The organism is Nocardia sp. 852002-51101_SCH5132738 (assembly GCF_001665695.1).
Classification (GTDB): Bacteria; Actinomycetota; Actinomycetes; order Mycobacteriales; family Mycobacteriaceae; genus Nocardia; species Nocardia nova.
Map to the genome: position 1 here is coordinate 1 of NZ_LZML01000136.1, position 40,435 is coordinate 40,435.

The window sequence follows — 40,435 nt, forward strand, 5'->3', positions numbered from 1 at the left end:
GGCCAGAACCTGGCCGTGCTCCACCCGCTGCCCTTCGTCCACGATCGGACGCTGGTTGGCGCAGGTGCCCTGGTTGGTGCGCGAGTACTTCCGCAGCCGGTAGCTGCGCCGCGTCCCGTCGTCGTGCGCGACGGTGATGTAGTCGGCCGAAACCTCTTCCACCACACCGGATTTCTCGTTGACGATCAGGTCTCCGGCGTCGACGGCGGCCCGCCGCTCCATACCGGTGCCGACCAGCGGAGCTTCGGTGCGCAGCAACGGAACCGCCTGCTTCTGCATGTTCGCACCCATCAGGGCGCGGTTGGCGTCGTCGTGCTCGAGGAACGGAATCATGGCGGTCGCGACCGACACCATCTGGCGGGGGGAGACATCCATATAGTCGATCAGATTCGAATCGACGAGCTCGACCTCGGAATTCTTGCGCCGCACCGGGATTCGTGCGGCGACGAAGCGGCCTCCGGCGTCGAGCGGTTCATTGGCCTGGGCGACGACGTGCCGGTCCTCCTCGTCGGCGGTCAGATAGTCGACCTCGTCGGTGACGGCGCCGTCGACCACCCGGCGGTACGGAGTCTCGATGAAACCGAACGGATTGACCCGCGCGTACACCGAGAGGTAGCCGATGAGGCCGATACTCGGCCCTTCGGGCGTCTCGATCGGGCACATCCGGCCGTAGTGGCTGTAGTGCACATCGCGAACCTCCAGGCCGGCGCGCTCGCGGCTCAGGCCGCCGGGCCCCAGCGCCGAGAGTCGGCGCTTGTTGGTCAGACTCGCCAGTGGATTGCGTTCGTCCAGGAACTGCGACAGCTGTGAACTGCCGAAGAACTCGCGGACCGCCGCCGTGATCGGACGGATGTTGATCAGGGTCTGCGGAGTGATGGCCTCGACGTCCTGCGTGGTCATCCGTTCCCGGACCACCCGCTCCATCCGCGAGAGCCCGATGCGGATCTGATTCTGGATCAACTCGCCGACCGTGCGGACCCGCCGGTTGCCGAAGTGGTCGATATCGTCGACCTCGACCGGAACTTCCGGCCCACCGGCCGCGGTCATCGTGGAATCGCCTGCGCGCAAACGCAACAGGTATTCGATGATGGTGACGATGTCGTCCTCGGTCAGCACGCGCGGACCACCCGTGCGGCCCCCGTGCACCCCGAGTTTCTTGTTGATCTTGTACCGGCCGACCGCGCCGAGATCGTAGCGGTTGTCCCGGAAGAACAAGTTCTCCAGCAGGTTCTGCGCGGACTCCTTGGTCGGCGGCTCGCCCGGACGCAGCTTGCGGTGGATGTCGAGCAGCGCCTCGTCGGTGTTGGCGGTGTTGTCCTTGGCCAGTGAGGTGGTCATGATCTCGGAGAATCCGAAGCGTTCGGCGATCCGTTCGCTGCTCCAGCCCAGCGCTTTGAGCAGGACGGTGACCGGCTGACGACGCTTGCGGTCGATCCGCACACCCACGGTGTCGCGTTTGTCGACATCGAACTCCAGCCACGCACCGCGCGACGGAATCACCCGCGCCGAGTACAGCGTCTTCTCCGTGCCCTTGTCGATCGACTCGTCGAAATACACACCCGGCGAACGCGCCAACTGCGACACGACCACGCGCTCGGTGCCGTTGACGATGAACGTGCCCTTCTCGGTCATCATCGGAAAGTCACCCATGAAGACCGTCTGCGACTTGATCTCACCGGTGTTGTTGTTGACGAACTCCGCGGTGACGAACAACGGCGCCGCGTAGGTCAGGTCCTTGTCCTTGCACTCCTCGATCGAGGCCTTGACCTCTTCGAAGCGCGGATCGGAGAGTGTGAGCGACATCGTTTCGGAGAAGTCCTCGATGGGGCTGACCTCGGCCAGCACCTCGGCGAGCCCGCCCATCGAGTCATTGCCGCGCGCGGCCGCGCGCCGTTGCCACTCGGGCGCTCCGACCAGCCAGGCGAACGAATCGGTCTGAACCTCGAGCAGCCCCGGAATTTCCAGGGGCTCGGTGAGTTTCGCGAACGAGAGTCGTTTCGGGATTGTCAAGGCGCGTCCTTCCAGCACCGCGCGCGGTCACGACATGGGTGACCGGCACGAGATCTGCTTGTCCTGTAGGGGCTGTATGCACAAATCCGCACCGGATGTCGTCCGAACATGCCTCGGCCGAGCCGATGGTCGGTGACGCGCAGATTGCATCACTGTCCACGGCTGTTTCGTATTTCGAGAGTTGGCGGGCATCCGGGCTGCGGGAGGTCCCAAAGTACACCGCAAAGAGAAGGTTGTCGAGAGCGCGACAAGAATAAGACACCGCATTATCGGTGCCTTCCCACTTCAATAATGGCAGCCGTATATGCGATTCGTCAAGTCGATTGTCGCCAGGACCGGCGTGTCGTGGCGATCACTTCACGCTGCCAGCGGTCAGGCCCGCGACCAGCCGCTTCTCGATGAGGGCGAACAGTACGACAACCGGCACGATGCCGACGGTGGAGATGGCGAACACGAATTGCCAGGCGGTGTCGTATTGGCCGACGAATTTCGTCAGCGCCACCGCGAGCGGTTGATTTTCCGGAGTGGTCAGCACCACCAGGCTCGCCGCGAATTCGTTCCAGCAGGAGACGAAGACGAAAATCGTCGCGGTGACAATTCCGGGCCATACCAGCGGCAGGCTGATTCGCAGCAGAATATGCGGGCGGGACAGTCCGTCGAGTTGCGCGGCTTCCTCGATCTGCACCGGAATCGAGGCGAAGAAGCTGTGCAGGATCCACACCGCGAACGAGAGGTTGAACGCCGCGTTCACCAGAATCATCGCGAACCAGGTGTCGTTGATGCCGACGGCGAAGAACTCCCGGATCAGGCCCGTCACCAGCACCGTCGGCTGCAGCATCTGAGTGACGAGCACCGCGCCGAGAAAGGCGGCCCTTCCCGGAAAGTGCCGTCGCGCAGTGTAATACGCGGCCGGCACGGCCACGGCCAGCACGAGCAGTGTCGCGAGCACCGAGATGGCCAGGGTGCTGACGATATTGAACGGCAGCGGCGTTTCCGGGGTATGCCACATATCGGCGTAGTTCGCGGGCCGCCACCGATCCGGCAGATAGGCCGGCGGAATGCGCAGGATCTCCGACCGGGGTTTCAGCGATCCGAGCACCATCACGAGATACGGGACGAGAAACACCGCCGCGATCACGACACCGGCCGCGGTCAGTCCCCAGCGCCGCTTCGGTTTCCGCACGGCGCGTTCGCGGGTGGTCATGCGCCGGCTTCCGCGGTCGGCCGGACCAGTTTCACGTAGACCGCGATGATCACGGCGATCAGCGCGAAGTTCAGCACACTCATCGCGGCGGCGGTGGCCAGCTGTTGATTCTGCCGAATCAGCTTGTAGGTCAACGTGGTTGTGGTGTCGGCGGAGAATCCGGCGATACTGCCCGTCAGCACCTGCAGGATCGGCAGCGAATTGAAGACGTTGATGATGTTGACGACGGTGGCGACCGCGATCGCCGGACGTAGCTGCGGCAGCGTCAGATATCGGTAACGTTGCCACGCTGACGCGCCGTCCACCCGGCCCGCCTCGCCCACTTCCGCCGGAATCGATTGCAGCCCGGCCAGAATCGTATAGGTGGTGAACGGGATCGACACGAAGACCGCGACCGCGATCGCCACCGCGAAGGCCGATCCCGGCTCTTTGGTGAACCCGAAACCCCGATCGAGCACACCGATATCGACCAGGAGGCGATTGGCGAGGCCGACCTCCGGATCCAGCAGATAGGCGAACACACTCGTGGTCATGACCACCGAGGCCGCCCACGGCACCAGGATCGCCAGCCGGATCAGGGTACGGCCGGGAAAGTCGAGAGCCAGAAATTGCGCCAGCGCCGCCGAAACCACCAGGGTGATCAGCACGACGGCGACCACCCAGACGACGGTGTGGGCGAGGACGCTGCCGAGCTCCTCGATGCCGAACAGCCGGCGGAAGTTGGCCGTCCCGGCGAAGCCGCGATCACGACCGTAGGGGCTGAGATCGCGGGTGCTGGTCCAGAGCATGTATCCGGCGGGAAATGCGACCACCGCTGCGATCAGGATGATCACCGGGCCGATCCACGGCAGGGCGCGGATCGCGGAGCCGGTGCGGCCGCGTGGGCTCCTCATTCCGCCGCCCGCGCGATGCGGCGCAGGACCTCCGCCGGGTCCGCGCCCTGTGCCACCGTGCCCATCTGCTGGCGGATCGCGCCCTGAACCGCGGCCCATTTCGGATCGGCGGAGGGGTAGAAGCGGGCGACCGGCAGGGTGGCGGCGAAGGTTTCGGTCACCGGATCGTGGGCGAGCGCGCGAGTTCCGGAGGTGGTGATCGGGATGAAGTGCTCCGCCCGCACGAATTCCGAGTAGACCGCAGGTGAATAGAAGTAGTTCAGGAACTGCCGGATCGCGGCCTGCTTGTTGCCGTGTTTACGGAACGCCATCAAGTGGTCGGCGACGCCGAGGGTGACAGGCGCGCCGGTTTTCGTCGGTGAGGGTGCGGTGGCGTAACGCAACGCCGGATTCTGCCGGTCGATCATGCCCAATACCGGCGGCAAACCTTCGATCATGCCGATCCGGCCCTGGACGAATGCGTTGATCACGTCCTTGCGATCGGTGGAGCCCGGATTCGGCTGGGTGTCGCCCGCCGCGGCCAGTTCCGACATCGCCCGCACCCCTTCGCGGTTGGCGTCGGTGTCGACGGTGAGGGTCGCGCCGGCGGACCAGCTGCCGCCGGCGCCGAACGTCCAGATCGACGTCTCGCCCTGCGCCTCCTCACTGCCCAGCGGCAGGCCGTAACCGGAGATGCCGCCGCCGAGGGCCTGGATGCGGTGCGCGTCCTCGCGCAACTCGGACCAGGTCCGCGGCGGGGCGGCGATGCCGGCGCGGGCGAACAGGTCCGTGTTGTAGAACAGCGTGCGCGTCGAGGCGAACAGCGGTAGCGCCCATTGGGTTCCGCCGATGGAGGCGTTGCGGGCGAAGCCGGGGTCGATGTCGTGCAGGACCGCCGGGTCGGCGATATCGGTGGCCGGATAGAGCATGTCGTCGGTCGCGTAGGCGGAGTAGGCGTCGATGCCGAGAATGTCGGGTGTGGTCGTCACCGACTGCAGATCGGTGCGGACCACCTCGTTGATCGAATCCCACGATTCGACCTGAAGATGGATCGTGATCTGCGGATTCTGTGCGCGGAAGCCCGCGATGATCGCAGCCCACTCCGCGCGGGTCGCGTCGCTGTAGGCGGGCACCAGCAGTGCCAGTGCGCCGGGATCGGAATCGTCGGTGCTGCGGCCGCGGAAGCCGCAGGCGGCGACGGTCACCGACAGCACGACGAGAACCGCGGCGATCGCGAACGCACCGCGCGGCCGACCGGACACCAAGCGTCAACCTTCCCCTTCGTACAACCGTCACCTGCGGCATTCGCGGGACATCGGCGGATGCCGGAGGGCGGGGACCGGTCCGGCTCGTCCGAATCTAACCGGGGCGGCGGTCGCGCGGGACGATTCGCGGGAAAGTTGACATGATCGAATCGCGGTCCGATTCTGAGACCGTGCCGCCCTCCACCGAGAGCTCGGATCGCACGCATCCGCCCCGGCCCCACCTGGCCGCCGAGGTGGCCACCCAGCCCGACGACTGGGCATGGGCCGCGGCGGTCGCGGCAGAGCACCGAACGCTGCTGCCGAGCCCCGGCGAGCGGGTGGCGGTCGTGGGCTGCGGCACCTCCTACTTCATGGCGTGCGCGATCGCCGAACTCCGGGAATCGGCCGGCCACGGTCTCACCGACGCGTGGCCGGCGAGTGCGGTGCGCGGTGGCCGCGATTACGACCGCTATCTGGTGATCTGCCGTTCCGGTACCACCACCGAGGTGGTCGACGCGATGCGGGCGATGCCTGCCACGGTGGCGCGCACCGTGATCTGCTCCAGTCCGGGGACGCCGGTACTCGAGCTCGCCGACCCGATCCTCATCGACGCGGTCGACGAGCGTTCGGTGGTCCAAACCCGTTTCGCGACAACGGCTCTCGCGATACTGCGGTGGCATCTGGGGGAGGATCTGGCGCCGGCGATCGAACAGGCTCGCGCGGTCCTGGACGAGGCCGCCGAGTCGAGCGTGCCGGCCGCCGTCCGCAACGCGGAGCAGATCACTTTCGTGGGAATGGGTTTCGCCGCGGCGCTGGCCGAGGAGGCGGGGTTGAAATTGCGGGAATCCTGCCGGGCCTGGGCGGAAGGGTATCTCGCGACCGAATATCGGCACGGTCCCATCAGCATCGCGGCACCGGGTCGTGCGGTGTGGGCGCTGGGGCCCGTCGCCGCCGGGCTGCGCGAGGACATCGCCGCTACCGGAGCTCATGTCGAATATCGCGATATCGATCCGATGGCCGATCTCGTGCGCGTGCATCGGCTGTGCCTGCTGCGGTCCGCGGATCTGGGACTGGATCCCGACCATCCGCGCGGGCTGCGGCGATCGGTGATCCTGCGATGACCGAAGCGAGGGAGCTCGATCCGGTCCTCGCCATGGATGTCGGTGGAACCACGATCAAGGCGGAGATCAGCGACTCCACCGGCCGGGTCGAGGCCGCCGCGACAGTGCCCACCCCGCGCGGTGAGCGGACCTTCGACGCCATGGCCGCGCTGGGCGACCGATTGCTGGCCGAGGTCTCCGACGAGACACGGGCCGGCCTGCGTCGCGGGGCGATCGGACTGCCGGGCATCGTGGACGTCGCACGGTCGCTGGCGGTGTTCAGCAGCAATATCGGCTGGCGAGATGTGGTGGTGGGCAGTCGATTACAGGACCGGTGGGGATTTCCGATACTGATCGAACACGATGTGATCCTGGCCGGCTGGGCGGAGTGGCGCCTGGGTGCCGGATGCGGCGCCGACGATGTGCTGGTGGTGAATCTCGGCACCGGAATCAGCGGGGCACTGGTCGTCGGAGGGCGGCTCGTGCGCGGTGGCGCCGGGCAGGCCGGTGAATACGGGCATATCCCGGTGCGGCACGACGGGCGACGCTGCTCCTGCGGAAATATCGGGTGCGTGGAAACCGTGGCCTCCGGCCCGTCCATCACGCGGGCCTACCGCGAGCGCACCGGCCGCGACATCGACGGCGCCGAAGCGGTTTTCGCGGCTCTGCCGGACGATGCGCACGCCCGGGCCGTGGTCGACGACGCGATCGACGCGCTGGCCGACGGACTCCTGGGGGTCGTGCACGCGGTCTGCCCGCAGCGCATCGTGCTCGGTGGCGGGCTGGCGGGCGCCGGGCCGGTGCTGAGCGAGGGACTGCGCGCGCGTCTGGAGCGGCTGGTGCGAGTGGCGCCGGTTCCGCAGGTCGTCACGGGTGCGTTCGGTGCGCGGGCCGGATTGGTGGGCGCGGCCCGGTATGCCCGGCTGGAGGTCCTCGAATGAACGATGGACAGCCGGTGCTTCGCGGCCGCGTGGTCACCTCGGCCGGGGTCGTCGACGATGCGGTGCTCGAGGTGCTGGACGGTCGCATCGAGGCGGTGCGGCCCCTCGCGCAATGGACGTTCGGCAACCGGGGCGCCGAACCGCCGCCGCATCTCGGGACCTTGCTGCCCGGTCTGGTCGACATCCACAACCACGGCGGATACGGCCACCGATTCGACACCACCGATCCGGAACAGGCGCGCGCGGCGGCGCGCTACCACCATCGGCAGGGGGCCACGACGGTGCTGGCGAGCATCGTGACCGCCGCACCCGACACGATGGTGGCCCAGGTCGCGGCCCTGCGCGAGGTGGCCACCAGCGGTGAGATCGCCGGAATTCACGTCGAAGGTCCGTTCCTTTCCGAAATGCACTGTGGTGCACAGGATCCCCGCTATCTCCGCGATCCCGACCCCGGACTGATCCGGCGCCTGCTCGAGGCCGCGGACGGACATCTGCGCGTGATGACGCTCGCGCCCGAACGCCCTGGATTCGCCGCCGCCGCGGCGCAACTCGGCGAACACGGCGTGGTGGTGGCGCTCGGCCATACCGACGCCGGTTACGAACAGTTCCGAGACGCATTGGCGCCCAACGGATCCGGTGCTCTGGTCACGCATCTCGCCAATACGATGGCGCCGCTGCACCATCGCGCGCCCGGCGCGGTCGCCGCCGCACTGGTGGGCGCGGCCGCCGGGGATGTGGTGGTCGAATTGATCGGAGACGGCGTGCATATCGAATCCGGTTTCGGGGCACTGGTTTTCGCGACGGCGCGGCACCGCGTGGCGCTGGTGACCGATGCCATGCAGGCGGCCGGTCTGCCCGACGGTGACTACCGTCTCGGCCCGCAGGCTGTCCATGTGGAAGCGGGGGTGGCGCGCGTGCCGAGCGGCGCCCTGGCCGGCGGAACCGCGACGCAATTGCAGTGCCTGCGCTGGGCGGTGCACGAATGCGGTGTGGATCTGGTCGACGCGGTGCGCGCGGCGGCGACGACGCCGGCGGCCGCGATCGGCGCGACGGCAGTCGGTGATCTGCGGCCGGGGATGTTCGCCGATGTGCTGGTGGTCGATTCGGATCTGGAGTTGCGCGCGGTGCTGCGACGAGGACAGTGGTTGAGGTGATCCTCACCGTGACGCTGAACCCGGCCTACGATATGACCTATCGGGTCGAGAACTTCGAACCCGGACGGGCACATCGGGTTTCGTCGGTCGAGCAGCGTGTCGGCGGTAAGGGCCTCAATGTCACCCGGGTGCTCACTCAGATCGGGAAATATTCGCGCGCAACTGGTTTCGCCGATCATACGTTTTCCGCCGCCGCCGAACGAGAACTGCCGGTGGACTTCGTGCACGCACTGCCGTGGGTGCGGCGCACCGTCGTGATCAGCGACAGTCACGACGGCTCGGCGACCTCGCTGTGGGAACCGGGGGCGCGACTCACCAATCCCGATGCGGTGGATCAACTGCTGGTGCGATTGCGGGGGCTGGCCGGTGAGGCCGGTGGCATCGTCGTCTCCGGATCGCTGCCCGGCGGCGTGCGCGCGTCGCTACCCGCCGACCTGGCCCGCATCGGACTCGGCGCCGGGGTTCCGGTGATCTGCGATGTGGACGGTCTCGCCCTCGAAGCCGCCGCCCGGGTGCCGGGGGTGATCCTCATGCCGGATCTCGACGAACTCGCGGGACTGACCGGGGCACGCCCGGCCACGACCGAGGAGGTAGCCGCGGCGGCCGCCGCGCTGGTGGGCGCCGGCGCGGGAGCGGTGATCGCGACGCGGGGCTCCGACGGCATGGTCGCGGTGACACCGGACGGCGCGTGGTCGGCCGTTCTGCCCGAGCCGTTGTGCGGCAATCCGACCGGGGCCGGTGATGCCGCGGCCGCGGCGGTGATCGCCGCGCTGGCCGGACCCGACCGGCCGGAGTGGCCCGCGATACTCGCCGATGCGGTTGCCACCTCGGCCGCGGCGGTGGTGATGGCCGTGGCCGGCGAGATCGACCTGTCGCTGCGGCAGCGGGTGCTCGCGGAGGTCGTGGTCGAGAAGCTGGCCGATCCGGTCGGCAACCGCTGACCCTTCCGGTGCGGCGCTGCCTCGGGCCCCGGGGCGGCTCGGGCCGAGGGGGATTGCGCCGCGCCGCGTCCGTGCGGTGACCGCGGCGGTGGCGGGCGGTACATTGCGAACGGGCTTGTCGTTGTCTGCGTGCCGTGGGCCGATGCTCGGTGCCTCGGATCGCCGAACCAGAGGATCGTCGAACCGGAGTTTCCGGAAGAGGTGAGCTGATGCCCGACCCCGCACCAGACCCCGCTGCCGCTCCCGAGCCGGTCACCGGCCGCGACCTCGCGCCTGCCACGGACCCGGCGCTCGAGCCCGACCACGCCCGTGAGTCCGATCGCGCCCGTGAGTCCGACGCCGTTCGTAAGTCCGACCTCGCTCGTGAGTCCGATGCCGCTCGTGAGTCCGATCCCGCCCTCGAGTCCGACTCCGTCTCGGAGCCCGGCGCCGCAACCCCTGCCGACGACGTGCCGATCCCCCGGATGCCTTTCACGGTTCGCGCGGCGCAGGTCCTCGCGCTCGGCCTGGCCGTGGTCGGCGTCGGCTGCACCGTCACCGCGGGCTGGGTGTCCGGGTGGCATGTCGCGCTGATCACCGGGCTGTCGTTCGTCGCCAGCTGGATATTGGGCGCGGTCGCCCTGGCCTTCGGCGCCGTCGGCGCGAGCATCCGGATCAGCGCGGTTCTGCTCGCGGTGCTCAACGCACTGTGGACGGTGCCCTCGATCGTCGTTGGCCGCCCGCCCGGCTGGCTCGGGCCGGTGGTCTCCGTGCTGGTCGCCGGGCTGCTGCTGCGACGTTCGGCCCGAGACTGGTTCGAACCCTAGGGTCGGCCCCGGACGATCAGGAGGCGGCGGCGGTGGCGTGTGCCGGGGTCCGCCTCGAACCCGCGGACCGCACCGCGAGCAGTTCGGCGGCGATCGCCACGGCATGTTCCATCGGGGTGCGGGCACCGACGTCGAAGCCCGCCGGCGCGTGCAACCGGGCCAGCGTGTCGGCGCCGAATCCGCCGGCCTGCAATGCCTCGAGCCGATGGTCGTGCGCCGAATGCGAGCCGAGCGCGCCCAGATAGCCCAGCTCGGGTAGGCGCAGCGCGACGGTGAGCAGGGGGATCTCGAACTTCGGGTCCTGGGTCGCGGCGACGATCGCGGTGGTGCGGTCGATGGCCCCGATCCCGGCCTGGGCGTTGAGATAGCGGTGCGGCCAGTCCACCACCACTTCCGCGCCCGGGAACGAGGCGGGCACGGCGAAGGCCTCGCGCGGATCGCAGATGGTCACGCGGTAGCCGAGCAGCCGGCCCTGGGTCGTCAAGGCGGCGGCGAAGGTATTGGCGCCGAAGATGATCAGTCGCGGCGGCGCGGTGTGGGACGAGACGAACACATCCGATTCCGGCAGCGACACCAGCTCGGTGTTGTGCCGGCGGTCGGTGACCAGATGCTGGCCGATCACCTCCGGGTCGCTGTGCCACACGACGGTGAACACCGTGACGGGCTTGTGCCGCGCGATATCCCCGGCCACCGCCGCGAATTCCGGAAAGTCGTTGCGGGAGAACGGTTCTACGAACACGTCGATGGTTCCGCATTCCGCGCTCACATCGAATCCGGAGGTCGCGTCGAAGCGCCGCAGCTCTCGGTGGCCGGTGCGCGCGGCCTCCACCGCAGCCTCGTAGACGGCGGCCTCGTAGCAGCCGTCGGAGACCGATCCGTGCACACCGCCGTCGGGGTCGACGAGCATCGCCGAGCCCACCGGTAAGGGGGAGCTTCCGAAGGTGCGGACCAGGGTTGCCAGGCCGCCCGTGCGGCCGCTGTGCCAGACCCGTAGCAGGTCCTCGACGATGTCACGCATCACATGCTCCCGATCAGCGTGCGCGAGTGGGCGGGCCCGCCGGTCGTCGCGTCCCGTCGCCAGATCGTCACACGTGAGGGCCACGATAACCGCTCCCGTGCGCGGCGTCGTGTCGGCGATGGGAATTCCCCGACGGGCACCGATCGGCGCGGGAATCCGGCTGTGACATAGCACAACCGAATAACCGACCGAGTTGTACCGTCAGGCGAACAGGCCGCGAACGAACGGCAACGAATCGACCAGTGAGGCGTTCACCGTGCCGTCGTGATCGGTGGGATAGATCCGGAAGGTCAGCGGCTGCCGGTTGGCGGTCAGAACCCCCGCGTAGCGCAGTGTCTCCGGGGTGATCACATCGGTGTCGCGCAGGCCCTGGCCCATGAAAATCGGCCTGTCGTAACCGGTTTCGGGCAAGCCGAGGTAGCCGGACAGCAAACCGTGCAGATTCGGAATCTGCGACAACGGGCGGGTGAACAGATCGCCGATCACCACGCCCGCGGCGGCCAGATCGTCACCGAGGGGTGTGAGACATTCGTCCTTCGCGCGGTCGAGCCAGTTCCGGCCGGAGTCGGTCAGGAAGGACTCGATGCCGAGTTCCGGGAACGTGGTGCGCAGGCCGTTCAGGATGTAGAGAACGTATCCGGTGGTGTGCGGGCTCAGCTTCACCGGCGGGATGCCCGGGCCCAGCGGCATCAGGATGTCCTCGATATAGGCCGGTACACCGGTGCCGACGCCACCCCGATAGTCGAGGTCGGGGCCACCGAACTCGGTCGCGTAGCGCGCGGTGAACATCGCGGCGCCGCCACCCTGCGACTGGCCGACCACGACCCATTCGCGCGACAGCTGCGAGTAGTGGCCGACGGCCGCCCGCACGGCGTCGACCACGTTGTGCGCCTCGACGACGCCGTTGAGATACGGGTGATCGCCGGGGGTGCCGAGGCCGGCGTAATCGGCGGCCACGATCGCGTAGCCCTGCTTCAGCCAGGTGCCCAGATACGCCCAGTCCCGATCCACGGCGCCGGGGCCGGCGATGCTGTAGGCGCAACTGTCGCCGAGGCCGACCGTGCCGTGCGCCCACGCGACGACCGGCCAGCCGCCGGCCGGAGCCGGGCCCGGCGGAAAATACACCGCGGCGCTCGCGACCGTCGGCTGATTCCCGACCGTGCTCGTCGTATAGAGGATGCGCTGGGAATCCACGGAGCCGGGCGGCGTCGCGGCCGCGGACAGCGGCTCCACCGATTGCACCGCCGGCGTGTCTGCCGCGGCGCCGGGCGCCTCGATCACGGCGGCCGTCGCGGCCAGTGCCAGGGAGCAGGCGACGCCCGCGACCGCGGTCCACAGTGTGCGCATCGTGTTCCTTTCCGGGTTCCGGTGCCGACCCCTGGGGCACGACGATCAGTGTCGCAGCCGCTCGTTCGAGCCGCCGAGGTATGTCCGAATCGTACGGAGCCGGGAGTGGCGCGGCGCACACCGAGGGCAGCCGCCCGCGCTTGTGAAGGTCCTCACAGTCGGCAATGCGTGCTCCCGAATCGCCGCGGTGGTAAGGCTCACTGAAACAGTACGGGCGTTACGTAAAACCGCATGTCAGGCCTACTCGCCAGTAGAAGTGGGGCGTGCAATTAACAGGCAAATTTTGCAGACTTAGCAAAGACCCCCGCAAAGCTAGCCGAGATTCACACTTGCAACAGGTAGACGGCAATTTTTAGTTGTGCCATCGTGTGGAAGTACACCCGATGGGCATAGCAACCCTGCAAATTGCCGCTCCAGCAGAGTTCGGACATCGCGACCCGTAGTCGGCGCGGATGTTCGGCGAGCGGGGCAACCGAGACCGAACGAAGAAGTGGAGTCATCAGATGTCGAACGTCGGCACCCCGAAGACCGCTGCGGAGATCCAGAAGGACTGGGACACCAACCCGCGCTGGAAGGGCATCACCCGCGAGTACACGGCCGAGCAGGTCGTGCAGCTGCAGGGCAATGTCGTCGAGGAGCACACGCTTGCCCGCCGGGGTGCGGAGCTGCTGTGGGAGGGCGTCAACGCCGAGGGCGAGTACATCCACTCGCTCGGCGCTCTGACCGGTAACCAGGCCGTGCAGGCCGTGCGTGCCGGCCTGAAGGCCATCTACCTGTCCGGTTGGCAGGTCGCCGGTGACGCGAACCTGTCCGGCCACACCTACCCCGACCAGTCGCTGTACCCGGCCAACTCGGTGCCGTCGGTCGTGCGCCGCATCAACAACGCGCTGCTGCGCGCCGACGAGATCGCCAAGGTCGAGGGCGACACCTCGGTCGACAACTGGGTCGTGCCGATCGTCGCCGACGGTGAGGCCGGCTTCGGTGGCGCGCTGAACGTCTACGAGCTGCAGAAGGCCATGATCGCCGCGGGTGCCGCCGGTACCCACTGGGAGGACCAGCTGGCGTCGGAGAAGAAGTGCGGCCACCTCGGTGGCAAGGTGCTGATCCCCACCCAGCAGCACATCCGCACCCTGACCTCGGCTCGCCTGGCCGCCGACGTCGCCGACACCCCGACCGTCGTCATCGCCCGCACCGATGCCGAGGCCGCCACCCTGATCACCTCCGACGTCGACGAGCGCGACCGTCCGTTCATCACCGGTGAGCGCACCGCCGAGGGCTTCTACCACGTCAAGAACGGCATCGAGCCCTGCATCGCGCGTGCCAAGGCCTACGCCCCCTACTCCGACCTGATCTGGATGGAGACCGGTATTCCGGACCTGGAGGTCGCCCGCAAGTTCGCCGAGGGCGTCAAGTCCGAGTTCCCGGACCAGCTGCTGGCCTACAACTGCTCGCCGTCCTTCAACTGGAAGGCGCACCTGGACGACGCCACCATCGCGAAGTTCCAGCGCGAGCTGGCGGCGATGGGCTTCAAGTTCCAGTTCATCACCCTGGCGGGCTTCCACTCGCTCAACTACGCGGCCTTCGACCTGGCCTACGGTTACGCCCGCGAGGGTATGACCGCCTTCGTCGACCTGCAGGAGCGCGAGTTCAAGGCTGCCGCCGAGCGTGGCTTCACCGCCATCAAGCACCAGCGTGAGGTCGGTGCCGGCTACTTCGACACCATCGCCACCACCGTGGACCCGAACACCTCGACGGCGGCCCTGAAGGGCTCCACCGAAGAGGGCCAGTTCCACTGAGCTGAACCCGGTCGCCCCTCCCGGGCGACGGTGACCTGAACCGGCGGCAGCTGTCGCCGGTTCACCTCACCACCAGATATGGGCACTCCTGCAACGAGCGCCCGCAGCCCTTCCCGTCGAACAGCCCCGGCGGGGAGGGCTTTTCCCTTAGAACCCCGACAGTCGACAACGTGCCCGGCAAAATTCGATACGAGACAACTGATTTCGTAAGAACATGGGTAACTCATCGGGTACATCCAGAACCGGTTTGGCACCCGACGCAACAACGGATGCACGACTACCGCGGCACTCAGCCGCCCGCAAAAATTCCGGAGAGGCGGAACAGTGAGCAGCGAGAAGATTCAACGCGTCGGAGTCATCGGCGCTGGACAGATGGGCGCCGGAATCGCCGAGGTCTGCGCCCGGGCGCATGTCGATGTGCTCGTGTTCGAACAGACCCGGGAACTGGCCGCCGCCGGCCGCGCCCGCATCCTGCGATCGCTGGATCGCGGTGTGAGCAGCGGCAAGATCACCGAGCGCGAGCGCGAACAGGCCGCCTGGCGGCTGCGGTTCACCTCCGACCTCGGTGACTTCGCCGACCGGCAGTTGGTCGTCGAGGCCGTCGTGGAGAGCGAAGACGTCAAGACCGCGATCTTCAGCGAACTCGACAAGGTCGTCACCGACCCCGACGCCGTGCTGGCCTCCAACACCTCCTCGATTCCGATCATGAAGATCGCCGTCGCCACCAACAACCCCGAGCGGGTCGTGGGCATGCACTTCTTCAACCCGGTGCCGGTGCTGCCGCTCGTCGAGCTCGTGACCACCCTCAAGACCAGCGAAGCCGTTTCCGCGCGCGCCGAAGCCTTCGCCGGTGAGGTCCTCGGCAAGCAGGTCGTGCGCTCCGCCGACCGCTCCGGCTTCGTCGTCAACGCGCTGCTCGTGCCGTACCTGCTCTCGGCCATCCGCATGGTCGAATCCGGCTTCGCCACCAAGGAAGACGTCGACAAGGCGATGGTGCTCGGCTGTGCCCACCCCATGGGCCCGCTCGCCCTGACCGACCTGGTGGGCCTCGACACCGTGAAGTCGATCGCCGACTCCATGTACGCCGAATTCAAGGAGCCGCTCTACTCGGCGCCGCCGCTGCTGATGCGCATGGTGGAGGCCGGGCTGCTCGGTAAGAAGACGGGGGCCGGCTTCTACCAGTACAACCGCTGACGATCGGGCTTCTCGGAGCCGGTCGGCTCGTCGTTCGGGTGCCGCTGCGTAGGCGACGAAAGAGCAAGCGGCGGTGCCCGAACGACGAGCCCTGGGTGCCGCGAACCCGCCGGAGCGAAGCGTAGGCCAACCAACACAGGCATAGGCTGCGGAGAAGGTCCTCGACCGCAGCTCGAAAGGGAGTCCCGCTCATGGTCAACGTCACCGACGGTTTCGGATCGAGCATCCTGGGTTATCCGCGGATCGGTCCGCACCGGGAGCTCAAGCGTGCACTGGAGTCGTACTGGCACGGCACCCTCTCGCGCGAGGAGTTGCTCGCGGTGGGGCGCGACATCCAGGACACCCAGTTCTCCGAGCTGGCCGCGACCGGACTGACGCAGGTACCCGGTAACACCTTCTCCTTCTACGACCACATCCTCGACAACGCGCTGCTGTTCGGCGCGGTGCCGAAGCGGTTCGAGCCGTATCGCGAGGACTTGCACCCGCTCGACTTCTACTTCCTGATGGCGCGCGGCCGGCCGGATCTGCCGCCGTTGGAGCTGGTTCGCCTGTTCGGCACCAACTACCACTACCGTCAGCCCGAACTCGACGCCGATACCGAATTCTCGCTGCACCCCGAGGCTTTGCTGGAGGAGTGGGACCGTGCGATGGACCGCGGCATCGAACTGCGGCCGGTGGTGCTGGGCCCGCTGTCGCTGCTGTTGCTGTCCAAGGCCGGGCAGGTGCCGGGCGAGACCGAATTCGACAAGCTGACCCTGCTGGACAAGCTGCTGCCGGTCTACGAGCAGCTGCTCGAGATCCTGGCCAAGCGCGGTTCCACCTGTGTGCAGTTCGACGAGCCGTGCTTCACCAGTGAACGCACGCCGGAGGAATTGGCCGCGTTCGAGCGTGCCTACCAGCGACTGTCGACGGCCGCGCTGCGTCCGCGCATCCTCGTCACCGGCCAGTACGGCGATTTCGGTGAGGCCGTGCGGATTCTGGCGGGTACCGCGGTGGAGGCGATCGGGCTCGACCTGGCCGGCCACCGCACCCGGCCCGAGGAACTCGCCGAGATTCCCGGAATCCGGCGCAAGCGGCTCTACGCCGGCGTGATCAGTGGCACCAACGTCTGGCGTGCCGACCGGCTGGTCACCCTCGAATACCTCAACGCGCTGTCGAAGGTGTGCCCGGACCTCGTCGTGTCCACCGGGACCACGCTGCTGCACGTGCCCTACGACCTGTTGGTCGAATACGACATCGAGGGCAATGTCGCCGACCGCCTCGCATTCGCGAAACAGAAAGTGCTCGAGGTTGTTTCGCTGGCGAAGGCATTGACCGAAGTGCATCGGGGCGGGGAAGGCGGCGAGACCGCGGCGAAGTGGGCGAAGCGCCCGACGTCGGTGCATTTCAAGCAGAAACACGCTGTGCGGCAACGGGTTTACGCCGTCACGCCGCAGATGCGCGAGCGTGAACCGTACGAGGTGCGCGCGAAGGCGCAACGGGAGCGGCTGAATCTGCCGCTGGTTCCGGCGACCACGCTCGGCTCCTTCCCGCAGACCGACGCGGTGCGCCAGGCCCGCTACGACCTCGGCGAAGGCCGGCTGTCCTACGAGGAGTACCGCAAGCGGATCGAGGCCGAGATCGAGTCGACCATCCGCCTGCAGGAAGACATCGGCCTCGACGTGTTCGTGCACGGTGAGCACGAACGCAACGACATGATCCAGTACTTCGCCGAACTGCTCGACGGTTTCGCGACCACCCACTTCGGCTGGGTGCAGGTCTACGGATCGCGGTGTGTGCGGCCGCCGATCATCTACGGCGACGTGTCGCGGCCGAAGCCGATGTCGGTGGAGTGGATCACCTACGCGCAGTCGCTCACCGACAAGCCGGTGAAGGGCATCGTGACCGGTCCGGTGACGATGGTGGCGCGCTCGTTCGTGCGCCAGGACCAGCCGCTGTACGAGACCGCCGATCAGGTGGCGCTCGCGATCCGCGACGAACTGGCCGATCTCGAGAAGGCCGGCGTGGCGATCATCCAGGTCGACGAACCGGCGGTCCGCGAGTTGCTGCCGCTGCGGCCGGACGGGCGCACCGAATATCTGCGCTGGGCGGTCAACGCGTTCCGGCTGGCGACCTCCGGGGTTCGGCCCGACACCCAGATCCACACCCATATCGCCTATTCGGCCCGCTCCGAAATTGTGCGTGCCATCGAGGAACTCGACGCCGACGTCACCGCCATCGTCGCGACCCGCTCGCTGGAATGGGTGCTCAAGGCGCTGACCGAGGATGTCGAGGAAGGGCACGGCCTGAGCCACGGCGTGGGCCCGGGTGTGTACGAGAGCCGTTCGGCGCGGATTCCGGATATCGACGAGATCGACGAATTGCTCACCGCCGCAGCCGAAGCCGTGACCCCGCAGCGGCTGTGGGCGAATCCGGACGGCGGTTTGAAGACCCGCCACTACTGGCAGTTGGATCCTTCGCTGCGCAATATGGTCGCCGCCGCCCGCCGGGTGCGGCGTCGCGCCGAAGCGGCCGAATAGCTCCTGCCGCTGCGCAATCCGCATCGCCCGGGTGGTTCGCCACCCGGGCGAAACTCACAGCTGTTGCCGAAGATTCGCTCGCCCCGAGTGCGTTAGCCTACGACTACTGTTTCGAGATCAGGAGAACCGCTCATGGGTATGTTCGACCAGCTCAAGGATGCCGCCGGCAAGGCGGCCGACTTGGCGGCCAAGAATGCCGACAAACTCGACCCGGTGATCGACAAGGTCGGCGATCTGGTCGACAAGCAGACCGGCGGCAAGTTCGAAAAGCAGGTCGACGCCGCGCAGCAGGCCGCGAAGAAGGCGCTGCACGAGCAGACCGAGAAGTAGACCACGCACAGGTGGTACAGGGGCGAAGGCCACGCCCGGCTTCGCGCCGGACGTGGCCTTCGTGCTGTGCGAATCAGTGCCGGCCGAACAGCAGCGCCATCAGTGTCGCCATGGTGTCGTCGGCCTTCTGTGTGCGGTCGAAGGTCGTCAGGGCGAGCAGCGAGGGGAAGCGCTGCCGCGCGACGGCGTGGGCGTACGTGAATTCACGCAGTCCGTCGGGGCCGTGGATGCGGCCGAAGCCGGAGTCGCCCACACCGCCGAAGGGCAGCGACGGAATCTGCGGGAACGTGAAAACCGCGTTGACGCTGACCATTCCGGTACGCAGCCGATCGGCCAGTTCCCGCCCGCGCGCCTTCGAGAACACCGCCGCGGACAGGCCGTAGCGGCTGTCGTTGGCGCGGGCGATCGCGGTGTCCATATCGGGCACCTTCGCGACGGTGAGGGTGGGCCCGAAGGTTTCCTCGGTCACGGCCGGGGCGTACTCGGGCACGTCGACCAGCACGGTGGGCTGCACCACCTGTCCGACGATGGTGTCGGCGCCGCCGGTCAGTGCCCGGCCGCCGCGCGCGACGGCGTCCTCGATGTGGCGGCGGATCACGTCGAGTTGCTTCGGCATCGTGATGGGGCCGATCTTGGCGCCCGGATCATTGCCCGCGCGTTGCTGTTTCGCCTTCGTCACCAAGGTGTCGAGGAAGGTGTCGTAGACGCGCTCGTGGACGTAGACCCGTTCGGTGCCGATACAGGACTGGCCGGCATTGGCCATTCCGGCCCACAGCGCGGCGTCGGCCGCGGCGTTCAGATCGGCGTCGGCGTCGACGAGCAGCACATCCTTGCCGCCGCATTCGGCGACCAGCGGCGTGAGGCTCTCGGCGCAGGCGGCCATCACCTTCTTGGCCGTCGCCGTGGAGCCGGTGAAGGCGATCTTGTCCACGCCCGATCGGCACAGCGCCGCACCGGTCGCCCCTTCGCCCGTGATCAGTTGCAGCACCGGCTGTTCCGGCACGACCTCGGCGAACATGTCGACCAGCCAGCGGCCGACGCCGGGGGAGTATTCGCTGGGTTTGAACACCACGGCATTTCCCGCCGCCAGCGCGTACACGATCGAACCCAGCGGTGTGAACACCGGATAGTTCCAGGGGCCGATCACGCCGATCACGCCGAGCGGCTTGTACTCCACCGACGCCGCCTGATTGATCGTGAGCAGCCCCACCCGAGCGCTCTTGCGGCCCAGCACCTTCGGAGCGTTGCGGCCCGCCCACTTCAGATGGTCCAGGCTCAGCGCCACCTCGAGCGCGGCATCGGAATACGGCTTGCCGGTCTCGTCGTGCATCACCGCGGCCAGCTGCCGCATCCGGCGGGCCAGCAGTCCCGCGAATCCGGCCAGGCGCCGGGCCCGCTCGCCGTAGTCGAGGCTCGACCACCACTCGTATGCCGTGCGGGCGCGGGCCACCGCCGCCTCGATATCGGCCTCGGTGTGGATGGGGTAGGTGCCCACCACCTCGCCGGTGCCGGGATCGTGCACATCGAAGGTGGCGTGCGTATCGATCTCACCGATCTCGTTCACGGTCGTCATCGGGTGGCCTCCTTGGTAGCGGTGCCGGTGCTGGACGACGGGGTGCGGCCGCGGATCAGGTCGGCCGCCTTCTCGCCGATCATGACGGTCGGCGCATTGGTGTTGCCGCGGACGATGCGGGGCATCACCGAGGCGTCGACCACGCGCAGTCCGCTGACGCCGTGGACGCGCAGTTCGGGGTCGACCACCGCTGTCTCGCCGCTGCCCATGGCGCACGTGCCGACCGGGTGGAACAGCGTCTGGGTCCAGCGTGCGATGTGGGCCCGCCAGCCGTCCTCGTCGATCCGGTCGGCGCGTTCGGGCAGGTAGGAACTGTCGAGATGGGCGGCCAGCGGCTGCTGCCGCGCGATCTCGAGCAATTGCCGGCAGCCCGCGAGCAGGGCATCCGCATCGCGCGGGTCGGAGAAGTAGGCCGGATCGATCTCCGGCTTCCACAGCGGATCGGCCGACCGCAACCGCAGCCGCCCGCGGCTGTGCACGTCGACCAGCGTCGGCCCGGCAGTGAACATCGGCGCGATGTTCTCGTGAAAACCGTTGTCGTAGAACGCCGTCGGCGCGACGTGGTATTGGATGTCGGGACCTTCGAGTCCCTCCCGGGTGCGCACGAATCCGCCGCCCTCGCCGACATTGGAGGTCAGCGGCCCGCGGCCGAGCGCCTGCCACTGCGCGAGCCGCAACGGGGTCTCGAAATCGGCGAGATCGGAGACGCCGCGGGTGCGCCACAGGATGGGGGCCACCGGGTGGTCGTGCAGATTCTCGCCGACGCCGGGCAGGTCCACCATCACCTCGATGCCCAGTTCGCGCAGGTGCGCCGCGGGCCCGATACCGGAGAGCATGAGCAGCTGCGGCGAATTGACCGCACCGCCGGAGAGCAGCACCTCGGCCTCGGCATGCACGGTGTGCTCGCTGCCGTGGCGGCGAAAGGTCACGCCGACCGCGCGGGTCCCGTCGAGCACCAGCGCGGTGGCGTGCGCCTCGGTCCGCACGGTCAGGTTCGGCCGGTCCAGCGCCGGGCGCAGATAGCCGTCGGCGGTGGACCAGCGGCGGCCGTTGCGATGGGTGACCTGGTAGCGGCCCACGCCCTCCTGCGTCGCGCCGTTGAAATCGTCGGTGCGGGCAATGCCCGCGGCCGCGGCCGCGGCGATCCAGGCATCGGTCAGTTCGTGGGTGTAGCGGCGGTTCTCGACGTGCAACGGGCCGTCGGTGCCGTGATACGGCGAACGCAGGCCGGTGTTGGTCTCCGACCGCAGGAAATAGGGCAGGACGTCCTCGTAGCTCCAGCCGACCGCGCCGAAGTCGCGCCGCCAGCCGTCGTAGTCGGCGCGGTTGCCGCGGATGAAGATCATCGCGTTCATCGACGAGCATCCACCCAGCGCCTTCATCCGCGGCCAGTACGCGCGCCGGCCGCCGAGATGTTTCTGCGGTGTGGTCTCGTAGCGCCAATCCCATTGGGTGCGAATCAATTTCCCCCACGCCGCCGGTATCTTGATCTCGTCGGCCCGGTCGTCGGGACCGGCCTCCAGCAGCAGGACCGAGACCTGGGGGTCCTCGGTGAGGCGATGGGCGAGGACGCAGCCCGCGCTCCCCGCTCCGATGATGATGTAGTCGAACGATTCACGGTCGGGCACGCGAGGACCTCCAGCACGGTTGCCGAACACCGACACGGATCCGGAGGGGCCGACCTGCGGTTATAGCGGCAGAGACCGTCCCGGACCCGGTTCCAGGGTCGACCTTACGCTGTGTGCGGCGGTCGGGAGCGGAGTTCGGAGGTAGCGAATCGCGGCCGGGGCCGGCGGGTCCGGGCGGGGCGCACAGGCAGTGCAGTGCTTCCGCCGAATATGAAGGTACACAGGCGATTACAGATTACTCGGCGCCCGACGACCGCGTGTCGGTCGCTCGCCACCTGCTCCGCTGTGATGCGGCCGGCTCCTGAGCGGGGTGCTCGGTATTCGTGAGCCTGGGCGTGTCCGGATCACGGCACGTAGGATTCGGCCGGACCCGCGAACCGGGGATGGCGTCGATGCCCGCCGCGAAGACGGTTGCGCGGTATGGCGGCGAACGGCAGGAGGACCGTGATGGGTGGTTCGTTCCCACGGGGTGCGCGCCGTGGCCGGCGACGGATCTCTCGGCGCGGCCGGGGCGGTGCGCACGGGCCCGTCGGACATGTCGCGAGTGCGGGCGTTCTCGCGACAGTGTGGATCAGCGCTGCGGCCGTTCTTCCGTCCGCGCTCGCTCCGGTTCACGCCGAGGCGCCCGGCTGCCCGGCCTCGTCGGTGGAACAGCTGCTGCCCGCCCAGGCCCCGCTGCTCGATTTCGCGGAGAACCTCGGCTACGACGCTCGAGGGAACCTCTGGGTCTCGCGCGTCTTCCGAAATGTGGTGCAGCGCTACGACTCCGGCGGGCACGTGACCGCCGAGGTACCCGTGGACGGGCCCGGTGCGGTCCGGCTCGGTCCCGACGGTGCGCTGTACGTGGTTTTCGGTGACTCGTCGGCCGGACTGCTGCCCGGGGCGCATTCCTCCGGCGTCGTGCGGTTCGATCCCGGCGCCGACCATCCGGCGCCGCAGGTCTACGTCTCCGGTCTCGGCATGGCCAACGGTGCGGCCTTCGACGGCGCGGGCAATCTGTACGTCGCCGATACGGCACACGGAGTGGTGAAGGTGCGGCCCGGCGGTTCCGTCGACGCCGACTGGACCGCGCGCGCCGCGGTAGCCGGGGTGAACGGCATTGTGCTGCAGGGTGATTCGCTCTACGTGACGCTCTATCAGAGCCTCGACGGTCGCATCGTCCGCATCCCCGTCGATGCTCCGCAGTCGCAGACGACCGTCGCTTCGGTCACTGTCGGGGCGCTCCCGCTGACCGCCCTGCCCGACGATCTCACCATGGGTCCGGACGGCATGCTGTACGTCGCGACCACGACCGGTCGTCTGGTCCGCGTCGACCCGGCCACCGGCGGGGTCTGCGCGGTCGCCGACCTCGGCGTGCCGGCCACCTCGGTCGCGAAGGTCCCCACCGACGATCGCGCGCTGCTGGTCACTACGGGAACGGGCACTGTGCTTCGGGTGGTTCTCGGCGCGTGACGTTCGCCGGGACCTGGGCGCGGATGACCGGATGCGGGCCGCGCCCGGGCCGGCGGCTACAGCATCGGGGCGAGGGTGCGCAGACCGGCGACGAGCTGCTCGGCCGAGGGGGCGGACTTCGGGTCCAGCAGCCACTGGACGAGCAGGCCGTCGAGTAGCGTCCAGAGCAGCACGCCGATCGGGCCGCCGTCGTCGTCCTCGATATCCCTGTCGGGCAACAACATTCGGGTCAGTGCTACTTTGCCCTCGCGCTGTTTGGTCGTGATGTCGGCCTTCACCTCACCGGAATGCAATGCCTGCGCGAGACTCTCGATATTGGCCGCCCACAGCGCACGCTGCTCGGTGAACGTGGCGGTCAGACGCCCCAGGAAGGTGAGCAGCCGCTGCGCCGGTTGCGGTTCGCTGCTCTCGGCGAGCGCGTCGAGGATCTGCTGTACGGCCTCGGCGGACGATTCGATCATGGCCTGCGTGAGCAGGTTGTCGCGGGTGCCGAAGTGGTAGTTGATCGCGGCCAGATTGCTGCCCGAGGCGGCGACGATATCGCGCACCGTAGTCCGGGCGTAGCCGCGTTCGGCCAGGCAGTGTTTGGCCGCTGAGAGCAGATCCTCACGTGTTCCCACGTCGGCAGGGTAGCAAGCGCCCGCTGACGAATGTTTCAAACAAATGTTTGTGACAAGTGTTTGAAACGGCTGTATGGTTCTCCGTGTGATCTCCGAATCGTCCGAGAGGTGCCAGATGGTCACGCAACGTCCGATATCGCCCTTCGAGTCGGGTTACTTCCAGGAACACGCCACCTTCGGTTCCGTGCCGGTCGGCGGGATGGCGCTGTTCATCGGGTCGACCGTGGAAGGGGAATTCGACACCGAACTGCTGCGCACGGTGCTGGCCGAACTGGCCGCCGAGCATCCGCTGCTCAGCTGTCGCCGATTCGACGACGCCGGGGTGCCGGTACTTCGCCATGTCGAGGGCTATCGCCCCGCGGCCATCGAAAGTCCCGGTGGCGACATCGAATACGTCGACTTCGTCAACCAGCCGCAACCGTGGGACGAGGGCTTGTTCTTCGCGCGGGTGTTCCGCGAGGACGACCGGACCCGCATCGTGCTCGTCGTCCATCACGGAATCACCGACGGCCGTTCGTCTTTCGCACTGCTGGACGAGATGTGGCGGCGCTACACCGCGCATCGCCGCGGGGCGCCGCTGCCGGTGCGCGCGAATCACGAACTGCCGCAAGCGGTCGACGAGCGCCTCGCCGCGGTCGTCTCCGGGGCGGAGGTCGACGAACTGCTCGCGGCGATGCGCACGATCATCGGTGAGCCGCCCGCGCGATTGCCGCGCGACGGCACGGCGGGGTCGGGGCGCGGTCTGTTCGTCGCCGAGCGGATCGAGCTGGAACCGGAGGAGACCGCGGCCTTCGCCGCCGCGGCGCGCTCGGCCGGGATCGGGGTGAACGCCTTGCTGAGCGGGTGTGCGCTGGCCGCGGTCCGGGCCGAACTGGGCGGCGTGGGCGCACTGCCGATGGTCTGCGGCTATGCCGCCGATATGCGGGCCGCGGTGGATCCGTGGCTGCCCGACGAGACGGTCCTCAACTGCGCCTCCGGCTGGGGCACGCTACTGGCGGTGGCCGAATCCGCCGATCCGTTCGAACTGGGCAGGGTGGTGCACGCCGACGTCCGCGCGGCCCTGGAGCGCCGCGACCCCGCGCGTCTGGCGTTGGCGGGCCGGTACATTCGCGACGAGGCCACCGCGCGGATACTCGCGGAACAGCCCAGTATCGCACTGTCGAACATCGGGCGGGTGCCGGACCATATCCTCCCCGAGGGGGTGCGGCTGGTGCGGGACAACCTGCTCGCCATGGGGCCCGGCATGCCGCCCAAGCTGACCGCGTTCACCCTGGGGGAGCGGCTGACGGTGCAGGTGGAATACGACACCAACGATCACAGCCGCGCCCAGATGGGCCGGGTGCGCCGCAATCTCGCGGAGTTGTTGCACCGCACCGCCGGCCGCGCGGGAACGCCATCCGCCGACGGCTCGGTTCCGCGATCCGCGGACGGCTCGGTTTCGCCCTCCGGCGGCGACGCCGAGCGCGCGGACGCCGGCGTCGCCTCGAAATTCACATGGTGGCGGCGTCGATGACGAACCGGTACCGGACGTCGCTGGCGACCACGCGCTCGTAGGCCTCGTCGATGCGGTCGGCGGAGATGACCTCGATTTCCGCGCCGATGCCGTGTTCGGCGCAGAAGTTCAGCATCTCCTGGGTTTGCGGGATGCCGCCGATATTCGACCCGGCCAGCGACCGGCGGTTGCCGGTGAGGGTGAAGGGGCGCACCGCGAGCGGCTGCTCGGGCAGGCCGAGGATCACCATGGTGCCGTCGAGGTTCAGCAGACGCATATAGGTGTCGATCGGCAGATCGGCCGAGACGGTGTTGATGATCAGGTCGAACCGGTTGCGCAGATCGCGGAAGATCTGGCGGTCGGTGGTGGCGTAGTAGTGGTGCGCGCCGAACCGCCGGCCGTCGTCCTCTTTGCTCAGCGAATGGCTCAGCACCGTCACCTCGGCGCCCATCGCGGCGGCGATCTTCACCCCGACATGGCCCAGCCCACCCATGCCGATGATCGCCACCTGCTTGCCCGGGCCCGCGTTCCAGTGCCGCAGCGGTGAATACAGGGTGATGCCCGCGCACAGCAGCGGCGCGGCCTCGTCGAGTCCGATGCCCTCCGGAATGCTCACCACGAAGCCGTCGGTCACCACCACCTGGCTGGAATAGCCGCCGAGGGTGTAGCCGCCGGCCTGGATCTCCTCCGGGACGGCGCCGTTGTAGGTCATGGTGGCGCCGCGCACGCAGTACTGCTGCTCACCGGCCAGGCACGGCTCGCACTGTCCGCACGAATCGACCATGCAGCCCACGCCCACCCGGTCGCCGACCGAGAACTCGGTCACCTCCGGGCCGACCGCGGCGACCAGACCGGCGATCTCGTGGCCCGGGACGCAGGGGTACTTGGTGCCGTGCCACTCGTTGCGGGCGGTGTGGATGTCGGAGTGGCAGATGCCGGCGTACTTGATGTCGATCAGCACGTCGTGCGGGCCGAGTGCGCGACGTTCGATGGTGGTCTTGGTGAACCGGCCGTCGGGCGCGGAAACGGAATACGCGGCAGCTGTCGTCATGCGTTCATGCCTACCCCCGCATGGATGCCTACGCAAACCACCCGCCTGGAGCGACGCGACCGGAGCGGGGGCCATACCCACCACCGGCGACCCGCCGGTCGGATGTGCTCGGCGGGCTCGCGCCGATATCGGATGCTGATCCGGTGGCGATCGTGCTGGCGTTGATATCGATGTGTTCGACGCTGGCAGGCGGGTTGGCGGCCGCGCGCATCGGGGAGCGCAAGCGGCTGATCCTCGGCCTGGCCGCCGGGATCATGCTCGGCGTGGTCGCCTTCGACCTGATCCCCGATGCCCTGGCCGAATCCGACCGGGTCGTCTCGGGTGTGCCCGGCGTGCTCGTGGCGGCCGTGATCGGCTTCTTCACCATTCACATCATCGAACGCGAGATGGCGATCCACATCGGGCACGAGCAGGATTTCGGCCGCCACACCCACGACTTCCCGTCGGTCGGACTGGTCGCCACCGGGGGATTGATCTTCCACAGCATGCTCGACGGTCTGAGCATCGGCGTCGGATTTCAGGCCGGCACGGCGCTGGGCATCTCGGTCGCGATCGCGGTGATCTCGCACGACTTCGCCGACGGATTCAACGCCTTCACCATTCCCACGCTGTACGGCAATGCCCGGCGGCGGGCGCTGACCCTGCTGTTCCTGGATGCGCTGGCGCCGGTGGCGGGCGCGATCATCGGCACGGTGATCCGGGTGCCTCCCGACGTCGCGGGCCTGTATCTGGGATATTTCGCCGGATTCCTGCTGTATCTGGCAACGAGTGACATTCTGCCGGAAGCACATTCGGGCCGCCCGTCGCGCACCGTGCTGTTCTGCACGATCGCCGGCGCCGCGTTGATGTTCGCGGTGGCGGCATTGCAGGACTGATACCGGGCACCGCGCCGATTTGGTACACATAAAAGCACAAACTCCGCCAGCCCACCCCGGGCATGCAGAATCGGGAGCGGCGATGGACGAGCAGCATTCGGGCCGGCAATCGCGTCCGGCTCGCGGCGGGTGGCTGTCGACGGTCGTCTTCGTGCTCGTCATGGCCCTGGTCGGCGCGGCATTCCTGGGCTACCGCGGGGATCTGCCACGGTGGGCGGTGCCCGCGGGCCACTCCACCTCGGCGCTGTTCGGGCCACCCGTGCCGCCGATGGATCCCGCGGCGGTGGCCTCGGCCGTCGAACCCGAACTGGTGAACATCAACGTGTCGATCCGGCCCAGCGGGATGGGCGCGGCCGGATCGGGCATCGTGCTCAGTCCCGACGGTGAGATCCTGACCAGCCACCACGTGGTGAAGGGCGCGGAGACCATCACCGTCGGCGATCTCGGCAACGGCGGGCACTATCCGGCGACGGTGCTCGGCTACGACTCCGACGCCGATATCGCGCTGCTGTCGCTGAGCGGGGCGGCGTCGCTGTCGGTGGCCCGCATCGGCAGCTCCGCCGGGGTCCGGGTGGGCGATCAGGCGCTGGCGATCGGCAATGCGGGCGGAACCGGTTCCCCGACCGCGACACCGGGCACGGTCACCGCGCTGGATGCCTCGATCGTGGCGCGCGATACCGCCGATCTGTCGCGCAAGGCGTTGATCGGCATGATCGAGGTGGCCGCGCCGGTGGTCTCCGGACAGTCCGGCGGCGCCTTGGTCGACCGGACCGGCGCGGTGATCGGCGTGGTGACCGCCGCCTCGGGAGAACTGTCCCGGCAGCAGGGGCAGGCCAGCGGATACGCGGTGCCGATCGATCGGGCGTTGAGTGTGGTGCGCCAGATCCGCACCGGCATTCCGACCGATACGGTCCACGTCGGCCCCACCGCGACACTCGGTGTCCTGACCTCCGATGCCAAACCCACCGGCGCCCGGGTGGACGTGGCGATCTACGGGCTGCCGGCCTTCACGGCCGGGCTCGATTCCGGCGAGGTGATCGTCGCGGTCGACGACACACCGGTCACCTCGGCGCAGACGCTCAAGGCAGCGCTCAACGTGCGCCGGCCGGACGAGGTGATCCGGCTGGATCTGGTCGAGCCGGACGGCACGCACCGCACGCTCGAGGTGACGCTGGCCGCCGGCCCGCCCAACTGATCAGAACAGCGAGAGCCAGTAGTCCTGGAAGCGCAGGAAGACCAGCAGCAGCACGATCGCGTAGTAGACCACGACGATCGTCCACCGCCACTGCGCGACGATGCCCATGATCCCGCGGGCCCCACCCCACAGCTGATCGGTGACGACCGCCAGGCAGACCGGCGTGAACGTCCACACCACCATGCAGTACGGGCACAGCGCGCCGATGCGGTAGAGGCTCTGGAAGATCAGCCAGAAGATGAAGCCCATCCCGGCGACCAGGCCGATCCACAGCCCGCCCCAGAACCAGCGCGGCAGGCCGACACCGGCCACCGCGAGCACCGCGATGGTGACCGCCACCGAGAATCCCGCGACGCCGATGATCGGATTCGGGAATCCGAACACCGACGCCTGATGGGTCGCCATCACCGAGCCGCAGGACAGGATCGGATTGATGCTGCACGACGGCCGGTAGGACGGATCCTTCAGCAGTTTGAAGTCTTCGATCGTCAACGTCACCGCGGCCAGCCAGCCCAGCAGGGTGCCGAGCAGGAGTAACCACGCGGGGCGGGGCCGGACGGTGATCACTTGGCCGCGGCCTCGATCACCGGGCGCAGACCGTCGGGCTGCATCAGCTGCTGCGAGCTGGTGATCTGCTTACCGTTCACGTACACCGTCGGCGTGGACTTGATGCCGCTGTTGAGCACGTCCTTGGTGGTCTTCTGCACGTACTTGTCGTACTTGTCCGACGTGATGCACTCGGCCACGGCCGGATCGGTGTAGCCGGCGGCCTGGGCGATCTGCACCAGCTTCTCGTCGGGCAGGCCGGTGCCGCCCTCCGGGGGCTGCTGCTCGTACATGGTGGTCAACCACGGCAGGAACTTGGTCGGGTCGGAGCCGGCGACGCAGTAGGCGGCGTTGGCCGCGCGCGAGGAGTAGCGGGTGCCGCCCGAGGACTGATCCAGGAACGCGATGATGTTGTAGCGCACGCTGGCCGTGCCGGCGTTCACCGCGTCCTCGATGGCCTTGGCGTTGGCGGTCTCGAACATCTTGCAGGCCGGGCACTGCAGGTCGGCGACGACCCGGATGTCGACCTTGGCGCCGGGCTTGCCGATCTTGATCTCGCCCTGGTCGGTGATCGAGCCGGTGACCGCGTCGGGCGAGGCCGGCTGCGCGGCGACCGAGGGCACCGGCCCGGTGTCGTTCTTGTTGGACTGTTTGACGGCGATGCTGATGCCGATGGCCGCAATGAGCGCGATCAGCACGGCCGCGACACCCACCTGAATCAGGATCGTGCGCGTGCGATCTCCGCCTCGCACCGCCGTCAGCGAGTTCTTCCCACGCGGATTCTTGCTCACCTCGGAGTTCACCACGCCTTTCCTGTGTTACGTGTCGGTGTGCGACATCGGTGTTGTGCGGCCGGGAGCCGCCTGCGATCGTACGGGCCGTCCGCCACGCCGTCGCGGTGCCGCATCGCGGGCGGGCGGCCACGCGAGGCACACTCGGCACCACATGATTCCCGGTCAACCTGAGAGATCCCCGAGATTCGGGTCGAAATATCCGCGGTGGTGACCGGCGTCTCCGTGCCGATCAGCTCGCGGCGAGCCGCGCCTTCTCGGTGTCGATATCGAACTGCGGCGCGGGCCAGCCCAGCTTCAGACCACCCAGCGCATCGATGAGCAGTTCGGTGACGGCCAGGCGGGCGAACCACTTCCGGTCGGCCGGAACGACGAACCACGGCGCGTGTTCGGTATCGGTGCGGTCCAATACGTCCTGATAGGCCTGCTGATAGTCGGGCCAGAGCGCGCGGTCGTCGATATCGCTCGGGTCGTACTTCCAGTACTTGTCCGAGCGTTCCAGCCGTTCGCCGAGGCGGCGCTTCTGTTCCTCCAGCGAGACGAACATCGCGACCTTGACGATCGTCGTGCCCGCCTCGGTGATTTCCCGTTCGAACCGATTGATCTCGTCGTAGCGCGACTCCCATTCCTCGCGCGGCACCAGGTTCTGCACCCGCACCACGAGGACGTCCTCGTAATGGGACCGGTCGAAGACGCCGATCTGACCGCCGGCCGGCAGCCGGTGGCGGATTCGCCACAGATAGTGGTGCCGGCGTTCCTCCTCGGTGGGAACGCCGAAGGCGGCATGCCGCACCCCCTGCGGGTCGACCATGCCGATCACGTGGCGCACCACGCCGCCCTTCCCCGCGGTGTCCATACCCTGCAGGATGAGCAGCAGGTTGCGGTGGTCACCCGAGCGGCCGTTCGCGAACAGCATCTCCTGCAGCTCCGACAGCACCTGGCCGCGTTCGGGCAGCAATTGCTCACCGAGTTTCTTGTCGCCGGTGAATCCGGGCGTCGCGGACAGGTCGTAGGAATCGAGCCGGACCCCGGCGGCTCGCAACGCGGTGGTGGGCGGTTCGGTCCACGGAGATTTCGCCATAACCGTCGAGTATGGTCGGCGGCCCCGACAGCCGGGCGGTGATCGTGCCCGTGAGTCAGCCGATTCCGGCCAGTCTCGTCAACTGTGCGGCGAATTCGGCGTCGTCGACCGGGGTCAGCACCAGCTCGGCGGCCGTGGTGAGCAGATAACGTCCGTCGCCGGTGATGTCGAGCCAGGTGCGATGCCGCGTCGGCGGCGACATGGGATTGTCGGGTGCGACGGTGACGGTGATGAATCCGCGCGCGTCGACCGGGGCGCGCAGCGTGCGGCGGAAGCGGGCGGCGCCCGGATCCTGCGGTGTGTCGATATCGCCGCCGGGATGGGCGTCGGTCCCGATGTCGAGCACCGCGTGCTGCGGTTCGCGCATCGGCCCGCGTGTGCCCGCCGGCGCCGAGCCGATCGCGGCCACCAGCCGTTCGCCCACCCCGCGCGCGTGGCAGACGGCGACCGTGACGGCGTCGGGCCGCGCGATCAGCAGCCCGGCGTGCCGGTGGACGACGGCGGCGAAGGCGAGGATCAGTTCCGGCTCGTCCGCCGGTGTGGAGCGCCGGCCGGAGACGGTGATCGTGGTGGCGTCCGGCCGCGTGCACAGCAGCAGTGCGGCGGTGAGATCCGGATCCGTGTTGCGCGCATAGCGGGTGCGCAAACCCAGTGCGGCATATTCGGATTCGGTGCGCACGGTGGATTCCGGGATCATGTTCACCGGATAGGGACGGCGGTCGAGATCGGTTTCGGTGGCCCAGACGTGGGCGAACTCGTCCGGCGTCAGCACCCACTTCACTACGGATGACCCCCACCCGAATCCGGCCGGGGTGCGGGAACGAAGCGCGGCACCCGGTCACCGGAGGCGACCAGGGTGCTGTTGTAGCGGAAGGTCATGATGTCGCGGGCGTCGGCCAGGGCCGCGGCGGCGGCGACGTCGTGGGTCATCCGGCGGGCGCCGCCGTGCACCACCTCGGCGACCGGGTCGGGCAGCGGAACATAGGCCCGCGGCGCGGGCAGGGCGTCCCGAATGGATTGCGCCGCTTCCGCATCGGCCTCCAGCAGTTGCCGCAGCCGGGCGCAGACCTCGGCCGCGGCGGCGCCTCGTTCGACGAACGCCGCCGTCGCGGGTTCGGCCGCCGCGCGGGCTCGCCCGGACCAATGCTCGAATTCGGCGTGCGTGGCCTCGGCGAAGGTCCGGAACGCCGCGGCGACGGCGTCGGCCTGCTGTTGCCAGGCCGCGGCCGCCTCACCGAGCGCGGCCGGATCCAGTGTCTCGTGCACCAGCTCCCACAGTTGCCGGTGGCTGTAGGAGCCGTACACCTCCCGATCCGCGACGAAGGGCGGATCGACATGCGATGCGTCGGTCACCTCACACTCCCGGCTCGGGCCGGATCAGCGCCAGCGCCGCGCGGTTGGCGGCCTCGGCCTCGTCGAAGTGTTTCCCCGCGGCCAGATAGGCGGCCTTGAACAGCAGTGCCGTCTGCTGGAACGAGAGGACGGTGTCGAGGAATTCGCCTCCTTTGCGGGAGAATCCGCGCGCCAGGGACCGGCCGGAGGCGAGTTCGCCGAAGCCGCGCACCGCCGTCGGTACGGCGCCGCTGCTGCGAGCGGCATGGAGATCCTCGACGAGACGGTCGCAGGCCGCCGCGAGATTGCGCGCGGTGTCCTCGGCAATCTCGAACACCTCCGCTCCGGAACCTGTTGCCGCGGCGTACAACTCGCGCGCCAGATGCTGGCCGGTCTCCGGAATCGGCACCGTGATGATCCCCTTCCGCCCGAGAGTTTCCCGCGAGCGAGCTTACCGGAGCAGCGGTCGCCGGGCGCGTGGCGACGCATTGTGAATGCGCACATCGATGGGCGCGAAAAATGTGTAAATCACTGTGGCGCTGTCTGTTTCAGGCGGCCTCGGCCGCCCGGGCACTGACGTACTGCAGCAGGCCGTGCACTTCCTGCACGATATCCACCAGCCCGGATTCGGCGAACAGTTTCGGGAACGTGTCGAGGTCGAATACGTGGAGCCCGCCCGCCCCGCCGACCGCGCTCGAGACCTCGCCCACCCAGCCCTGCGGGCGGTGACTGGTGCTGATCGCGATGCGACCGCCGGGCGCGAGCACCCGGATCATCTCGGCGGCGGCGGTCAGCGGATCCGGAATCAGATACAGCGCACCGAAACAACAGACCGCGTCGAAGCTGTTGTCGGGGAAGGGAAGCCGGCGAGCGTCGCCGCGGACGTAGCCGGCCCGTGGGCCGGAGTTGTCGGCGACGGCCTGCCGCAGCATCGGCACCGAGAAATCGATGCCCACCGCGTATCCGGGGCCGATATGTTCACTCAGGTAGTGGGTGAAATTGCCCGGCCCGCAAGCGATGTCGAGCACCCGGTCGCCCGCGTCGAGGCGCAGGGTCCGCACCGCGTCACGGCGATCGGCCTGCATGGTGCGCCCGGTGGCCAGTAGAAAGCTGGTCGGCCGCCACGCCCGCTCGTAGAGCAGGGCGAAGACCGGATTGTTCATGGTGCGGCGTGCGAGATTCACCGGGTCATCCTCGCGTCGAGGTCGTCTGCTGTCGAGATCCGGTACGGCGGTGCGCTGTGCCCGACGAGCCGCAGTCGCCCCCAGAAGTCGCGATCACCGAGGATCGCGTTCGCGGCGCCTTCGGTGGTCCGCAACTCGACGCGCTGCTTCCGGTTGCCGGCCGCCGCATCCAGCGCCGCATCCGGATCGACGCGTCCGTACCAGCGGTAGATGCCGTCGATCGGCTGGCGATGGCCGCGCAGCCGCACTCGGACGGCGAACTCCCGATCGCCCAGCACGACGACGGCCGGCCCCAGATAATCCGCATCGGGTTGCCGCATGATCGCCTTTCCGAGCTGCGCGTCAGGTCCTGCCGCACTATAGCCGTGACAATGAGTAATAGGTAATATCGAGTGTGCCACCGCTCACATCGGTCGGCAAATGCGTCGACGGTGAGCACGGACAACGCGCCGGCCGCGGCGTAGCGGCAGAACGGTGAAGCCGATGACACAGCACACCGACAATCTCGCGGGGGACGGTTTCGACGGGCGCGAGCGCGTGGCCCAGCGGCTGCTTCGCTCGTCGGCGGAACACTTCTACGACGCCGATATCGACATCGACTGGGAGCAGCCGTGGGCCCCGGACAAGGCGTGGCTGCCCGAACACCGGATCTCGCTCTACGGCACTCCGCTGTGGGATCGGCTCACTGCCGAGCAGCGGATCGAACTCGGCAAACACGAATTGGTGAGCCTGCTGTCGTTCGGGATCGTCGCCGAGGGGCTGCTCAGCAAGTATCTGCTGCGCATCGTCGCACGCGACCCGACCTCGCAGCATGCGATGTACGCGCTCACCGAACTGAGCGAGGAAGCGCGCCATTCGATCATGTTCGCGCGGCTCATCGACAAGACCGGAATACCGCCGTATCGGCCGGTGGCGCTCAACCGGATGCAGCTGCGGGTCGCCGAACACTTCCCGATCGGTCCGGTCGTCTACGCCGGCACGCTGCTGATCGAGGAGATCCTCGATCGCGGTCAACGAGAAGCCATGGCCGACAGCACTGTTCAGCCGCATGTGCGGCAGTTGATGCGGATTCACGTGCTGGAGGAGGCGCGGCACATCGGTTTCGCCCGCGATGCGCTGGCGCGCGGGATGGCCCGGCGTTCGCGGTGGCAGCGGCTGCCGCATCAACTCCTGCTGGCCTACTTCGCGCTGGTGCTGTATCCGATGCTCGTCAATCCGCAGGTCTATCGCGCGGTGGGTATCGACCCCCGGCGCGGATTCGCCGCGGCCTTCACCGGCCCGCAGTACCGGCGGACGATGAGTTTCCTGTCCGAGCCGATGCTGCGCTATTTCGACGAGGTCGGCATGCTCGACGGCGCGGCGGTGCACGCGCTGTGGCGGCTGACCCGTTCACTGCCCGACGATCTGTGAACGGGCCTGCCGCCGCAAGCTCTTCCGTCGTTCAGGCGCGCTCGACCTCGATGGTCATCCCGGCCCGCCGCAAGCGATCGGTGAGGGGATCGCCCATGGCGGAGGCGGGCGTGAGGATGCCCGCCAATTCCGGGAGTTCGTCGAAGGCCAGGCACAGTCCGGCCTCGCCGAGCATCACCGAGGTGGCCTGATAGCCGGGGTCGCCCTGTCCGGCGAAGGTGCAGACGTACCGTGCGCCCGAGGTGGTGTCGGCGAAGGTCTTCATGGTGAACCAGCCACTACGGCGGGCCTGCTCGCCGGGGCCGGTGCCCGGCTTCGGCAGGATCCGGTCCAGGAGCCGGCGCCCCACCGACACGCGGGAGAGCAGGGCGCCGGCGGTCATAGTGGCGACGATGCCGCCCGCCATACCCGCGGCGACCAGCGGTGCTGCCGGCGAGCTTCCGGCGCTCATCACCTCGCGATAGCGGAAGTTCTTGCCGTACACCCAGCCCAGCAGGCCGTTGCTGCGCCGCACCACCTTGGTGTTGTGCGCGGCCATCACGAAGGTGGCGACCCAGCCGTCGAGGCTGGGGTCGATCGCCGAGGCGCGCGAGAGAGCCTGATCGGACTGCCGGCCCACATCGGGTTCCATCGACTTGTCGGGGCTCAGCGAATACGGGTGCGAGAGCACCGAACCCTTGGCCGGATCGGTGGCGATAGCCTCCATCATCGCCCGCCCGGAGTCGATGGTGCCGCCGCTGGCGCCGCCCTTGAGCCAGGCCACCAGGGTGGTGTCGGTGAGCTCCCCGGTGTTGTCCTCGACCGACCGGCGGTAGAGCCGATAAACGCTCAGATCCGACGGAATCGAGTCGTAGCCACAAGAATTCACGATTTTCGCGCCGGTTTCGGCGGCCCGCTCGCCGAACCGATCGATACATTCGCGGATGAACAGCGGCTCGCCGGTGAGGTCCGCGTAGTGGGTGCCGGCATTCGCGCAGGCCTGGGCCAGGGGCAGGCCGTACCGCAGATACGGGCCCACGGTGGTGACCACGACCTTGGTCCGGGCCGCCAGCGCGTCCAGTGCCGCCTGGTCGGAGGAATCGGCGACCAGCAGCGGCCAGATCGCCGCCCCGCCGCCGAGTTCGTCGCGCACCGCGGTGAGTTTCTCCGGCGAACTGCCCGCGAGGGCGATACGCGCATCCGCGGGCGCGGCCTCGGCCAGATACTGCGCGGTCAGCCGGCCGACGAACCCCGTCGCGCCGAACAGTACGAGGTCGAATTCCCTGTCGGTCATGCCCATCCCATTCTCGTGGTGGCCGATTACTTTGTGCTGGTACGTTTTCCGCCGGCGGCTTTGCGTGGCGCGGCGCGCTTGGCAGGTTTGCGCGGCAGGCCGCGTCGGGCCAGCCAGGCGTGGTGCTGCTTACCGAGTTCGGTCACCGGGTCGTCACCGTAGAGCCACTCGCGGGCGATCCGATGCCAGTTCCCGGTCGCTTCCAGCTGGCCGAGTACCCCGAAGGTCAGGAAATCCGCACGCCGGGAGAACAGATGTTCCGGCGGCAGATTCTGCTGCTTCATCCCGGCGTACTCACTCGCGCGCGGATCGACCGCCAGCACGAAGGCGCCGCTGGCCAATTCGGGGGTGATGGTCAGGTCCTGGTCGATCAGTGCCCACTCGCACGCGGCGAGCACATACTCCAGACAGTCCTCGGGGGTGATCTCCTCCGGTGAATCGATGATGCCGTGGTCGATCATCAACTGGCGCAGATCTTCGGCACGTTCCTCGGCCGCCGCACGGATGCAGGTGGCCTCGAACCGGACGTGTTCGGGATCCATCCGGTTGAACAGCCCGAAATCCAGGAAGGCGACCCGGCCGTCCTCGCCGAGCAGCAGATTGCCCGGATGCGGGTCCCCGCAGAATTCGTTGAAGGTGAACAGCGAACCGACGTAGAAGCGGTAGATGATCTCGCCGACCCGGTCGCGTTCGGCCTCCGGCAATCGGCGGATGTCCTCGAAACCGCGACCGGGGAAATACTCGCTGACCAGCACGTGCGTACTCGACAGCTCGGGCATCGTGGCCGGGACCACGATGAACGGATGGTCGGCGAACAGTTCGGCTACCTCGCGCTGGGTATGCGCCTCGGCCACGTAGTCCAGTTCGCTCTCGAGGTTCAGCCGCAGTTCGTCGAGGACCGCCGGCGTCACCCACGGCATCGCCGACTGCAGGACGCGGCGGAACATCGCGAGATTCTTCAGATCGGCGCGCACGGCGGTATCGATGCCCGGATACTGCACCTTCACCGCGACCGCGCGCCCGTCGTGCAGTCGCGCCCGGTAGACCTGGCCGATGGAGGCCGCCGCGATCGGTTCGTCCTCGAATTCGGCGAACAGCTCTTCGAGCGTGCGGCCGAAATCCTTCTCGATGACGCCGCGCATGGTGTCGAAGGAGACCTTCGGCGCGCTGTCGCGCAAGACGGCCAGCCGGCGCTGGAATCGCTCGCGATGTTCGGGCGGAACCAGATCCAGATCCAGCACCGAGAGCATCTGGCCGAGCTTCATGGCCACGCCCTTCATGGTGCCCAGCACCATGACCATCTGCTCGGTGGCGCGGATCATCGACTCCTCGGCCATCCGCTCGCGCACCGCTTCGGAGCGTCCGCGCATGGAACGGCGGGTCTTCTGCGCACGTAAGACGTTGCCGGCGACGGCCACACCCAGTTTCGTCCCCCGCGCCAGCCGCGACGTCGGCAGCTCTTTCGCCATTGATGACCTCCGTTGATGCCCCGCCTGGCCGGTCTTCAGCGTAGCCAAGCGCGAGCCGTCGGCCCAGAGACGGCGAGCACGGATTCCTTCGCGGGCGAATCAGCCCAGGTCGGCCTCGGGAAGTTCGTGCGGCACGGCGTTGAACTTCTCCGGCGAACCACCCGCCCGGACCATGCCCTCGATAGCGCTCCACACCATCATCGCCAGATGGTCGAGCATGCGATCGGCCGACATCGAGCGGTTGCTGATCCACCAGTCGGTGGCCAGCTGCACACCGCCGACGATCACGTACGAATACAGCAGCACGCCCTCGGTGTCGACGCCGCGATCGAAGGCCTTGGTCTGCACCACCACCGAAACCACGTCGGCGAACAGCTTCTCGAAATCGGCGAGGCTGGACTTGTCGGTGGTCGAGCCGTTGCCCATGATGAAGCGGTAGACGTCGATATCGGCCTCGACGGTGTGCACATAGGCGGCCAGAGTGTTGCGGACCAGCTGATATTCGTCGGCGTCGTCGCTGATCGCCTCGTAGATCCGCGGCATCAGCGTGGTCTCGATGAACCGTTCCATGGTGGCGCGGGTCAGATCGGACTTGTCCGAGAAGTAGCGATAGAGGACGGTTTTGGATACGCCGATCTCCGCGGCGATCTCGTCCATCCCGACATCGCCGCCGCGTTTGCGGATAGCGGCGAGGGTGCCGTCGACGAGTTCTTCCCTGCGGTCGATCTTGTGCTGGTGCCAGCGCCGCTTGCGACCGTCCACCCGGCCGGGGCGCACCGCAGCGGAGTCGACGGCAGCGCTCGCGGCACGATGTGTGGTCATGCTCGAGGGGACTCCTGGATCCGGGGATAAGGGCACCACCAGCTTAAGTCCTTCGCCGAGGTGATGTTCCCGGTTCGCCGAGTGGCCCGGCTCTCGGCTCGGGGGCGTTCGCCGGAGGCGGGCGCGGGCGCGGGGTGAGCGGGCGCACGCCGGCGACGCCGATATTCCGGCCAGAATGGGGATATGGAGCAATCTGCCGGCAGCGCCCCCGTCCTGGCGGAAGCGAACGCGCACCCCGATACCCGGGCGGGAGTGGGAAATGCCACACGGTCCTCGGCCCGGGGCGCGCCCGGACCACCGTCTTCGTTCGCCGACCTGATGGACGAATCCGGGAAGAAACGCGATCTGCGCAAGATGAAGATGGTCGCGACCGGCTTCCTGGTGGCGGCCACGGTCGTCTATCTGGTCTGTTGCTGGCTCGGCTCGAACGGTATCGGCGGCAGCTGGGTCGGCTACGTGCGCGCGGCCTCGGAGGCCGGCATGGTCGGCGCGCTGGCGGACTGGTTCGCGGTCACGGCGCTCTTCCGGCATCCGCTGGGCCTGCCCATTCCGCACACCGCGATCATCCGCAAGAAGAAGGATCAGCTCGGCACCAGCCTGGGCGATTTCGTCCGCACCAATTTCCTCTCGCCCGACACCGTGGCGACGAAGGTGAATTCGGCGCAGATCTCGTTGCGCCTCGGAACGTGGATGGCCGATTTCCGGCACGCCGCGCGGGTGTCGGAGGAGTCGTCGACCATTCTGCGTGCGGTGATCGGCGCGCTGCGCGACTCCGATGTCGAGCAGGTCATCGACCAGACCATCGTCAAGCGCATCGCCGAACCGCAGTGGGGGCCGCCGATCGGGCGGGTGCTCGCCGAACTGCTGGCCGAGAACCGGCAGGAGCCGCTGCTGGATCTGCTGGCCGAACGCGCCCACCAGTGGGCGCTGGCGAGTCAGGAGACCCTGGACCGGATCGTCATGCGTGACGCCCCGTCGTGGGCGCCGAAATTCGCCAATATCCTGCTTTCGGAGAAGATCTACCGGGAATTGGTGGAATTCACCTGGAAGATTCGCTCACAACCCGATCACGAAGTGCGAATGGCGGCGAACCGATTTCTCGAGGATTTCGCTCGCGATCTGCAGTACGACGAGGCGATGATCGCCAAGGCCGAGCGGGTGAAGGCCGAGATCATGGGGCGCGAGGAAATAACCGGAATGGCGCGTGCGACCTGGCGTGCGGCCAAACGGATGATCCTGGAATCGGCCGACGATCCGAACAGCACCTTGCGCCGCAAGATCTCGGAGAATGTGCAGCAGTTGGGTCAGCGTCTGGTCGACGAACCCGAACTGACAAAACAAGTGGACGCTTGGGTTGAACGCGGTGTGAGATATCTCGTCGCCAACTACGGTTCCGAGATCGCGGCCCTGATCAGCGACACGGTTGCCCGCTGGGATGCCGAGGAGGCGAGTCGCAAGATCGAATTGCAGGCGGGGCGCGATCTGCAATTCATCCGGATCAACGGAACGGTGGTCGGATCACTTGCCGGCCTGGCGATTTACGCCGTATCCCATTTACTCTTCCCAGGCTTCTGACGGCCGCTGCCCGAAGTTTGCTGAAATAGTGCTAACAAGGGTGCTTGCAAGAGTTAGCACCCTCATTTAGAATCGACCGTACAACCGCCGGAAGGTGAGCAGTGTGATGGCACAGGAACCAGAGGTTTCTGATCGGAACACGGGGGGAACCGCAGAGACGTCTGCGGTTCCCGGAGACCGGGTGGGTCGCGTAGCCAACGCGGCGCACGACATCGGAGGCTTCATCCGGGCGCAGCGGGAGGCCGCTCAGGTCTCGTTGCGTCAGCTCGCACAGCTGGCGGGGGTGAGCAATCCGTACCTGAGTCAGATCGAGCGCGGATTGCGCAACCCGTCCGCCGAGGTACTCACGCAGATCGCCAAGGGTCTGCGCGTGTCTTCGGAGGTCTTGTACGTCCGGGCCGGCTATCTCGAACAGAGAGAGCACAGCCCGGTGCGGGACGCACTGCTGGCCGATACCGACATCACGGAACGGCAGAAGCAGGTGCTCCTGGACATCTACGAATCGTTCCGCCGCGAAAACGGGGGGAACGACAACGGAGGGAACGTCTCGGAATCCGTTCAGGGGGAATCCGAGGGGGGCGTTCCAGGGG

General features: G+C 67.9%; 37 protein-coding genes. 16 read left to right on the forward strand and 21 right to left on the reverse strand.

All coding sequences use genetic code 11. The features are described 5' to 3' along the window. From A5789_RS19570 to A5789_RS19585, 4 genes are all read right to left on the reverse strand, one after another. Positions 1 to 2,010: DNA-directed RNA polymerase subunit beta (locus A5789_RS19570; RefSeq protein ID WP_231953351.1), on the reverse strand; the 2,010-nt coding region annotated here is incomplete at its 3' end. A gap of 352 nt (positions 2,011 to 2,362) precedes the next feature. Next, positions 2,363 to 3,214: a carbohydrate ABC transporter permease gene (locus A5789_RS19575; protein WP_030518792.1), complete on the reverse strand. Its 852-nt coding sequence runs from the start codon at positions 3,212 to 3,214 to the stop codon at positions 2,363 to 2,365. Next, positions 3,211 to 4,107: a carbohydrate ABC transporter permease gene (locus A5789_RS19580; RefSeq protein WP_063019469.1), complete on the reverse strand. Its 897-nt coding sequence runs from the start codon at positions 4,105 to 4,107 to the stop codon at positions 3,211 to 3,213. The genes A5789_RS19575 and A5789_RS19580 overlap by 4 nt, the downstream gene beginning before the upstream one ends. After that, a complete protein-coding gene (locus A5789_RS19585) occupies positions 4,104 to 5,348 on the reverse strand; it encodes an extracellular solute-binding protein (protein ID WP_064904486.1) in 1,245 nt (414 codons plus the stop codon). Before A5789_RS19585 ends, A5789_RS19580 begins: the two co-directional genes overlap by 4 nt. 173 nt (positions 5,349 to 5,521) lie before the next feature. Here A5789_RS19585 and A5789_RS37920 point away from each other — a divergent pair, with 173 nt between their 5' ends. From A5789_RS37920 to A5789_RS19610, 5 genes are all read left to right on the forward strand, one after another. Then, positions 5,522 to 6,451 (forward strand): SIS domain-containing protein, encoded by a 930-nt coding sequence (locus A5789_RS37920; protein WP_064904499.1) that lies wholly within the window; start codon positions 5,522 to 5,524, stop codon positions 6,449 to 6,451. Then, on the forward strand, positions 6,448 to 7,371 hold the full coding sequence (locus tag A5789_RS37925) for an ROK family protein (protein ID WP_064904484.1): 924 nt from the start codon (positions 6,448 to 6,450) through the stop codon (positions 7,369 to 7,371). The genes A5789_RS37920 and A5789_RS37925 overlap by 4 nt, the downstream gene beginning before the upstream one ends. Continuing rightward, positions 7,368 to 8,525, forward strand: a complete 1,158-nt coding sequence (gene nagA / locus A5789_RS19600; RefSeq protein ID WP_064904482.1) for an N-acetylglucosamine-6-phosphate deacetylase — start codon at positions 7,368 to 7,370, stop codon at positions 8,523 to 8,525. Before A5789_RS37925 ends, nagA begins: the two co-directional genes overlap by 4 nt. Then, the gene (locus tag A5789_RS19605) at positions 8,513 to 9,466 is read left to right on the forward strand and encodes a hexose kinase (protein ID WP_227462676.1); all 954 of its coding nucleotides are present in this window, start codon (positions 8,513 to 8,515) and stop codon (positions 9,464 to 9,466) included. The genes nagA and A5789_RS19605 overlap by 13 nt, the downstream gene beginning before the upstream one ends. A gap of 209 nt (positions 9,467 to 9,675) precedes the next feature. Beyond that, on the forward strand, positions 9,676 to 10,272 hold the full coding sequence (locus A5789_RS19610; protein ID WP_064904480.1) for a UbiA family prenyltransferase: 597 nt from the start codon (positions 9,676 to 9,678) through the stop codon (positions 10,270 to 10,272). A 16-nt stretch (positions 10,273 to 10,288) separates the two neighbouring features. Here the strand turns inward: A5789_RS19610 and A5789_RS19615 are convergent, their stop codons facing one another. Next, a complete protein-coding gene (locus A5789_RS19615; RefSeq protein ID WP_064904495.1) occupies positions 10,289 to 11,290 on the reverse strand; it encodes an XdhC family protein in 1,002 nt (333 codons plus the stop codon). Positions 11,291 to 11,491: 201 nt separating this feature from the next. Continuing rightward, entirely contained in the window at positions 11,492 to 12,637 is a 1,146-nt protein-coding gene (locus A5789_RS19620) for a lipase family protein (protein ID WP_064904479.1), read from the reverse strand. Positions 12,638 to 13,140: 503 nt separating this feature from the next. On the opposite strand from A5789_RS19620, the gene aceA reads away from it, so the two are divergent. From aceA to A5789_RS19640, 4 genes are all read left to right on the forward strand, one after another. After that, positions 13,141 to 14,433: an isocitrate lyase gene (gene aceA / locus A5789_RS19625; protein ID WP_030518801.1), complete on the forward strand. Its 1,293-nt coding sequence runs from the start codon at positions 13,141 to 13,143 to the stop codon at positions 14,431 to 14,433. Positions 14,434 to 14,757: 324 nt separating this feature from the next. After that, positions 14,758 to 15,627, forward strand: coding sequence for a 3-hydroxybutyryl-CoA dehydrogenase (locus tag A5789_RS19630; RefSeq protein WP_030518802.1), 870 nt, complete (start codon positions 14,758 to 14,760; stop codon positions 15,625 to 15,627). Between the two features lie 191 nt (positions 15,628 to 15,818). After that, positions 15,819 to 18,146, forward strand: a complete 2,328-nt coding sequence (metE, locus tag A5789_RS19635; RefSeq protein ID WP_064904477.1) for a 5-methyltetrahydropteroyltriglutamate--homocysteine S-methyltransferase — start codon at positions 15,819 to 15,821, stop codon at positions 18,144 to 18,146. A gap of 132 nt (positions 18,147 to 18,278) precedes the next feature. Beyond that, entirely contained in the window at positions 18,279 to 18,476 is a 198-nt protein-coding gene (locus tag A5789_RS19640) for an antitoxin (protein ID WP_051757293.1), read from the forward strand. Positions 18,477 to 18,549: 73 nt separating this feature from the next. On the opposite strand, the gene A5789_RS19645 is transcribed toward A5789_RS19640, so the two are convergent. Then, on the reverse strand, positions 18,550 to 20,049 hold the full coding sequence (locus tag A5789_RS19645) for an aldehyde dehydrogenase family protein (protein ID WP_064904475.1): 1,500 nt from the start codon (positions 20,047 to 20,049) through the stop codon (positions 18,550 to 18,552). Further along, positions 20,046 to 21,677: a GMC family oxidoreductase gene (locus tag A5789_RS19650; RefSeq protein ID WP_064904472.1), complete on the reverse strand. Its 1,632-nt coding sequence runs from the start codon at positions 21,675 to 21,677 to the stop codon at positions 20,046 to 20,048. Before A5789_RS19650 ends, A5789_RS19645 begins: the two co-directional genes overlap by 4 nt. Before the next feature lie 564 nt (positions 21,678 to 22,241). Between A5789_RS19650 and A5789_RS19655 the strand changes: the two genes are divergently transcribed. Continuing rightward, complete coding sequence (locus A5789_RS19655) at positions 22,242 to 23,129, forward strand: SMP-30/gluconolactonase/LRE family protein (protein ID WP_064904471.1); 888 nt, start codon at positions 22,242 to 22,244, stop codon at positions 23,127 to 23,129. A gap of 56 nt (positions 23,130 to 23,185) precedes the next feature. On the opposite strand, the gene A5789_RS19660 is transcribed toward A5789_RS19655, so the two are convergent. Then, positions 23,186 to 23,749, reverse strand: coding sequence for a TetR/AcrR family transcriptional regulator (locus A5789_RS19660; protein ID WP_063016231.1), 564 nt, complete (start codon positions 23,747 to 23,749; stop codon positions 23,186 to 23,188). Between the two features lie 115 nt (positions 23,750 to 23,864). Between A5789_RS19660 and A5789_RS19665 the strand changes: the two genes are divergently transcribed. Continuing rightward, on the forward strand, positions 23,865 to 25,262 hold the full coding sequence (locus A5789_RS19665) for a hypothetical protein (RefSeq protein WP_064904468.1): 1,398 nt from the start codon (positions 23,865 to 23,867) through the stop codon (positions 25,260 to 25,262). On the opposite strand, the gene A5789_RS19670 is transcribed toward A5789_RS19665, so the two are convergent. After that, positions 25,240 to 26,292, reverse strand: a complete 1,053-nt coding sequence (locus A5789_RS19670) for an NAD(P)-dependent alcohol dehydrogenase (RefSeq protein ID WP_030516138.1) — start codon at positions 26,290 to 26,292, stop codon at positions 25,240 to 25,242. The genes A5789_RS19665 and A5789_RS19670 overlap by 23 nt on opposite strands. A gap of 143 nt (positions 26,293 to 26,435) precedes the next feature. On the opposite strand from A5789_RS19670, the gene A5789_RS19675 reads away from it, so the two are divergent. Further along, on the forward strand, positions 26,436 to 27,167 hold the full coding sequence (locus A5789_RS19675) for a ZIP family metal transporter (RefSeq protein WP_063016284.1): 732 nt from the start codon (positions 26,436 to 26,438) through the stop codon (positions 27,165 to 27,167). Positions 27,168 to 27,249: 82 nt separating this feature from the next. Then, positions 27,250 to 28,362 carry a S1C family serine protease gene (locus A5789_RS19680; RefSeq protein ID WP_064904466.1) on the forward strand — a complete coding sequence of 371 codons (1,113 nt, stop codon included), beginning with the start codon at positions 27,250 to 27,252 and terminating at the stop codon, positions 28,360 to 28,362. Here A5789_RS19680 and A5789_RS19685 read toward each other — a convergent pair whose 3' ends face one another. The 8 genes from A5789_RS19685 to A5789_RS19720 form a co-directional block, all read right to left on the reverse strand. Next, complete coding sequence (locus tag A5789_RS19685) at positions 28,363 to 28,929, reverse strand: vitamin K epoxide reductase family protein (protein WP_064904464.1); 567 nt, start codon at positions 28,927 to 28,929, stop codon at positions 28,363 to 28,365. It abuts the gene before it with no gap. Beyond that, a complete protein-coding gene (locus A5789_RS19690; protein WP_227462677.1) occupies positions 28,926 to 29,711 on the reverse strand; it encodes a thioredoxin domain-containing protein in 786 nt (261 codons plus the stop codon). The genes A5789_RS19685 and A5789_RS19690 overlap by 4 nt, the downstream gene beginning before the upstream one ends. 220 nt (positions 29,712 to 29,931) lie before the next feature. Then, entirely contained in the window at positions 29,932 to 30,780 is an 849-nt protein-coding gene (locus tag A5789_RS19695) for a PPK2 family polyphosphate kinase (RefSeq protein WP_064904462.1), read from the reverse strand. Between the two features lie 55 nt (positions 30,781 to 30,835). Next, entirely contained in the window at positions 30,836 to 31,561 is a 726-nt protein-coding gene (locus A5789_RS19700; protein ID WP_030516144.1) for an ESX secretion-associated protein EspG, read from the reverse strand. Continuing rightward, entirely contained in the window at positions 31,561 to 32,133 is a 573-nt protein-coding gene (locus A5789_RS19705; RefSeq protein WP_063016241.1) for a hypothetical protein, read from the reverse strand. The genes A5789_RS19700 and A5789_RS19705 overlap by 1 nt, the downstream gene beginning before the upstream one ends. Position 32,134: 1 nt before the next feature. After that, on the reverse strand, positions 32,135 to 32,521 hold the full coding sequence (locus A5789_RS19710; RefSeq protein ID WP_063016243.1) for a hypothetical protein: 387 nt from the start codon (positions 32,519 to 32,521) through the stop codon (positions 32,135 to 32,137). A gap of 139 nt (positions 32,522 to 32,660) precedes the next feature. Beyond that, positions 32,661 to 33,296 (reverse strand): class I SAM-dependent methyltransferase, encoded by a 636-nt coding sequence (locus A5789_RS19715; protein WP_064904461.1) that lies wholly within the window; start codon positions 33,294 to 33,296, stop codon positions 32,661 to 32,663. Next, complete coding sequence (locus A5789_RS19720) at positions 33,293 to 33,616, reverse strand: DUF4873 domain-containing protein (RefSeq protein WP_063016248.1); 324 nt, start codon at positions 33,614 to 33,616, stop codon at positions 33,293 to 33,295. The genes A5789_RS19715 and A5789_RS19720 overlap by 4 nt, the downstream gene beginning before the upstream one ends. Before the next feature lie 163 nt (positions 33,617 to 33,779). On the opposite strand from A5789_RS19720, the gene A5789_RS19725 reads away from it, so the two are divergent. Further along, the gene (locus tag A5789_RS19725) at positions 33,780 to 34,706 is read left to right on the forward strand and encodes a diiron oxygenase (protein WP_063016250.1); all 927 of its coding nucleotides are present in this window, start codon (positions 33,780 to 33,782) and stop codon (positions 34,704 to 34,706) included. A 31-nt stretch (positions 34,707 to 34,737) separates the two neighbouring features. Here A5789_RS19725 and A5789_RS19730 read toward each other — a convergent pair whose 3' ends face one another. The 3 genes from A5789_RS19730 to A5789_RS19740 all read right to left on the reverse strand — a co-directional run bounded on the left by A5789_RS19730 (position 34,738) and on the right by A5789_RS19740 (position 38,270). Then, the gene (locus A5789_RS19730) at positions 34,738 to 35,985 is read right to left on the reverse strand and encodes a trans-acting enoyl reductase family protein (protein ID WP_064904458.1); all 1,248 of its coding nucleotides are present in this window, start codon (positions 35,983 to 35,985) and stop codon (positions 34,738 to 34,740) included. Positions 35,986 to 36,005: 20 nt separating this feature from the next. Continuing rightward, positions 36,006 to 37,448 (reverse strand): AarF/ABC1/UbiB kinase family protein, encoded by a 1,443-nt coding sequence (locus A5789_RS19735; protein ID WP_064904456.1) that lies wholly within the window; start codon positions 37,446 to 37,448, stop codon positions 36,006 to 36,008. 99 nt (positions 37,449 to 37,547) lie between these two features. Continuing rightward, positions 37,548 to 38,270 carry a TetR/AcrR family transcriptional regulator gene (locus A5789_RS19740; protein ID WP_030516152.1) on the reverse strand — a complete coding sequence of 241 codons (723 nt, stop codon included), beginning with the start codon at positions 38,268 to 38,270 and terminating at the stop codon, positions 37,548 to 37,550. 318 nt (positions 38,271 to 38,588) lie between these two features. Between A5789_RS19740 and A5789_RS19745 the strand changes: the two genes are divergently transcribed. Together A5789_RS19745 and A5789_RS19750 are read left to right on the forward strand one after the other, a co-directional pair. Next, positions 38,589 to 39,845, forward strand: a complete 1,257-nt coding sequence (locus A5789_RS19745; RefSeq protein ID WP_063016254.1) for a DUF445 domain-containing protein — start codon at positions 38,589 to 38,591, stop codon at positions 39,843 to 39,845. 106 nt (positions 39,846 to 39,951) lie between these two features. Then, positions 39,952 to 40,435, forward strand: a 484-nt coding sequence (locus tag A5789_RS19750) for a helix-turn-helix domain-containing protein (RefSeq protein WP_231956651.1), incomplete at its 3' end; no start/stop codon positions are given.

What these genes read in the sequence shown, in the direction of transcription:
- A5789_RS19740 (WP_030516152.1), bottom strand. Translation starts at nt 38,270, where the DNA reads ATGACCACACATCGTGCCGCGAGCGCTGCCGTCGACTCCGCTGCGGTG.
- A5789_RS19725 (WP_063016250.1), top strand. Translation starts at nt 33,780, where the DNA reads ATGACACAGCACACCGACAATCTCGCGGGGGACGGTTTCGACGGGCGC.
- A5789_RS19610 (WP_064904480.1), top strand. Translation starts at nt 9,676, where the DNA reads ATGCCCGACCCCGCACCAGACCCCGCTGCCGCTCCCGAGCCGGTCACC.
- metE (WP_064904477.1), top strand. Translation starts at nt 15,819, where the DNA reads ATGGTCAACGTCACCGACGGTTTCGGATCGAGCATCCTGGGTTATCCG.
- nagA (WP_064904482.1), top strand. Translation starts at nt 7,368, where the DNA reads ATGAACGATGGACAGCCGGTGCTTCGCGGCCGCGTGGTCACCTCGGCC.
- A5789_RS37925 (WP_064904484.1), top strand. Translation starts at nt 6,448, where the DNA reads ATGACCGAAGCGAGGGAGCTCGATCCGGTCCTCGCCATGGATGTCGGT.
- A5789_RS19575 (WP_030518792.1), bottom strand. Translation starts at nt 3,214, where the DNA reads ATGACCACCCGCGAACGCGCCGTGCGGAAACCGAAGCGGCGCTGGGGA.
- A5789_RS19720 (WP_063016248.1), bottom strand. Translation starts at nt 33,616, where the DNA reads ATGCGGCAACCCGATGCGGATTATCTGGGGCCGGCCGTCGTCGTGCTG.
- A5789_RS19645 (WP_064904475.1), bottom strand. Translation starts at nt 20,049, where the DNA reads ATGACGACCGTGAACGAGATCGGTGAGATCGATACGCACGCCACCTTC.
- A5789_RS19730 (WP_064904458.1), bottom strand. Translation starts at nt 35,985, where the DNA reads ATGGGCATGACCGACAGGGAATTCGACCTCGTACTGTTCGGCGCGACG.
- A5789_RS19665 (WP_064904468.1), top strand. Translation starts at nt 23,865, where the DNA reads ATGGTCACGCAACGTCCGATATCGCCCTTCGAGTCGGGTTACTTCCAG.
- aceA (WP_030518801.1), top strand. Translation starts at nt 13,141, where the DNA reads ATGTCGAACGTCGGCACCCCGAAGACCGCTGCGGAGATCCAGAAGGAC.
- A5789_RS19580 (WP_063019469.1), bottom strand. Translation starts at nt 4,107, where the DNA reads ATGAGGAGCCCACGCGGCCGCACCGGCTCCGCGATCCGCGCCCTGCCG.
- A5789_RS19640 (WP_051757293.1), top strand. Translation starts at nt 18,279, where the DNA reads ATGGGTATGTTCGACCAGCTCAAGGATGCCGCCGGCAAGGCGGCCGAC.
- A5789_RS19745 (WP_063016254.1), top strand. Translation starts at nt 38,589, where the DNA reads ATGGACGAATCCGGGAAGAAACGCGATCTGCGCAAGATGAAGATGGTC.
- A5789_RS19695 (WP_064904462.1), bottom strand. Translation starts at nt 30,780, where the DNA reads ATGGCGAAATCTCCGTGGACCGAACCGCCCACCACCGCGTTGCGAGCC.
- A5789_RS19615 (WP_064904495.1), bottom strand. Translation starts at nt 11,290, where the DNA reads ATGCGTGACATCGTCGAGGACCTGCTACGGGTCTGGCACAGCGGCCGC.
- A5789_RS19620 (WP_064904479.1), bottom strand. Translation starts at nt 12,637, where the DNA reads ATGCGCACACTGTGGACCGCGGTCGCGGGCGTCGCCTGCTCCCTGGCA.
- A5789_RS19680 (WP_064904466.1), top strand. Translation starts at nt 27,250, where the DNA reads ATGGACGAGCAGCATTCGGGCCGGCAATCGCGTCCGGCTCGCGGCGGG.
- A5789_RS19670 (WP_030516138.1), bottom strand. Translation starts at nt 26,292, where the DNA reads ATGACGACAGCTGCCGCGTATTCCGTTTCCGCGCCCGACGGCCGGTTC.
- A5789_RS19735 (WP_064904456.1), bottom strand. Translation starts at nt 37,448, where the DNA reads ATGGCGAAAGAGCTGCCGACGTCGCGGCTGGCGCGGGGGACGAAACTG.